At 35.1% G+C, this 57,671-nt stretch carries 53 protein-coding genes and 2 other annotated features (2 of these 55 cut by a window edge); of the genes, 8 read left to right on the top strand and 45 right to left on the bottom strand.

The features are described 5' to 3' along the window. Positions 1-120: the final stretch of a divergent PAP2 family protein gene (locus tag HMPREF0367_RS06445; protein ID WP_015535208.1), read on the top strand. It extends 342 nt beyond the left edge of the window; the window shows 120 of its 462 coding nt (coding positions 343-462); its start codon lies beyond the left edge, outside the window; its stop codon occupies positions 118-120. An 18-nt stretch (positions 121-138) separates the two neighbouring features. Beyond that, complete coding sequence (locus HMPREF0367_RS06440; RefSeq protein WP_015535209.1) at positions 139-390, top strand: NifU family protein; 252 nt, start codon at positions 139-141, stop codon at positions 388-390. A gap of 97 nt (positions 391-487) precedes the next feature. Here the strand turns inward: HMPREF0367_RS06440 and HMPREF0367_RS06435 are convergent, their stop codons facing one another. The 3 genes from HMPREF0367_RS06435 to HMPREF0367_RS06425 all read right to left on the bottom strand — a co-directional run bounded on the left by HMPREF0367_RS06435 (position 488) and on the right by HMPREF0367_RS06425 (position 4,597). After that, complete coding sequence (locus HMPREF0367_RS06435) at positions 488-1,399, bottom strand: glycyl-radical enzyme activating protein (protein ID WP_035402389.1); 912 nt, start codon at positions 1,397-1,399, stop codon at positions 488-490. Continuing rightward, positions 1,386-3,740 (bottom strand): glycyl radical protein, encoded by a 2,355-nt coding sequence (locus tag HMPREF0367_RS06430; RefSeq protein ID WP_035402386.1) that lies wholly within the window; start codon positions 3,738-3,740, stop codon positions 1,386-1,388. The genes HMPREF0367_RS06435 and HMPREF0367_RS06430 overlap by 14 nt, the downstream gene beginning before the upstream one ends. A 116-nt stretch (positions 3,741-3,856) precedes the next feature. After that, on the bottom strand, positions 3,857-4,597 hold the full coding sequence (locus HMPREF0367_RS06425) for an esterase family protein (RefSeq protein WP_022355919.1): 741 nt from the start codon (positions 4,595-4,597) through the stop codon (positions 3,857-3,859). Between the two features lie 116 nt (positions 4,598-4,713). Here HMPREF0367_RS06425 and typA point away from each other — a divergent pair, with 116 nt between their 5' ends. Then, positions 4,714-6,549, top strand: coding sequence for a translational GTPase TypA (gene typA, locus HMPREF0367_RS06420; protein WP_022355920.1), 1,836 nt, complete (start codon positions 4,714-4,716; stop codon positions 6,547-6,549). Between the two features lie 654 nt (positions 6,550-7,203). Here typA and HMPREF0367_RS06415 read toward each other — a convergent pair. From HMPREF0367_RS06415 to gmk, 17 genes are all read right to left on the bottom strand, one after another. Next, a complete protein-coding gene (locus tag HMPREF0367_RS06415) occupies positions 7,204-8,574 on the bottom strand; it encodes a polysaccharide deacetylase family protein (RefSeq protein WP_035402383.1) in 1,371 nt (456 codons plus the stop codon). A 74-nt stretch (positions 8,575-8,648) separates the two neighbouring features. Beyond that, on the bottom strand, positions 8,649-8,909 hold the full coding sequence (locus tag HMPREF0367_RS06410) for a hypothetical protein (RefSeq protein WP_022355922.1): 261 nt from the start codon (positions 8,907-8,909) through the stop codon (positions 8,649-8,651). Positions 8,910-8,913: 4 nt separating this feature from the next. After that, positions 8,914-10,758 carry an ABC transporter ATP-binding protein gene (locus HMPREF0367_RS06405; protein ID WP_035402381.1) on the bottom strand — a complete coding sequence of 615 codons (1,845 nt, stop codon included), beginning with the start codon at positions 10,756-10,758 and terminating at the stop codon, positions 8,914-8,916. After that, positions 10,751-12,934, bottom strand: a complete 2,184-nt coding sequence (locus HMPREF0367_RS06400; protein WP_035402380.1) for an ABC transporter ATP-binding protein — start codon at positions 12,932-12,934, stop codon at positions 10,751-10,753. Before HMPREF0367_RS06400 ends, HMPREF0367_RS06405 begins: the two co-directional genes overlap by 8 nt. Then, on the bottom strand, positions 12,931-13,371 hold the full coding sequence (locus tag HMPREF0367_RS10065; protein ID WP_051335201.1) for a MarR family winged helix-turn-helix transcriptional regulator: 441 nt from the start codon (positions 13,369-13,371) through the stop codon (positions 12,931-12,933). The genes HMPREF0367_RS06400 and HMPREF0367_RS10065 overlap by 4 nt, the downstream gene beginning before the upstream one ends. A 109-nt stretch (positions 13,372-13,480) precedes the next feature. Next, positions 13,481-16,099, bottom strand: a complete 2,619-nt coding sequence (locus HMPREF0367_RS06390; protein WP_035402377.1) for a valine--tRNA ligase — start codon at positions 16,097-16,099, stop codon at positions 13,481-13,483. Between the two features lie 33 nt (positions 16,100-16,132). After that, positions 16,133-16,338, bottom strand: a binding site (T-box leader). 48 nt (positions 16,339-16,386) lie between these two features. Further along, positions 16,387-17,448, bottom strand: a complete 1,062-nt coding sequence (locus HMPREF0367_RS06385) for a branched-chain amino acid aminotransferase (RefSeq protein WP_035402374.1) — start codon at positions 17,446-17,448, stop codon at positions 16,387-16,389. 99 nt (positions 17,449-17,547) lie between these two features. Then, the gene (locus HMPREF0367_RS06380) at positions 17,548-19,332 is read right to left on the bottom strand and encodes an ABC transporter ATP-binding protein (protein ID WP_035402371.1); all 1,785 of its coding nucleotides are present in this window, start codon (positions 19,330-19,332) and stop codon (positions 17,548-17,550) included. After that, positions 19,325-21,058: an ABC transporter ATP-binding protein gene (locus tag HMPREF0367_RS06375; protein ID WP_035402369.1), complete on the bottom strand. Its 1,734-nt coding sequence runs from the start codon at positions 21,056-21,058 to the stop codon at positions 19,325-19,327. Before HMPREF0367_RS06375 ends, HMPREF0367_RS06380 begins: the two co-directional genes overlap by 8 nt. A gap of 60 nt (positions 21,059-21,118) precedes the next feature. Continuing rightward, positions 21,119-22,822: a phosphoenolpyruvate--protein phosphotransferase gene (gene ptsP / locus HMPREF0367_RS06370; protein ID WP_035402366.1), complete on the bottom strand. Its 1,704-nt coding sequence runs from the start codon at positions 22,820-22,822 to the stop codon at positions 21,119-21,121. 127 nt (positions 22,823-22,949) lie between these two features. After that, on the bottom strand, positions 22,950-24,650 hold the full coding sequence (locus HMPREF0367_RS06365) for a hypothetical protein (protein ID WP_248660671.1): 1,701 nt from the start codon (positions 24,648-24,650) through the stop codon (positions 22,950-22,952). Between the two features lie 79 nt (positions 24,651-24,729). Continuing rightward, a complete protein-coding gene (locus HMPREF0367_RS06360; RefSeq protein ID WP_022355932.1) occupies positions 24,730-25,350 on the bottom strand; it encodes an ECF transporter S component in 621 nt (206 codons plus the stop codon). Positions 25,351-25,492: 142 nt separating this feature from the next. Next, positions 25,493-27,229, bottom strand: coding sequence for an ABC transporter ATP-binding protein (locus HMPREF0367_RS06355; RefSeq protein ID WP_035402363.1), 1,737 nt, complete (start codon positions 27,227-27,229; stop codon positions 25,493-25,495). An 83-nt stretch (positions 27,230-27,312) separates the two neighbouring features. Beyond that, positions 27,313-29,385: an elongation factor G gene (gene fusA, locus HMPREF0367_RS06350; protein ID WP_022355934.1), complete on the bottom strand. Its 2,073-nt coding sequence runs from the start codon at positions 29,383-29,385 to the stop codon at positions 27,313-27,315. A gap of 12 nt (positions 29,386-29,397) precedes the next feature. Continuing rightward, the gene (locus tag HMPREF0367_RS06345; protein WP_015535215.1) at positions 29,398-30,069 is read right to left on the bottom strand and encodes an ankyrin repeat domain-containing protein; all 672 of its coding nucleotides are present in this window, start codon (positions 30,067-30,069) and stop codon (positions 29,398-29,400) included. A gap of 209 nt (positions 30,070-30,278) precedes the next feature. Next, positions 30,279-31,007, bottom strand: a complete 729-nt coding sequence (locus tag HMPREF0367_RS06340) for an SDR family NAD(P)-dependent oxidoreductase (RefSeq protein ID WP_187365571.1) — start codon at positions 31,005-31,007, stop codon at positions 30,279-30,281. Between the two features lie 84 nt (positions 31,008-31,091). Continuing rightward, positions 31,092-31,670, bottom strand: a complete 579-nt coding sequence (gene gmk / locus HMPREF0367_RS06335; protein WP_022355936.1) for a guanylate kinase — start codon at positions 31,668-31,670, stop codon at positions 31,092-31,094. A gap of 86 nt (positions 31,671-31,756) precedes the next feature. On the opposite strand from gmk, the gene HMPREF0367_RS06330 reads away from it, so the two are divergent. Next, entirely contained in the window at positions 31,757-33,397 is a 1,641-nt protein-coding gene (locus tag HMPREF0367_RS06330; RefSeq protein ID WP_035402356.1) for an Rqc2 family fibronectin-binding protein, read from the top strand. A gap of 5 nt (positions 33,398-33,402) precedes the next feature. Here the strand turns inward: HMPREF0367_RS06330 and HMPREF0367_RS06325 are convergent, their stop codons facing one another. The 7 genes from HMPREF0367_RS06325 to HMPREF0367_RS06295 are packed head-to-tail and all read right to left on the bottom strand — an operon-like array spanning position 33,403 to position 38,121. Next, a complete protein-coding gene (locus HMPREF0367_RS06325) occupies positions 33,403-33,708 on the bottom strand; it encodes a (Fe-S)-binding protein (RefSeq protein ID WP_015535216.1) in 306 nt (101 codons plus the stop codon). Positions 33,709-33,713: 5 nt separating this feature from the next. Then, entirely contained in the window at positions 33,714-33,893 is a 180-nt protein-coding gene (locus HMPREF0367_RS06320) for a hypothetical protein (RefSeq protein WP_022355938.1), read from the bottom strand. After that, the gene (locus HMPREF0367_RS06315; RefSeq protein ID WP_022355939.1) at positions 33,893-34,468 is read right to left on the bottom strand and encodes an electron transport complex protein RnfA; all 576 of its coding nucleotides are present in this window, start codon (positions 34,466-34,468) and stop codon (positions 33,893-33,895) included. The genes HMPREF0367_RS06320 and HMPREF0367_RS06315 overlap by 1 nt, the downstream gene beginning before the upstream one ends. A gap of 1 nt (position 34,469) precedes the next feature. Continuing rightward, on the bottom strand, positions 34,470-35,123 hold the full coding sequence (rsxE, locus tag HMPREF0367_RS06310) for an electron transport complex subunit RsxE (RefSeq protein ID WP_035402353.1): 654 nt from the start codon (positions 35,121-35,123) through the stop codon (positions 34,470-34,472). A gap of 14 nt (positions 35,124-35,137) precedes the next feature. Continuing rightward, positions 35,138-35,647 carry an RnfABCDGE type electron transport complex subunit G gene (locus HMPREF0367_RS06305; RefSeq protein WP_022355940.1) on the bottom strand — a complete coding sequence of 170 codons (510 nt, stop codon included), beginning with the start codon at positions 35,645-35,647 and terminating at the stop codon, positions 35,138-35,140. Beyond that, positions 35,644-36,813, bottom strand: a complete 1,170-nt coding sequence (locus tag HMPREF0367_RS06300) for an RnfABCDGE type electron transport complex subunit D (RefSeq protein WP_035402351.1) — start codon at positions 36,811-36,813, stop codon at positions 35,644-35,646. The genes HMPREF0367_RS06305 and HMPREF0367_RS06300 overlap by 4 nt, the downstream gene beginning before the upstream one ends. Positions 36,814-36,825: 12 nt before the next feature. Beyond that, entirely contained in the window at positions 36,826-38,121 is a 1,296-nt protein-coding gene (locus tag HMPREF0367_RS06295) for an RnfABCDGE type electron transport complex subunit C (RefSeq protein ID WP_022355942.1), read from the bottom strand. Between the two features lie 109 nt (positions 38,122-38,230). Here HMPREF0367_RS06295 and HMPREF0367_RS06290 point away from each other — a divergent pair, with 109 nt between their 5' ends. Further along, a complete protein-coding gene (locus HMPREF0367_RS06290; protein WP_035402349.1) occupies positions 38,231-39,343 on the top strand; it encodes an FAD:protein FMN transferase in 1,113 nt (370 codons plus the stop codon). Between the two features lie 7 nt (positions 39,344-39,350). On the opposite strand, the gene HMPREF0367_RS06285 is transcribed toward HMPREF0367_RS06290, so the two are convergent. The 5 genes from HMPREF0367_RS06285 to HMPREF0367_RS06265 all read right to left on the bottom strand — a co-directional run bounded on the left by HMPREF0367_RS06285 (position 39,351) and on the right by HMPREF0367_RS06265 (position 44,828). Continuing rightward, complete coding sequence (locus tag HMPREF0367_RS06285) at positions 39,351-40,175, bottom strand: Cof-type HAD-IIB family hydrolase (protein ID WP_035402347.1); 825 nt, start codon at positions 40,173-40,175, stop codon at positions 39,351-39,353. A gap of 46 nt (positions 40,176-40,221) precedes the next feature. Further along, a complete protein-coding gene (locus HMPREF0367_RS06280; protein ID WP_035402346.1) occupies positions 40,222-40,593 on the bottom strand; it encodes a hypothetical protein in 372 nt (123 codons plus the stop codon). 72 nt (positions 40,594-40,665) lie between these two features. Then, positions 40,666-43,392: an isoleucine--tRNA ligase gene (gene ileS / locus HMPREF0367_RS06275; RefSeq protein WP_035402345.1), complete on the bottom strand. Its 2,727-nt coding sequence runs from the start codon at positions 43,390-43,392 to the stop codon at positions 40,666-40,668. Between the two features lie 34 nt (positions 43,393-43,426). Further along, positions 43,427-43,648, bottom strand: a binding site (T-box leader). Continuing rightward, on the bottom strand, positions 43,643-44,383 hold the full coding sequence (locus HMPREF0367_RS06270) for a YlmH family RNA-binding protein (RefSeq protein ID WP_035402343.1): 741 nt from the start codon (positions 44,381-44,383) through the stop codon (positions 43,643-43,645). Its footprint overlaps the feature before it by 6 nt. 7 nt (positions 44,384-44,390) lie before the next feature. Next, the gene (locus tag HMPREF0367_RS06265; RefSeq protein ID WP_035402341.1) at positions 44,391-44,828 is read right to left on the bottom strand and encodes a cell division protein SepF; all 438 of its coding nucleotides are present in this window, start codon (positions 44,826-44,828) and stop codon (positions 44,391-44,393) included. A gap of 186 nt (positions 44,829-45,014) precedes the next feature. Here HMPREF0367_RS06265 and HMPREF0367_RS06260 point away from each other — a divergent pair, with 186 nt between their 5' ends. Next, positions 45,015-45,788: a Cof-type HAD-IIB family hydrolase gene (locus HMPREF0367_RS06260; RefSeq protein ID WP_035402339.1), complete on the top strand. Its 774-nt coding sequence runs from the start codon at positions 45,015-45,017 to the stop codon at positions 45,786-45,788. Here HMPREF0367_RS06260 and rnr read toward each other — a convergent pair. The 12 genes from rnr to gap all read right to left on the bottom strand — a co-directional run bounded on the left by rnr (position 45,785) and on the right by gap (position 54,360). Continuing rightward, positions 45,785-47,836 carry a ribonuclease R gene (rnr, locus tag HMPREF0367_RS06255; protein WP_035402337.1) on the bottom strand — a complete coding sequence of 684 codons (2,052 nt, stop codon included), beginning with the start codon at positions 47,834-47,836 and terminating at the stop codon, positions 45,785-45,787. The genes HMPREF0367_RS06260 and rnr overlap by 4 nt on opposite strands. A 43-nt stretch (positions 47,837-47,879) precedes the next feature. Further along, positions 47,880-48,110, bottom strand: a complete 231-nt coding sequence (gene secG, locus HMPREF0367_RS06250; protein WP_022355951.1) for a preprotein translocase subunit SecG — start codon at positions 48,108-48,110, stop codon at positions 47,880-47,882. A 22-nt stretch (positions 48,111-48,132) separates the two neighbouring features. Beyond that, complete coding sequence (locus tag HMPREF0367_RS06245) at positions 48,133-48,921, bottom strand: HAD-IIA family hydrolase (protein ID WP_022355952.1); 789 nt, start codon at positions 48,919-48,921, stop codon at positions 48,133-48,135. A 23-nt stretch (positions 48,922-48,944) separates the two neighbouring features. After that, complete coding sequence (gene nusG / locus HMPREF0367_RS06240; RefSeq protein ID WP_015535723.1) at positions 48,945-49,490, bottom strand: transcription termination/antitermination protein NusG; 546 nt, start codon at positions 49,488-49,490, stop codon at positions 48,945-48,947. A 14-nt stretch (positions 49,491-49,504) separates the two neighbouring features. Continuing rightward, a complete protein-coding gene (secE, locus tag HMPREF0367_RS06235; protein WP_035402335.1) occupies positions 49,505-49,702 on the bottom strand; it encodes a preprotein translocase subunit SecE in 198 nt (65 codons plus the stop codon). Between the two features lie 8 nt (positions 49,703-49,710). After that, complete coding sequence (gene rpmG, locus HMPREF0367_RS06230; RefSeq protein ID WP_022355955.1) at positions 49,711-49,860, bottom strand: 50S ribosomal protein L33; 150 nt, start codon at positions 49,858-49,860, stop codon at positions 49,711-49,713. A gap of 54 nt (positions 49,861-49,914) precedes the next feature. After that, positions 49,915-50,511, bottom strand: a complete 597-nt coding sequence (locus HMPREF0367_RS06225) for a hypothetical protein (protein WP_035402332.1) — start codon at positions 50,509-50,511, stop codon at positions 49,915-49,917. Positions 50,512-50,542: 31 nt separating this feature from the next. Further along, positions 50,543-51,247, bottom strand: coding sequence for a 23S rRNA (guanosine(2251)-2'-O)-methyltransferase RlmB (gene rlmB / locus HMPREF0367_RS06220; protein WP_035402330.1), 705 nt, complete (start codon positions 51,245-51,247; stop codon positions 50,543-50,545). After that, complete coding sequence (locus tag HMPREF0367_RS06215) at positions 51,244-51,630, bottom strand: Mini-ribonuclease 3 (RefSeq protein WP_022355958.1); 387 nt, start codon at positions 51,628-51,630, stop codon at positions 51,244-51,246. The genes rlmB and HMPREF0367_RS06215 overlap by 4 nt, the downstream gene beginning before the upstream one ends. Then, complete coding sequence (gene cysS, locus HMPREF0367_RS06210; RefSeq protein WP_035402328.1) at positions 51,630-52,979, bottom strand: cysteine--tRNA ligase; 1,350 nt, start codon at positions 52,977-52,979, stop codon at positions 51,630-51,632. Before cysS ends, HMPREF0367_RS06215 begins: the two co-directional genes overlap by 1 nt. A 77-nt stretch (positions 52,980-53,056) precedes the next feature. After that, entirely contained in the window at positions 53,057-53,230 is a 174-nt protein-coding gene (locus HMPREF0367_RS10550; RefSeq protein ID WP_015535722.1) for a hypothetical protein, read from the bottom strand. 116 nt (positions 53,231-53,346) lie between these two features. Further along, complete coding sequence (gene gap / locus HMPREF0367_RS06205) at positions 53,347-54,360, bottom strand: type I glyceraldehyde-3-phosphate dehydrogenase (RefSeq protein ID WP_022355960.1); 1,014 nt, start codon at positions 54,358-54,360, stop codon at positions 53,347-53,349. 184 nt (positions 54,361-54,544) lie between these two features. On the opposite strand from gap, the gene HMPREF0367_RS06200 reads away from it, so the two are divergent. Both HMPREF0367_RS06200 and HMPREF0367_RS06195 read left to right on the top strand, forming a co-directional pair. Then, on the top strand, positions 54,545-55,039 hold the full coding sequence (locus HMPREF0367_RS06200) for an Lrp/AsnC family transcriptional regulator (RefSeq protein ID WP_035402326.1): 495 nt from the start codon (positions 54,545-54,547) through the stop codon (positions 55,037-55,039). Then, positions 55,036-56,196, top strand: a complete 1,161-nt coding sequence (locus HMPREF0367_RS06195; protein WP_035402324.1) for a pyridoxal phosphate-dependent aminotransferase — start codon at positions 55,036-55,038, stop codon at positions 56,194-56,196. The genes HMPREF0367_RS06200 and HMPREF0367_RS06195 overlap by 4 nt, the downstream gene beginning before the upstream one ends. 64 nt (positions 56,197-56,260) lie before the next feature. Here the strand turns inward: HMPREF0367_RS06195 and HMPREF0367_RS06190 are convergent, their stop codons facing one another. Continuing rightward, positions 56,261-57,671: the 3' portion of a phospho-sugar mutase gene (locus tag HMPREF0367_RS06190; protein ID WP_035402321.1), read on the bottom strand. The gene runs 290 nt beyond the window's last position; 1,411 of the gene's 1,701 nt are visible here — the last part of the coding sequence; the start codon falls outside the window, past its right edge; the stop codon is at positions 56,261-56,263.

Below are 57,671 nucleotides of genomic sequence, written 5' to 3'. Positions count from 1 at the left end.
GATGAACCGATTTATCAGGAACAACTTAAAAGTGTTCTGGGTCATAAATTTATCGAAGTAGTCGGTGGATTCGTTGTTGGATTGATCATACCACTACTATTGACACCTTTGATTTTTTAATAGATTGGAGTTGAAACTATGGCTGAAGAAACAATGGAAATGCCAGATGGCATGGCAGTCGAAGCATGCCTCGATAAGATTCGTCCTTATATACAACATGACGGCGGTGACATTGAACTTTTAGGTATTGATGAACATGCTTATGTTTATGTTGCTTTTAGAGGAGCCTGTGCTGGATGTATGATGGCAACAGAGGATTTCTCAAGCGGAATCAAGCTTCTATTAATGGATGAAGTCCCTGGCATTCGCGATGTTATCCTTGTTGGATAAATCTTGATGCATAGAATTAGAATGAATAAGAAGAATTCGTAAATTACGAATTCTTTTTTTATAAAAAAAACTGATAGAGAATTTCTCTATCAGACAATTAAACCTCAATAATATTTTTGATTCCTGCTTCTTTGACGATATTTTTAAATGTTTCTAATTCATCTGGAGCAAAAGGCTTAAGCTTTCCAGGCTCATATTTCATATCTACAAGATCATACTTGCTGGAAGCCAAAGGATTGTAATTCAACAATTCATATTTTACTTCCGGATATAAGTTGAATATAAAACTTGAAATTTGACTTAAGTTTCTCTCAGTCGCATTATAGCCAGGAATAAGAGGTGTACGAATGATTACTTTATCTTTATGCTCACTCGTTAATAAATATTCAATGTTTTGCAGGATCTTTTGATTAGAAACTCCAGTCATCGCTTTATGATCCGTTTCATCAAACACTTTTAAATCGGCAAAGATTAAATCAAGATATGGAACAACCTGCTTAACAAGCTCAAGATTAGCATAAAAACTAGACTCAATTGCAGTATGAATGCCACGTTTCTTACATTCCTTTAAGATATCAACTAGAAAATCTTTTTGAAGAAAAGGCTCTCCTCCGCTAAAGGTTACCCCACCATTTCGTTTAAAGAAAACTCTATCCTCTTCAATTTTGGATATTAATTCTTCTACAGTATATAAAGTTGAATCATAACGTATAGCTGAAGATGGACAAATATGAACCAAATTATCAAAATTACCTGAATATTCTTTATTAAAATATGGTCGCTCTTCATAATGCATTTGATTTGGCATACTTGCCTTTTCACATAGACGACAATGGATGCAGTTTTTCTCAAACCATAAAACTCTAGGCTTTGTTTCTAAACCTTCTGGATTTTGACACCACTTACAACGTAATGGACAACCTTTAAAGAAAATCGTTGTTCGAATGCCGTATCCATCATGAACCGCAAATCGTTTTATATCAAACACATACGCTTTAGATGTGGTCATATGTAGTTCTCTCTATGATCTCGTCCTGCAATTTACCAGCCAGTTCGACAAAATAAGCTGTATAGCCGGCCACACGAATCGTTAAAGAACGATGATTTTCAGGATGCACTTTAGCATCTAAAAGATCTTCTTTTCTTACAACATTAAACTGAATATGACAAACTTTTAAATCGACAAAAGCTCTTAGGAAATCTTCAAATTTATCTAGACCAGATTGTGTGCTAAAGAATTCTGGTAAGAATTTCATATTCAACAATCCACCATTGGTTGTACAGCTGTTACTGATGCGAGAAACAGACTTTAATACCGCGGTAGGACCAGACATGTCTCTACCATAAACAGCTGATAAACCACCATCTGCTAAAGGCGTCATTGCATTTCGTCCATCTGGACTAGCGCCTACATTTTCTCCCATTGGAACATGTGCACTCACTGTATACATACCAGTATGATACTTTCCGCCACGATAATTTGTATAATCTTTCATACGATTTCTAAAATACATGGCCCATTTTGCACCAAGTTCATCAACCCAGGCAACATCGTTTCCGTATTTTTCAACTTTATTCAATAACATCGTTTGCGTTATTTCATGGCCCTTAAAATCCGCCTGTAAAGCACTTAACAATTCATGTTTTGAAATTCTATTTTCATCATAAATAAGTTTCTTTAATGCAGCTAGAGAATCTGCTAAATTCGCAACCTGAATCATTTGAATTCCTGAAAGATTATACTTGGCACCACCACGTGTTACATCCAATCCATTATCGATGCAATCATCAATAACACAGGATAAGAATGCTGTAGGAAGACAATCTTGATGTGCTTTTTCGACTACAACCTCAGCTTTCATCATCTCTTCGATAAAATAATCAATCTGTTTTTTAAAAGCCGCTTCTAAATCTTCAAAAGTTTCATATGTTTCAAGATTTCCCAGATCCAATCCAATCTTCTTATTCGTTAACAAACAAATTCCATTATTTAAAGTAAGCTCTAAAACTTTATTAAAATTGAACATAGCGGCATCGGACCAGCCTAAATTGTTTCCATGAGTCGTTAATTCTACACAACCTACGATTGCATAATTCAACGCATCTTTATAATCAATTCCCAGATCTTCATGCATCGCATGAACGATGGCTTCATCATTAAAAAATTGTGGCATACCGCTTCCCTTGGCAACAACTTTAATGGCCTCCTGCATCAATTCATGAGAAGAGTTTTTATTCAAACGTACAGACAAGTTAGGCTGAGGCAAACCTAAATCATATTGCGCATCTAAACACAATAAAGATAAATCGTTGTAAGTATCATTTCCATCTTGATCAAGGCCTCCAATAGCGACGTTAAAACCAATTGGGAATCCCGCAAAATATTTGGCACTATTTTTGTTGCGCAAGTATACGATCTGATTAAATTTTAACCATAGACATTCCATTAACTCTAAAGCTTCTTGACGAGTCATATAGCCAGAAGCAATATCTGAACGATAATATGGGTACAAATATTGATCCATTCTTCCTGGAGAGAAGCTCGATGCATTGGATTCCATATGTAACACAACAAATAAGAACCATAATGATTGTAAAGCTTCATGGAATGTTTCCGGTGCTCTTTGCGTTAAGGCTAAACAAATATCTGCAACATTTTGTAAAGACTCACGATATTGATCATCTACATCATCAAGCATCGCATAAATATGATCATGATATCTTTTCATGAAATCTTTTACACCATCTAAAACAATTAATGTGCATTCATAAAATTCTTCCTGTTCAGGCTTGCAGTATTTTTGTTTCTGATGAATCTTGTCAATTAATCCATTGACACCTAAACGCAACCACATTTCTGTATCCGGACAAATATGACCCTGGGCATGATCTTTTTGATTGATCTTTACCACTTTAGCAATTTCATCAATCTTTTCTCCATAGTTATGACGAATTACATCTTCCATAGAACGCCCTTTCCAGTATGGATAGATGGTTTCTCTAAATTCTTTGATATCTTCATCATGTACTAAGAACTTATCTTGATCACGTGTAGGTAGGGTTTCAAATTCACGATCAATCCATGAACAACCGCTTTCTGGGAATACAACTCCATAACGTACCCCTTTTGTACGATTTCCTACGATCAGTTCTTCAGGTTCAACACCAATTTCTAATTCTCTTAATGCAGCAGCTAAAGATAAAGCACGCTTTTTAGGTGTACTTAATTCTTCATTTTCCTTATATACACGAGTAATAATTCTTGCCTGCTCAATGGAAGCATAGCGAGGCGCTTCTAACATTCTCTTTTTTAAGATTTCGATTCTTTCATTATTCTTCAATTTAGCCATACAATCATCTCCTACACTCATTATACCTGATTTATTATTAGTTTCAATTGTTTTTTATTATTTTTTATTGTTTGTTAAAAAAACCTGTAGCCTATCAAACTACAGGTCAATATATTTTAAACCATTTGAGGAAGGAAATATTTGATCATGAGTTCCCACCAAGGCCAGTCATGATATACATCATGTCCCCAGAAATCCACCCATGCGTTAATTCCTTTTTCATACATAATAGAAGCTAATTCCCCTAAAGTTGCCTTACAAACATCTTCCCAGCTTCCCTGTCCAACAACAAAGATAATTTGAGAATTATTATACTTTTGAATATATGGATGGTTTGGATCCATCATCGAAAGATACGCACATGGGTTATTTAAATACGTATTTTCATCGTGATATCCACCATAGTATTCTTCCATATTATAAACACCTGAAATTCCTAAAACCTTATCGAAGCGATCTGGAAAGCGGAAAAATAAATTGGCTGCATGTGTTCCGCCCATGCTTGCACCCATTGTCATACATTTTGAGTCAGCTGGAAGACCTGCTTTATATAAAGCACTAGGCACTAATTCATCCATAACATAGTGTACCCATTGCTCCTGCAGTCTCATTCTATGAGCTGTATTCCCAAAGGCAGACCATGTTTCTTTATCTATGGAATCAACAGTACAAAACTGAATACGTCCTTGATCGATCAAATCCTCTACCTGTTCAAACATGTGACGATCTTCCCACTCAAAAAAGCGACCATCCTGACAAGGAAAGACAAAACACATCTTTCCGGCATGTCCATACATTTTAAATTCCATAAATCGATCTAAGTTCTGTGAATATTCTCTAAAATAACGAATTTGCATAAAATATCGACCTTTCCTTATAATATTAATACAGGAATTATAGCACAATTCATTGAGTTTTTTTATGCATTGCCTTATAATTGTTGTGTTTTTTAACAGGAAAGAGAGTGAATAAAATGTCAAACAAAGAAAAAATCTTAAACATTGCGGTCATCGCCCATGTCGATGCTGGAAAAAGTACATTGGTTGACGCATTTTTAAGACAAAGTGATGTTTTTAGAGATAATGAAGAAGTCGTAGACTGTATCATGGATTCCAACGATTTAGAAAGAGAACGTGGAATTACCATTTATTCAAAGAACTGCTCTGTCATTCACGATGGAGTCAAGATCAATATTGTTGACACACCAGGCCATGCCGACTTTTCAAGTGAAGTTGAACGTATCATTCGTACAGTGGATACAGTTATATTATTGGTTGATGCAAGTGAAGGACCAATGCCGCAAACACGTTTTGTTCTTTCAAAAGCTCTGGAAATTGGATTAAAACCGATTCTTCTAATTAATAAGATTGATAAAAAAGATCAAAGAGCGGAAGAAGTTGTGGATGAAGTATATGAGCTTTTCCTTGAACTAAACGCAAATGATGAACAGTTGGATTTCCCAATTCTGTACGGAATTGCCCGTGAAGGTATCGTACAATACGATTTAAATACCCCAAGTGATTCTATTGAACCATTATTTAAGACAATCTTAAAACACTGTGATGTATATCCTGATTTGGATGACGACCCTGTTCAAATGCAAGTATCTGCCCTAGCCTATGATGAATACATTGGACGTCTAGGTATTGGAAGAATCTACAAAGGTGTTTTGAAACCAGGAACACAATATATTCGTTGTAATCAAGACGGTTTGGAAAAAAAGGAAACAATTTCAAAAATTTTTGTATATAAAGGTTTATCTAGAACCGATGTAAAAGAAGCTCATTCTGGAGACATTGTTGTGATTGCAGGAATGCCGGATATCAGCATTGGTGATACGATCTGTGATCCAGAACACATTGAACCTATGGAACAAATCGAAATTGAAGAACCAACTCTATCAATGAATTTCCATGTCAATTCATCTCCTTTTGCCGGACAGAGCGGAAAATTCGTTACGAGTCGAAATTTAAAAGAAAGACTTGAAAAAGAATTGGAAGTAAATGTAGGATTACGTGTAGAACCAACAGACAGCGCCGACTGCTTCAAAGTCAGTGGGCGTGGTGAATTACACATTTCTATTTTAATTGAAAATATGCGTCGTGAAGGATATGAATTAGCCGTCAGCAAACCAGAAGTTATCTTGCACCGTGATGAAAACGGAACAAAAGTTGAACCAATTGAAGAAGTTGTATGTCTTGCCCCAAGCGAATATCAAGGTACTATCATCAATAAACTGAATTTGCGAAAAGGTGTCATGCAGGATATGGAGGAAGAAAATGGTTATGTTAAGATTACATATCTTGCACCAACCCGTGGATTATTGGGCTTTAGAAGTGAATTTATTAACGATACACACGGTGAAGGAACTCTAGTTCGTCGTATTTCAGGCTATGAACCATATAAAGGTGAAATCACGCAACGTATGCAAGGTGCAATGATTTCTACAGAAACAGGTCAAGCTATGACATATGCTTTATGGAATCTACAAGAACGTGGACAGTTATTTATTTCTCCACAAACAGAAGTTTATGAAGGAATGATCATTGGAGAAAGTGCTAAGAATATTGATATGGACGTCAATCCACTTAAGAATAAAAAACTAACAGCAATTCGTTCCAGTGGACGTGATGAAGCTATGTTATTAACACCACCACGTATCTTCTCCCTAGAGGAAGCATTAGAGTGGATCAATGATGATGAACTTGTAGAAGTAACTCCTGATGCAATTCGTATTCGTAAAAAAGGATTAACGGCACAAGATCGTAGAAATCTATATCGTGAAAAAATGGCACAAAATAAAGACTAGTAATAAGGAACTCAACAGTTGTATCACAACTGATGAGTTTTTTTATGCAGTACTCGTTAGAATATAAAATTAAATAATCATTTTATTTCAAAGGAAATTGTATAGAAAATACACCGATGAAGAGTCTCAATGTGATTATGGATGTATTAATAATTCAAAAGATATATTATTAGTTTCGATCAATAATCGATATAAAAACATTTAATCTTCAATTTATTGATATAACTCATATTAGGTAATCGCAAGCATAAAAAGATCCTTCTTCCACATCTAGAGTAAAAAAATAACAAACTATTTTTGCAGCCTCTTCACGATTAAAAAGGGATTTACTAACTGTCTACTTCCGTATATTCTCTTTACGTTGCTCTTGATAAAATCAAAATCATCTAAAAAACACAATTTTTCTGTTAAGCACAGAATTGATCTAAAATTTTTAGAAGAGTTAGATTCATATTTAATTGCATAAAGGTAGAGTCCAATATGATATCCTTTATGTAGATAATATAATATATCAACAATTTAAAGGTTAAACGTATAAAAAAGAGATTGAGTCTTTTGATGTATAGGCAACAATCCCTTAAATAATAAAAATGAATCGATTTATTTATGTTAGTACAACTGCACAGATGCAATACAATATAATAATAGTCTTTTTTAATTTGTCGTTTGATGATGCACTACATACGATTTTTTTGTTAAAGGGTAGAACTTATACCCTCTGTCTTTGTAAAATTTAATAATATCAGGTAAAGCCTCAACAGTAGAATTTTTCGTTGCTGAATCATGAAACAAAAGATTAATTTGATCAAACTTATCAGTACAACTTGACTGAATGATCTGCTCTTTTGAAATGTCATTTCCTGCAGCATCACTTGAACTAACATTCCAATCAAAATACTGATAGCCCCTTTCATTTACCATTTTTACTAACTCGCTCATGATACCTGGCGAATACTTTGCACTAATGCTATTTGAAGATCCTCCTGGAAAGCGAATAATATCCGATTTTTGTCCAGTGATAGATTCAACCATGGAATTAATTTGATCCAAATCATTAAAATACGCATTTGTCGATGAATATATGTTTTTATAATCATGTGAATACGTATGTAAACCAATCGAATGTCCTTGTTCAAAGGCTTCTTTTATGAAATCATTATATGATGGAGCATGTCCAGTTACAAAGAAAGTAGCTTTTACATCATATTCTTTTAGGATGTCCAATACTTTAATTGTATTTTCGCTAGGGCCATCATCAAATGTCAAATAGACAATTTTTTTGTTATATTCTGGATTCTCTTTTACTTCAACCTTAACATCTTGGTCAACTATATTATTTGATCGATCTGTAGCTTTTACATGAATAGAGTAAATTCCAGGCGAAAAGGTATCAACTTGACTTGTGTCGAGTTCAAGTTGTGGATTAGGATCTAAGTCATCCTTTACTCTAATTTTAGATGCAAAATCTTCCATCGAACCTTGTAAAACTTGAATGGCTTTTTTATTTTTGATTTCTGGCGGAGTTTTATCTTCTAAACGTTCCAAGATTACTTTTTTTGTTGTACTATTTCCATAAATATCTTTAGCTAGTATATTTAATTTTTGTTTTCCCTTCTTCTTTAATTCTGGAACATTTTCAAAAGATAAAGTAACTTTAGACGAATCTTTGATATTTTTTACAAACAATTCCGGAGTGATATGTTCTTGCAAATCCGTTTTAACGTTTTTAACTTCTAAGATTGGTGCTTTTGAATCTATTACTTTAACTTTAATTGTTTTCTTTCTATCTTTATATTGATAAGTTAAAGAATATACGCCGGGAGTATTCGTATCAACCTTACCTTTGATTTTTAAATCTTTGATATCTCCATAAACAATATTCAATACATTTTCATACGGATCAAATTGAGTACCAATTTCTATTATGGGATCTTGTTGAACCAAAAGAATAGGATTCCAGTAATAAAAGATACCAAATAAAATGTAAATAAGAGCGACAACAGATAAATAGAGTAACTTTTTCATAAATCTTCCTTAGAAAAAGTATATAATCAAATAAAGAAAGAGACCATCAAATTTCACTTGATGGTCATATTTTTTCAATCAACTTCATGAATTAAATAAACTTTATCATTTTTTTGTTGAACATTCTCAAAACAATTGATAATTTGATACAATTCATCGTTAATTAAACTTTTTTGGCAAAGCTCAATTACAATTGTATCATTTATTTGTATTAATCTCTCATACAAATCTTCAATACTCATGTTTGCATCATCAAAATCCAAACAATGATAGACTTCTAAAATAGGATCAGATACCTTTGAAAGATCATTAAGGTTTATTCGGTATTTCTTCAATTTTTTAATCCTCCTCAAATTGTGAGTTGTATAGTTTTGTATAGAAGCCATTACGTGCCATTAATTCATCATGATTTCCTACTTCAATAATATCACCATGATTCATAACTATGATCGCATCAGCATTTCGTATCGTCGATAAACGATGCGCAATCACAAAACTAGTACGACCTTCCATTAACTCATCCATTCCCTTTTGAATTAAAACTTCTGTTCTTGTGTCGACAGAACTTGTGGCTTCATCCAAAATCAAAATCTTAGGATCCGCCAAGAAAGCACGTGCAATTGTTAATAATTGTCTTTGCCCTTGTGATATATTAGAACTTTCATCATTCAATTCTGTCTGATAACCATGATCAAGCGTACGTATAAAATGATCAACATGAGCAGCTTTAGCAGCTTTGACTACATCTTCATCACTGGCATCCAATTTACCAAAGCGAAGATTATCCATGATTGTTCCCTCAAACAACCAAGCATCCTGCAACACCATTCCTACCATCGAACGTAAATCACTTCGACTAAAAGTTGTAATATCGTGCCCATCAATATAAATTCTACCACTGTTTAATTCATAAAATCGCATCAGTAATTTTACTATGGTTGTTTTACCAGCTCCAGTTGGACCTACAATAGCAACGGTTTGACCCGGCTTAATATACATAGAGAAATTATGAATAATCGTTTTCTCTGTAGTATATCCAAAATTCACATTTTCAAAAGTTACCTGACCTTTGATCAACGATTGTAGGCCATAGCGAACTGGAATCGTTTCTTTGATATCTTTAATTTCTTCTGGTTCATTTAAAAATTCGAAAACTCGTTCTGCAGCTGCAGCTGTACTTTGTAACATATTCATTGATTGAGAAATCTGGTTGATTGGTTGTGTGAAGTTTCGAGTATATGTGATAAAAGATTGAATATCACCAACAGCAATTTCTCCACTGATTGCTAGAGCTCCACCCAAGATACATACACCTACATACCCGAGATTTCCAATGAAAGTTGTAAGAGGCATCATCAATCCCGACAGAAATTGTGATTTCCAGGCACTGTTATAAAGATCCTGATTGTAACGATTAAAATCGTCTATGCTCTTTTCTTCTCCATTAAAAGCCTTCACAACCACATGAGCCGAATACATCTCTTCAATGTGACCATTTACAACACCAAGTGAATCCTGCTGTTGTTTAAAATAGTTTTGACTTCGTTTTACCACAAAAGCTACTGTAACAATTGATAAAGGTATAACAATTAACGCTAATAAAGTCATCTTCCATGAGATCATCAACATCATTACCAAAAATCCAATTACTTTTACGACATTGCTGACAAGAGTAGACAATGACTGATTTAAAGATTGAACCAATGTATCAACATCATTGGTAAATCTTGAAATAATATCGCCATGAGAATTACGATCAAAATAAGATAGTGGTAAATTATCGATCTTTATATTCATTTCTTTGCGGAACTGATACCCCATTTTATTGGAAACACCAGACATTAAGAAACCTTGTATATATTCGAAAGCCATACTTAAAGCATAGACTGCCAACAAAATCATAACTGTCTGGAAAATTTTTTCAAAGTCAATACCACCTGTCTGCATGACCTTGGCCATAAAACCTTCCGCAACCTCAGTAATGATATTACCAACGATCTTAGGTCCAATTACACTGATTGCTACAGAGAAAACAGCAGCTATTAGACCAAAGATAAATGTAAACTTATAAGGAGCAAGATATTTGATCAACTTCTTCATTGTTCCTTTAAAATCTTTTGCTTTTTCAACGCTTCGTCCTCGATTACCCATATGTTGTCTTGGTTTTCTTGTTTCGTTAGACATTGGCCAATTCCTCCTTCGATAATTGAGATGAAGCAATTTCCTGATAGATACGACAAGATTTAATCAACTCTTGATGTGTTCCCTTACCTACCATTCTTCCTTCATCCAAAACGATGATTTGATCAGCATGTAATATAGACGAAATACGTTGAGCAACCAATAAAACAGTACTTCCAGTTTTCTTACATGATTTCATCAATTCTTCTCTTAAAGCTGCATCTGTCTTAAAATCCAATGCACTGAAAGAATCATCAAAAATATAAATTTCCGGCTTTTTGATAATAGCACGTGCGATAGAAAGTCTTTGTTTCTGTCCACCTGATACGTTGGTTCCACCTTGAGAAATTGGTTCATCAACTCCTAAAGGTTTTGTATCGACAAATTCTTTTGATTGAGATATTCGTAAAGCTTCATCAATATCTTCATCACTTGCGTTTGGATTTGCATATAAGAGATTGGAACGAATCGTTCCAGCTAACAAGATACCTTTTTGTGGAACATATCCAATTTTATTGCGAAGATCTTTTTGTTCCACGTTTCGAATATCTTTTCCATCAATAGAAATGGATCCTTCGCTAACATCATAAAAACGAGGGACAAGATTGATCAATGTACTCTTACCTGAACCAGTACTTCCTATAAAAGCTGTTACCTCACCTGGTTTTGCCTCAAAAGAAATATCTGTCAATATATCTTCATCAGCTCCAGGATATCGAAACGAAACATTTTCAAAACGTATGGTTCCATGTTCATTTCCATCAAAAGACTGTACATGTTCATCATCTGTAATCGATAGATTTGTTGTTAAGATTTCGTTGATACGTAAAGCCGATACATTGGCTCTTGGAATCATAATTGATACAACCGTGATCATCAAGAAAGCCATGATGACCTGCATTGCATATTGCATAAATGCCATTATGCTTCCGACCTGTATCATTCCGGCATCTACCTGCTTGGATCCAAACCATAAGATCAACAAAGTGGTACCATTCATCAAAAACATCATGACTGGCATCATAATAGCCATGGCTCTAGATGTAAATAAACCAACTTTTGTGATATCCATATTGGCTTTATCAAATTTTTCTTCTTCTACTTTTTCATTGTTGAAAGCACGAATAACGAGCATTCCATCTAAAAGCTCACGAACCACAGAATTTAATTTATCGGTTAATTTCTGCATGATCTTAAACTTAGGCATAACAACGATAAAAACAACCATGACCACAGATAAGATCAACACTACACAAAGGGCAATGATCCATGTCATATTGGCTTCACTGCTCATAACATGCAACAAAGCACCAATTCCCATGATAGGTGCATATACAACAATTCGTAACATCATCACCAAGGCCATCTGGACTTGTTGAATATCATTTGTTGTACGTGTGATCAGAGTTGAAGTATTAAATTTGTTAAAGTTCTCATTGGAAAAATATGTAACTTTTTTAAAGACAGCTTCTCTAAGATTTTTCGATAATCCGGCTGCAATCTTAGAAGCAAAAAAACCCACAAGAATAGCACAGCCTGCACTTCCTAAAGCATATCCAAGCATAACAAGACCAGAGTGAATGATATAGTTTTGCTGGATTGCTGCCATATCAAGTCCCATCGCCTCATATTCACTCCTAACCATTTGGCAAGTCAAACTTGAAACCGTCGAAGAACCTAAAGCTTCAATCTGCTTTTTTGCCTGTTCTCGATAAGTCTTGATGCCATTTTGCATCAAAAGAACAGGAATCTCTACATTCTTCTCTTTTGCATCGCTGGATATTTCGGCAAATGTCATATCCATCTCAGCAAAAGAATTTTCTAGTTCTGTAAAAGATTCATCAGAAATATCATTTAAGATATATACATTTTCATCTTTTAAGACTGGAATCTCTTCAAGCTGTAGTTCACTTGCTTCATCTGGTGTAACAAGTTTATATGAATTTTCAATCAATTCTTTTTGATCCTCAGTTGCAACCATCAAGAATGGCTTCAGCGTAGATTCACGTACCTGCTCATAAACACCATGTTCAATACCATTGTTTTGAATACCAATATTAACAATATTCTGCATGTAATCCGGCAACGTTAATTCACAATAGGCCTGCATAAACAATAGACCAATCACAACGAGTATTGGTACTACGAATGGTTTTAAATAACGCGTTAATTTTGTCATTTGTAATACTCCTCAAAATAATCTAATACTTTATTTAAAATTCTTTCTAAGCTATCTAGATCTTCCGGTGATAATTCATCTAAAAAATCCGATAAGAATTGTTGGTTATCCCGCCATTTGCTCTTAAGATGTTCTTTGATCTTATCTGAAATTTCGACATAAACTGTTCTACGATCTTTTTCACTACGTGTTCGAATGACCCAGCCATTCTTTTCATAACCTGATATGATCTGGCTGGCAGCAGCTGGAGTAATATTCATATGCGCTGCAAGTTCCGACATCGTTGCCCGATGATCTTTTGAATCAAAGAAGATGAAACCGAGAATATATAAATCTCGCATTCGATACCCTGTGATTGGACCTCTTGATTTACGTGTAAATTCCATCAAAGTATACATACTTTTATTGATGACGTTGATCGTCGATTCTTTTGACATTTTCTCACCACCTTTTTTAATTAAGCGACTTAACTATTTAGTGTCTAAATTATAAATATAACTTAAATATATGTCAATATAAAAACCGAGATGACTCTCGGTTCAATCATTATATTTTCTTTAAGATTTCATTAAGCTGTGCTTTTGTCATTTCAAGCTTTTCTTGATAAGAAGCAAGTTTTTCTTTTTCTTGTTTGACCTTAGCTTCCGGTGCTTTGGATACAAAGTTTGGATTTGACAGCATTCCACTAGCACGTTTGATTTCTTTTTCAAGATGTTCAATTTCTTTTGTCAGTTTTTCTTTTTCGGCTTCAAGATCTACTAAATCATCCATCTTGATCGTCATGACCGCTTTTTCAATCGTTCTTGATAATACATCATCACTGTTCAGATTCTCTACAACATGTGCATGACACATCTTATCTAGAATAGCCTTGGAATCTTTAGACAATTCTACAAAATTTCCCTGTTCATCATGTAATGAAATTTCAAGATCTTCGCTTGGTTTCATACCATATTCTGTCTTGGTTTCACGTACAGCCTGAATCGCAGAGATCGTCAAAGCCATTTCATCCTTTTCTTCATTTGTATACGTAAAGTTTACTTTTTCTGGCCATGTTTCTAAATTCATGCTTTCTTTATCATGTGGTAAATCCAAATAGATTTCTTCTGTCACAAATGGCATAAATGGAGAAAGCATCTTTAAGATTGCCTCTAAAACAGTATATAGTACAGCTTTTGTATTTTGTACAACTGCCTGATCTTCGCTGTATAACGTTGCCTTGCTTAATTCGATATACCATGAACAGAAATCATTCCAAATGAATGAATATAATTCATTTCCAACCATCGCAAATTCGTATTTTTCCATATTCATACTGACATGATCCAATACTTCATCCATTCTAGATAAGATCCATTTATCAACACTGCTTAAACAATCTACGTCTAAAGTTGGTTTTGTATTACCAATCTGCATCTGTACATAACGAGCTGCATTCCAAATCTTATTGATAAAGTTCCAACTTGATTCCATCTTCTTTTCATCAAAACGAAGATCCAAGCCTGGAGTTGAATTTGTTGTTAAAAAGAATCTAAGTGCATCTGCACCATGATCTTCTATAACATCCATTGGATCGATACCATTTCCTAAAGATTTAGACATTTTTCTGCCCTGGCTATCACGAACCAATCCATGAATCAAAACATCTTTAAATGGACGATTTTTCATGCAATAACGTGTTTGGAAAGCCATTCTGGCAACCCAGAAGAAAATAATGTCATATCCGGTAACAAGTACATCATTTGGGAAATATCGTGCAAGATCATCTGTTGATTCTGGCCAACCTAAAGTTGAAAATGGCCATAGAGCACTGGAGAACCAAGTATCCAATACATCCTCATCTTGGATCCAGTTCTCTTTATCTTTTGGATCTTCCATTCCAATGTACATTTCACCAGTTTCTTTATTAGTCCATGCAGGAATTCTATGTCCCCACCATAACTGTCTTGAAATACACCAATCTTCAATATTTTCCAACCATTGTTCAAATGTTTTTTCAAAACGAGATGGTACAAAATGGATCTTCTGGTCTTCAATCTTTTGATTTCTTAAAACCTCTTCAGCCAACGGTTTCATCTTAACAAACCATTGTTTTGACAAATATGGTTCAACGATAACACCCGTTCTTTCTGAATGTCCAACTTGATGCATATGTTCTTCAATATGGTCCACAACACCGGCCTTTTTAAAGTCCTCTACAAGAGCTTCACGACACTCAAAACGATCCATACCTGCATACTTATGGCACATTTCATTCATCGTACCATCCGGATTCATACAGATTGGCATCTTTAATCCGTATTTTTTTGCCAATGCAAAGTCATTTGGATCATGTGCCGGTGTACATTTCATTACCGCTGTACCAAAATCCATATCGATATAATCATCAGCCATGATCGGTAATTCTTCACCATTTGCCGGATTGATCGCATGCATACCTACAATTTCTTTATATCTTTCATCTTCTGGGTGAACAAAGATAGCCTGATCGGCAAACATTGTTTCTGGACGTGTTGTTGCAATTACTAGTTCCTGTCCATTTTCAACTACTTTATATTTGAAGTAATACATATGACCTAAAATTTCTTTATGTTCTACTTCAATGTTAGATAAAGCAGTCTTAGCTTCTGGATCCCAGTTGATGATTCTTTCCCCCTGGTAGATAAGACCATCGTTATAAAGATCCACAAATACTTTACGTACAGCTTTGGATAAACCTTCATCCAAAGTAAAACGTTCTCTAGTATAATCCAAAGATAAACCTAATTTAGCCCATTGACTGCGGATCGTAGAAGCATATTCCTCTTTCCATTCCCATGCACGGTCAAGAAATTTTTCACGACCAATATCATAACGAGAAATACCTTCATTTTTTAAACGTTCATCTACTTTTGCCTGTGTTGCGATCCCTGCATGATCCATTCCAGATACCCATAAAACATCGTATCCTTTTAATCGTTTATAACGACAAAGAATATCCTGTAGCGTCGTATCCCATGCATGCCCTAAATGCAGTTTCCCTGTTACATTTGGTGGAGGAATAACGATACAGTATGGTTTCTTTGTCAGATCACCAGCTGTAAAATAACCTTTTTCTACCCATTTAGAGTAAATATCTTTTTCTACAGCTAAATGATCATACTTCGTATCCATTGTTTTTGCCATAAATATCTCCCTTCTTAAAAAAAAGCACATCCTATATAGGACGTGCTAAACGTGGTACCACCTAAATTCACATACAAAGTATGCCTTATTTCACATAACGTTGTGTGTACGTACAATCTTACTGTATTTCAGATTGTCTGCTCCTAGACTACCTTCATCATGTCTAAGCTCTTCTTTTCACCTGCCAGAAGATCTCTCTGCCTTAAATCATGATTACTCCTTCTATTCATTGCATTTATGTTGTTAGTTTACCATGTCAAAAATATTTTTCAAGTAAAATTAAACAATTATTCAATAGAGCGTGTCCAGCCAAAGCTGTCTTCGATATTTCCCCATTGAATTCCAGTTAATGTATCATATAGTTTTTGCGTCAATTCTCCAGTCATAAAATTATGAACCGTTACGACATCGCCCTTGTAATATAATTCACCAATTGGACTGATAACCGCTGCCGTTCCAGTTCCCCAGGCTTCTTCTAATTTTCCTGAATGACCAGCTTCCATCAACTCATCAATGGATAAATGACGTTCAACGATTTCATAACCCCAGCTTTTTAATAGAGTAATGATTGAATCTCTTGTAACTCCAGGAAGTACAGTACCTTCACATGGAGCTGTTACGATCTTACCTTCGATCTTAAACATTACATTCATTGAGCCTACTTCTTCTACGTATTTTCGATGAACTCCATCCAGCCATAAAACTTGTGAATAGCCCAATTTTTCAGCCTTGACTTGCGCTGCAAGGCTTCCTGCATAGTTTCCTCCACATTTGGCGAATCCGGTTCCTCCAAGAGTTGCACGAACAAATTCATCTTCAACATAAATCTTAACCGGATTAACACCTTCTTCATAATAGGCACCAACCGGTGATAAGATGATCATAAACTTATATGAATTAGATGGATGCACCCCCACAGCTGGCTCAGTGGCAAACATAAATGGGCGAATATATAAAGATTCTCCTTCATTTGTTGGGATCCAATCCTGTTCTTTTTTAACGATTGCTTCTACAAACTCAATAAATAAGTCTTCATCAAGTGTAGGCATGCTCATTCGAATATTGCTATTGGCAAAACGTCTTGCATTCATTTCAGGACGGAATAACAATATACGACCATCTTTTGCACGATATGCTTTTAATCCTTCAAATGTTTCCTGTGCATAATGCAATACCATTGATGCCGGATCAAACTGTAATGGCGCATAAGGAACGATTCGCGCATCATGCCAACCAATTCCTTTATCCCAATCACAGACAAACATATAGTCTGTATAATACTTACCAAAACCAAGAGAACCTGTAGGTTTTTCTTTTAATGATTTTGCTTGTTCAAACTTAATTTCCATATCAAAGCCTCCCTAAGATATACTTATGTAGTGAGTTTATCACTATTTTAAATACGCTTCAAGATATTTTTTTCATTCACTTTCATAAATTTTCATAATTTACATATTGGATGATTTAGATAAAAATTGTGCATTATAAAGACGAGCATATACTCCATTCAATTCCAACAATTCCTGATGCGTTCCCTGTTCGACGATATTTCCATGTTCCATGACAAGGATCTTATCTGCGTTTACGATTGTGGATAAGCGATGTGCAATTACAAATGAAGTACGATCTTTCATTACTTTATCCATAGCCGACTGCAATCTCCTTTCCAGTCGCGTATCTACTGAACTTGTTGCTTCATCTAATATCAACACTTGAGGATCTTTTAAGATAGCTCTGGCAATTGTTAATAACTGTTTTTCTCCTTGTGATACATTGGTTCCTTCTTCATTGACGATCGTATCATAACCATGAGATAAAGTTCGAATCGTATGATGCACATTTGCAGATTTAGCCGCCTCAATAACTTCATATTTTTGAGCATCCGATTTACCATAGGATATATTTTTTTCGATTGTATCTTCAAATAGCCATGTATCCTGCAATACTAAACTAAACAACGATCGCAGGTCTTTATACGATAATTCTCGAATATCAATACCATTGATCTTAATAGATCCACCTTTCACATCATAAAAACGTAATAGCAAATTCGTAAGTGTTGTTTTTCCTGCGCCTGTAGGTCCTACGATTGCAATCGTTTCTCCCTTGTTTACATGGATATTTACATCTTTCATCAACAATTTATCACCATATCCAAACTGCACATGTTCAAAATCAATTGTTTCGACCTCTTTGATTGGTCGTTTTGTTTCTACATCTTTTAAGCTTTCTATATTCAAGAAGCTAAACAACCTTGACATTGCAGAAAAAGAAGATTGAACCTGTGCTGATAATTGTGATACCTGCGAAATCGGATCGTTGATTTGCCAGATATATCGAATAAACGCTTGTAATTGTCCTAGGGATATTGTTGAAGAAAGTACCAAGAAACACCCATATAAGGCAACTACTCCAATTGTCAAATATGTGATTAAAGAGGATAAAGGAGAAATCAAGCTGGATACAAACTGCGCTTTAAAACCAGCTACTCGCATACCTTCGTTGACTTCTTTAAATTTATCCAGAGAAGACCGTTGTTGATTATACATCATGATTTCCTGATACCCATCATATAATTCATTAACGGTACCATTTAAATCAGCTAACTTAGCTTGTTGTTCATCAAATAATGGTTGTGATTTTTTAACGATAAAACGTGATAAGAAATAGATGATCGGTAAAATACATACTATGATCAATGCCATGATCGCATGGATACGAAACATCATGAACAAGACAAACACAAATGTACAAACAGCAGAAATAACTCGTGATAAAGTTTGTTGTAACGCGTTGGATAATGTATCGACATCATTGGTAATACGACTTAACAATTCACCGGTTTTTTCTTTATCAAAATATGAAACCGGAAGATGCTGCATCTTATCTTCGACTGCATTTCGGATATCATACATCGTAAACTGAATCGCATCTGTTAAATAGAAAGCCATCAAATATTGTGAAACTGTTTTTATGATATAAATAATGCCTAATAGAATTGCGATCTGTATGATAATATCCATTTGTATATGGGCACCAGGAATGTTGTTTGCGATATCCATTACATCCTTTGACAGTTGTGTTGTAATCATACCTTCCACACTAGGATTGATCGCAAAAGTGATTTGAGCCACAATGATCATAAAAATTCCAACAAACAATTTAAATCGATATGGTCTTAAGAAAGGCCAAAGATGTTTAATGCAGGATGTAAATGTCATTTTCTTATTCATCTAACATCAACTCCTTTCTTGAAAGCTGGGAAAGGGCAATCTCTTGATAAATCTTACAAGTATTCATCAGTTCTTTATGCGTGCCTTTTCCAACTAACTTGCCATCATTTAACACAAGGATCATATCTGCATCCATGATTGTGGAAATACGCTGGGCAACGACAAAAAAGATTGCATCTTTTACTTTAGGCTTTAATGCCTCACGCAATGTTGCATCTGTTTTAAAATCTAGAGCACTAAAGGAGTCATCATAGATGTATAAAGATGGATCCATGATAATGGCTCGTGCAATCGATAAACGTTGTTTTTGCCCTCCAGACACATTGGTTCCATCTTCGCTGATTTCATCTTCGTATTGATGATCACGAACTTCAATAAACTCTTTTGCCTGCGCAATTTTTGCAGCCTCTTCGATTTCATCCATTGTTGCATCAGGTTTTCCAAACGAGATGTTTTCTTTAATACTACCTTTAAATAAATGTGCCTTTTGAGCAACATAGCCAATCTGATTGCGTAGAGAATTTAATTGATATTCTTTGATATCTTTTCCATTGATCAACACCTGCCCTTTTGTAGCATCATATAATCGTGTCATCAATTTTACTAAAGAAGATTTTCCTGATCCTGTGCTTCCTATGACCGCAATTTTCTCTCCCTTTTTGCAAGTAAAAGAAATGTCACTTAAAACCGCCTCTTCTCCATCTGGATAAGAAAAACTAACATGATCAAAAGTTAAAGATTCAATTAAATCACATACATAGGCATTTTCTTTTTCTATAATTGAAGAGTTAGTATCTAAAACAGCTTGAATTCGTTTAGCTGACACATTTGCACGTGGATACATCATAAAAACCATACAGAATAACAATACACTCATCATGACATGAAAGATATATTCCACAAACGCAATCAAATCACCAATTGAAATGGTCTGTGCACTTAACATAGAACAAGAAACAAAATATACTGTCATCACAGCAATATTCATCAATAAAAAGAAAGTAGGTTCTGTACAAGACATTAACTTAAACAATTTAGAACTCTCTCTTTGATAGTAACGATTCTCCTTGGCAAAACGTTCTTCTTCATTTTTTTCTTTATTAAAAGAGCGAATGACACGAATACCTGTGATATGTTCACGCAAGATCTTATTGATACGATCAATAGAATTCTGTTGATTTTCACTGATAGGTTCACTCACTTTAGCTACAGCAAATACACCAATCAAAATAAAAGGAATCGTTAATAAAACGATATATGACAGTGGTAGCGATATACGAACGATCAACATGATGGATACGATCATCATAACCGGAGTCATCAACGCCATTCTTAAAATAACATTTAAAAACAACATGATCTGATAAGCATCATTGTTTGTACGTGTAATCATGCTTGATACACCGAATTTATCCATTTCCGCACTGGAAAACGTCATTGCGTGTTCAAAAACATCATTGCGTATATCTCTTGTAACATTGGTTGATATTCTTGTCGAACAATATCCTAATATGACGGTTCCACAAACACCAACAATGGAAATAATTGACATTAACGCCCAATTTGACCATAAAAAAGAGGTATCTTTTGTGTTTACACCTTGATCGATCATTCTTGAAATTAATGTAGGAATACCAAGTTCCACCAATGCAAATCCAAATACAGAAATGGCATCGATCAAGAAAAGTAACTTATACTTTTTTAGGTATTTTAATATCAACTTCATAAAAACTCCTTAACATTCAAAAAAAAGGAGGGTCCTATATAGGACCCAGCTTATTAACCTTTATTCACCAACTTTTGAAGTAACGTATTCAAGAACTTCTTCCATTGTTTCTTTATTTAAACATTCTTGAGCAAGTTCCTGCATTTCAGCATAACTTAATGATTTAACAACCTTACGTGCTTTCAAAATCTGTGTAGCGCTCATAGAGAATTCATCAAGACCAAGACCTAATAGAATTGGTACAGCATTTGGTTCTCCGGCCATAGCTCCACACATACCAGCCCATTTACCTTGAGAATGAGCTCCTTTGATCGTGTTGGCAATCAAGCGTAATACACTTGGATTGTATGGCTGATACAAGTAAGATACATGCTCACTCATTCTGTCAGCAGCCATAGAATACTGGATCAAGTCATTTGTTCCAATTGAGAAGAAGTCTGCGTATTTAGCAAACTGATCAGCTAGTACAGCAGCTGCAGGAATTTCAACCATCATACCTACTTCGATATTATCGGCTACAGCTACACCTTCTGCGATTAATTCAGCTTTAACATCTTCATAGATAGCTTTTGCATCACAGAATTCTTTAACAGTTGCGATCATTGGGAACATGATGCAAAGTTTACCATAAACAGATGCACGGCACAATGCACGTAACTGTGTACGGAAAATATCTGTTTCTTTAAGGCATAGACGGATAGCACGATATCCTAAGAATGGATTCATTTCTTTAGGGAACTCATAGTAATCAAGATGTTTGTCTCCACCGATATCCAATGTTCTTACAACAACTTTCTTACCTTTCATTCCTTCAAGAACTTGTTTGTAAGCTTCAAACTGTTCATCTTCTGTTGGGAAGTGATCAGAATCCATGTATAAGAATTCAGTACGGAATAATCCAACACCTTCTCCGCCGTTCTTCAATACACCTTCAACATCTTTAAATCCACCGATATTTCCAGCTAATTCAACTTCATGACCATCTTTTGTAACGGATTTTTCATTAACTAATACTTTTAGTTCTTCTTTTTCTTTTGCGTAAGCTTCAGCTTTTGCCTGATAAGCTTTTACTGTATCTTCATCTGGGTTTACAACCACTTCACCAGATAATGCATCAAGAGCCATTACATCTCCTGTCTTACATGCATCAACAACACCTGGGCATCCTACAACAGCTGGAATTTCAAGACTGTTGGCCATAATAGCTGAGTGACTTGTTTTTCCACCAATTTCAGTTGCAAAACCTTTTACATATTCATTTAACTGTGCTGTATCACTTGGAGTAAGGTCGTGAGCAACGATGATAGAATTTTCATCAATTGCGGTTAAATCAGGAATTGTTAATCCTAATAGATTACATTTTAAACGGAAAGTAACGTCCTTAACATCGGCAGCTCTTTCACGGAAATAGTCATTATCCATACTTTCGAACATTGCAACCATAGAATTTGCTACAGTATCAGTTGCATATTCAGCGTTGCAAGATTCTGCTTCGATCATTGCTTTGATCTGGCTTGCAAGTTCAGGGTCATTTGCCATCATTAAATGGGCATCAAAAACTGCAAGTTCTTCTTCTTTTAAACGTTTTGCTGCTCTTTCTTTAACACCTTCGATGTCTTTAACTGTTTTAGCTAATGCTGCATCAAATTTTTCAATTTCTTCAGCAGGTACACCGGATTTTTTTTCAATGACAACAGTTGGAGTTTCCAGTTTATAAACTTTTGCTACTGAAACACCAGCACTTGCCGCAATACCTTTTAACATGATATATTCCTCCTAAAACTATATGCGTAATTTATACGCTTTCAATCATTAGAATTTTAACACTTTTTGATATCGATATCAACAAAAACGAAAGCTTAAAACAGAGATCAAATTGCAATTAATTACACTACTTAACTGTATTGATAACACTTACATCTTCTAATTCTTCATATGTTATAGAAATTGTATCTCCAGCCTTCAAAAAAGCCAGAACATCTTCATTTTTAGAAGTTAATGTACATTTATACTTCTTGTTTTCTGTATCCGTAATAAAACATTTGCTTGTTCCATCCACATCCAATATCTGTACACTGGCTATGGTGATATCCTTTTCTTTTAGATCTTGTGCAGAACTTGAACCTCCAGAAGTAGAAACAAATTTCTTCTTCAATGTTTCAAAGCCTTCATCTGATTCAATCGTGGCAACTTTTTGATAGTCCGTTGCATCCACCATGGCATACATCTTAATCAATCCATTATCATCCTTTAAAGCCATCATATATACAGGATCCCCATTTACATTTACTAGTAGCGGGAATGTTGAAGTATAGCCATAATTACGTACTTCCCCTTCTGCAGAGTTCATTGCACTGGATTCATTAGCTCCAGCACTGGAAATTTTCATCGCATCATGCGTTCTTAAATTAATTAATACAAATCCTAAATTGGAAGCATCTTCATTGGCGGATGTAATACCTGAATAGATATAGATATCGCCATCTTGTTCTAGATAGTTATAACCATCGCTGGTAACTGTAACATTTTTTTGTCCAAAAATTGAATTGATAAATCCGGACTGTAAAGATCCATTATTATCGACTTCTTCAATAACCAGACTTTCGGGATAAATACGATCCACCCATTTAGGTGCATCTAAAACATCATCATATTTTATTGAATTTGCTGTGATTGGATCAAACAATACAACACCGCTAACCTTTTGTCGTGTTTGATATCCTGTATAAGAATACGTTGTACAAACATACCATGGATGTCCTTCATCATCAATTTCGAATGAAGGGGAACCAAACATCAAGTTAGGATATTGCATCTGTAATTGCCTATGCAAGTTTTCATTAAAATGACCTGACGGAACGTATTTCATTCCGTCTAAACCTAAATCTTTCAATTTCACCAATTCGGCTTCACCTGTCACTGAATTGACCAAGATATATGCAGGTATTCCTTCATTTCGATTCCCAAAATACTTGATAAAATCCGCATATTCTAAAGGTGTAACACGATATACGCTATCTTTGTAAGATATCTGTGTATATTCAGTACTCACTTCAAATTGTGAAACAAGTTCAGGCATTTCTCCCATGACCCTGTCGCCTAAGACAATTGTCGATTCTCGATCAATAATAGGCGTCTTTGTGAAATCCACTTCATTGACTGTTGAAAAATCGACATTTTCAATCTCGATTCGATTTGCATATGACTGCGCATTAAACACAGGACTAAATACAATTGGTGAAACAAAGATCCAAATAACTGTTGCTGTAGCTAAAAGATTTGAAAGATAAAATAGAGCCTTAGAAATAATTGACGTATGTGCATATCCTTTAAATAAGATTTCGTTCAAAGAATATAATCCATTCTTGTTTGAAAACATTATGGATATCATCTTTAATAAAACAATGATCGCAATCGACCAGAAAATTAAACCAGGGCCATTGATTGCAATAGACGGGGTCATGATATACCACGCAATCGCAACAAGCAAAACCCAGAATACAATGCACTTGATCATATTTTTCTTATCATAATGAAATACTTGTGTATTTGTACTGTAATTGTTCTTTTTAAAAAAATGAAACTTCTTCATATATCCACCTCTTGTATCTATTCTACATAAAAAGTGATTAAGATGATATAAAAAAAGTGAAAGATCATTTGACCATTCACTATTTATTTAAAACCGGAGCCAGAGCTTTAACCAAAGCAATATTGATAAGCACAGCTACTACGATTTCCGGAATCATATTTGTAAGTAAAACTGTACCCATATAAGCCATCAATGCTGAATTAGCAACCCCAATTGCTTCAGCATATGGCACAGCATAAAATAATATAATCAACCCTAAAACCATGATCGTATGCAAGCATGTGGCAACACCGGCACTGATTGCTGCACTTTTTGTTTTGGAAAAACTTTTCTTTAACAGAAATCGATATAGATAACCTGCAATGACTCCCAATAGAATTCTTGGAACAATCGCAACAATCAAGCTTTGAAAACCACCTTGAAATCCACCGATTTCAATAAATGGACTAAACGCAAAACTTGTGATCGTAGGCGCCATTGTTGCGTTAATTACACTGGTAATACCAAATACAAGTCCCAAAAAAGCACCAAATTTTGTTGACATGACACAAGCACACACAATAACAGGAACATGCATTAAAGTCGCACTTAAGGGACCGATGCGTAGATACCCAAAAGGCGTTACTAACAAGATGATCTCAATTGCTACAAACAAGGCCATCATCGTTAGATTACGAATCTGATTGGTTGTTTTAGACATATTCAATTTTCCTCCTACTCTCGTTTCTTAAACGAATACGATGTATAAAACAAAGAATGAATGCTCACTAACTTCGATTACAGACTCTCGTTCTGTATCTACTCAAGCATCGAAACGATTATAGCACAAAAAGGTCTACATATCAATGCAGACCTTCAAATTGTAATTGGTAATATCGTGCATATGTACCATTTAATTCCATCAATTCCTCATGTGTACCTCTTTCATGAAGACCATTTGAATCCAATACTACAATTTCATTCGAATTTCGAATCGTAGAAAGACGATGAGCAATTGTGATACAAGTACGATTTTTAGATAATTCTTCCAAGCTTTTTTGAATGATACGTTCACTTTCGTTATCCAAAGCACTCGTAGCCTCATCCAAGATTAAGATCTTTGGATCTTTTAAGAAAACACGTGCAATTGAAATTCTTTGTTTCTGTCCACCCGATAGACGTGTTCCTCTTTCCCCTACAAAAGTATCATACCCTTCTGGCAAGGACATGATAAAATCGTGGATATTTGCTTTTTTGGCAGCTTCGACAATTTCTTCATGTGTAGCGTTTAACTTACCATAGGCAATATTTTCTTCAATAGTTCCAGTAAACAGATAAACATCCTGTTGAACCAGTCCAATACATTGACGCAAAGATTTAACTTTATATTCTCGAATATCCACACCATCTAAAGTAATCTTTCCACCTTTGACATCATAAAATCGAGAGACCAAAGAACATAGCGTGGTCTTTCCAGAACCACTTGGTCCAACTAGAGCTACCTTTTTGCCGGCAGGTATCGTAAGATTTACATCGTTTAAGACATTTTCATCTTGATTGTAAGAAAAGCTTACATGGTCAAAACAGATATCCCCTTTAACATCATGTAAATCTCTAGCTCCTTCTTTATCTTGAATATCCGGCACTTCTTTCATTACCTCTTCAAAACGTTTAAAGCCAGACAATCCTTTTTGGAACATCTCGGTGAATTCGATCAACACTTCAATCGGTGCAATAAAGATATTGATGTAAAGAGCAAATGTAGCTAAAGTAATAGGACTCAGATCACTTGTCGCAATGAAATATCCGCCGCCAATAATCACTGTTATATATAGCAATCCCTGAAAAAAATTATTTGTAGAATGATAGGTGCCCATTACATAATAATTGCTTTTTTTCGAAGCTAAAAAAGCATCATTGGACTGAGCAAACTTCTCTTTTTCAAGATCTTCATTGGTAAAAGATTGAACAACACGAATACCTGATAATGAATCTTGTAAGCGGGCATTCACATCACCGATCTTTCTTCGATTATCCATAAACACTTTCTGCATGCTTTTATTTTGTCGGTAACTGAAGACTAACATAATGAATGTTACGATTGACAATAAAAGTGCCAATGGCCAATAGATAATATAAAGAATGATAAAGGAACCAAAGATCTTTACAAGAGAGATAAATAGATTTTCAGGGCCATGATGCGCAAACTCACTAATATCAAACAAATCGGATACGACCCTTGACATCATTACACCCGTATTATGACGATCATAATAAGAAAAAGATAATCTTTGATATTGATCAAACAAATCTTTTCGCATATCTTTTTCCATGTTGGCTCCCATGATATGCCCCTGCGCTGAAACATAATAACGACAAACAGAGCGTAAAAGATATAACGCCAATAAGGCAATTGCCAAAATACCAAGAGTTGAAAGAATTGTAGAATGACTCTGCATAAACAGATTGTCTGTACAAAAATTCAAGATCAAAGGAAATGCAAGATCAACGATCGAAATGATCGAAGCACATAACAAGTCTAGAAAAAAAACAGTTTTATAAGGTTTATAATATTGTAAAAAATGCTTAAACAACTTCATATCAAATCCTCCAAACGAAGACTATTATAATCTAAAAAATGTTTTTTCCAAAGTAAAAGGCATCATTAGATGCCTTTTTTTGCTTAATCTTTGTTGTGTTCCTGAATAATTCTAGAAGCAAATGGTTCTGGAACTGGATCATAACGATCCATGCTCATTGTATATGTTCCAAGACCTTGCGTCATGCTTCTTAATTCAACAGAATATTTTGCCATTTGTGACATAGGAACCTGTGCTTCGATGATCTGATCTCCTTCATCCGGTGTCATACCCATGATAGCTCCACGGCGTTTATTTAGATCACCAATGACTGTTCCTGTGTATTCATCAGGTACTTTAATAGTAACATTCATGATAGGTTCTAACAAAATTGGCTTCACTTTCGTCATAGCATCTTTAAATGCTAAACGAGCTGCTAATTTAAATGCCATTTCGCTCGAGTCTACATCGTGGTATTTTCCATCCAGCAATGTCGTTTTAACATTAACCATTTTATAGCCAGCCAAAGTACCTTCATTACAACATTCACGAAGTCCATTTTCAACAGCTGGGAAATATTGTTTTGGAACTGCACCACCAAATACTTTCTCTGCGAACACCATTTCTTCTTCATCTGGATTTGGTGTAAATTCAACAAACACATGACCAAACTGCCCATGACCACCAGATTGTTTTTTATGACGTCCTTCTCCAACAGCTGTTTTTGTAATGGTTTCGCGATACATTACTTTAGGATCGGATAAAGTAACTTCTGTTTTATATTTGTTCTTTAATTTGTTAACGATGATATCAAGATGCTGATCACCAATACCATAAATGACAGTCTCTTTTGTTTCTGCATTGTTTATTACTTTGAAAGTAGGATCTTCTTCCTGCAGCCTTGCCAGACCATTTGAAAGTTTATCTTCATCGTTCTTTGATTTAGGTAAAACAGCCTGCCCATACATTGGCTCATCAAATACGATTGGATCTGCCATAACAAGCTTTCCTTTTTCACACAGCGTATCATTGGTCTTCGTATATTGAAGCTTTTGAATAGCCCCAATGTCGCCTGTAAATAATTTACCAGCAGCCGTTTGGTGTTTACCTTTGATAATAAAAATCGTACCTACTTTTTCTGGTTTTCCATTATTTGCATTTGAAACCACAGAATCACTTGATAGAACACCACTTAAAACTTTAACATATGAGATTCGACCTACAAATGGGTCAATGATCGTCTTAAAGACTTGCGCTGTTAAGACTTCTTTTTCACTTGTCATCAATTCCACTTTTACATCATTTGGTGAAGTCGCCGTATACATACCTTTTTCAGAATATGTTGGGAAATATGTAACGATCAGATCCATTAAACGTTGAATACCAATAGACTGTGTTGCACTTCCTGAATATACCGGACAAATTTCACCATTGCGAACACCAATACGAACACCACGAGTTAATTCTGCATCGGTGAATTCTTCTCCAGAGAAGAATTTTTCCATAAGATCATCATCACCCATAGCCACTGCTTCAGCAATCTGATCTTTATATAGATTAACTTCTTCCTGCATATCTTCTGGTACTGGATGTGGTTTGTCGCCATCAGCCTTAGGTCCTTTATAGTACCATGCTTTATTACGAATGATGTTAACAGAACCAACGCATTCTCCATTTTCTACGATTGGTACTTCAAATGGAATGATGCTCTTACCAAAGGCTTCATGAAGTTTATCATAAGCTTCCTGGAAACTTGTGTTTTCTTCATCAAGTTTATTAATAAAGAAGATTGTAGGTTTTTTAGCGGCAATCGCTTGTTTATAAGCAAGTCGAGTTCCTGATTCCAATACATCTTTTGCATTTGCTACGATCAAACAGCTGTCACCAACGGCAAATCCAGCTTGTTTTTCTCCAACAAAATCAAGATAACCTGGTGTATCGATAAAATTGATTTTACAGTCTTCCCATTCAATTGGAACGATGGACGTGTAGACACTGATACCACGGCGAATTTCTTCAGCGTCAAAGTCAATCATTGAACTTCCTTCTGAAGTCTTACCAAATCGATCTGTCGCTTTCGTATAATATAACATGGATTCCAATACAGAAGTTTTTCCCGCACCGCTGTGTCCAATGACGCAAACGTTACGTACTTCACTGCTTAAATAGTCTCTCATGGAAAAACCTCCTTAACGTAAGATCGGCTCTAATTGAGCTCGGCAATGTTCACGCACGTAATCAAGTGCAACGTTTCCTTGTTTATCTTCCATGTCTTTATCGGCACCATAAGATAAAAGTTTTTCAACAAGGCTTGGATAACCTCCATAGGCAGCACGCATCAAAGCAGTACATCCGTTATTATCAAATAAATTTACATTTGCATTTCTTTCCAACAACATGGAAACAGTATCACGTTTAAAAGCGATACAAGCTTCCATCAAAGCTGTACGTCCAACTTCATCCTGTGCATTGATATCTGCTCCAGCATCCAGCAATACTTCAACACAACGATCCTGCCCTAATAAAGCAGCACGCATCAAAGCAGTACGTCCTCGATCATCTTTTGCATTCACATCAGCTCCTGCATCAAGTAAAGCTTTACAAATTGTTTTATTTCCTTTTTTGGCAGCTGCCATTAAAGCCGTTTTACCCTTATTATCCACCAAATTAACATCGGCTCCATTATCAATCAACAGCTGTACCACATCTTTTCTGTCCCTTTTTGATGCTCGCATCAAAGCTGTACGTCCATCTCCATTTTGATAGTTTACATCGGCTCCTGCCTTAATTTGACTTGCTGCCATCGCAAAATCGCCATTTGCACAAGCATCCCAGAAAACCTTGTTGAAATTTTGATCCATTTTAATCTCCTCCGTTCTTTATAGCGATCAAAAATATAAAAACTGGAACACGCAAACGTACCCCAGTTATAAATGTGGAAAAGAGTGGAATCTTGTTGAAACAGTTGGAACATTTTTCATCATTACCACTCCCTTCGTAAGTGCTTTCATTATATTAAATTTCTTACAAAAGGCAAATCAAGTACCAACTAAGACAGATTCAAAACCAATTAAGACATCATTGCTCCATCAACAGATAAAATAGTTCCTGTAATATAGCTTGCATTATCACTAGCAAGGAAAACAAAAGCGGATGCAATATCTTCTGGTTCCCCAATTCGTTTTAATGGAATTGCATTGATCATAGGTTCGATCATTTCTTTAGGAAGCTGTTTTACCATATCTGTATTAATAATTCCTGGAGCTACCGCATTAACGCGAATACCATATTTACCAAGTTCTCTAGCTAATGATTTAGTTAAGCCATTGATCGCAAATTTACTTACTGGATATGCTACGCCAGCTGACTGTCCATATAAAGACACCATAGAACTTGTATTTAAAATGACACCATGATTTTGCTCTTTCATGATAGTTGCAGCTGCATGTGTCGTAATATATACTGCACGCAAATTTAAATTCATGATCTTATCAAAACGGTCTACATCATAATCTAAAAATGATGCCGAATCCGAAAGACCAGCATTATTAATCAGCACATCAATCGTTCCATATTTTTCTTTAATTTGGGTAAAATCTTCATTTACAAGCTTTTCATCATTTAAATTGATCCATCTTCCTTCTACATTATCATAATTCAAGTTTTTTAAAGCATTTGTAACGGTTTCTTCTTTTGAGCCATAAAACACCACTTGATAACCTTCTTTTAAAAAGGCTTTCACACTTGCAAATCCGATACCTCTCGTACCGCCAGTTATGATACATACTTTTTTTGTCATACGTATTACCTCCTACTTTTATTATGGACACAGATCCATAAAAAAGCGAATGATATGCCTAGAAAAAAAGGCTGATAGTTCAGCCTATTTATTTTCTTCTAATTCAATATGTCTTAAGATGATCGTAGTGATCAATTCTGCAGCAAGCTTAGGATCATCATTGCATACGATATACTTATATTGAGGAATCATCTTCATTTCCTGGGCCGCTTTGGCAAGACGCTGTTGAACGATTTCCTCAGCTTCCGTTTTTCTTCCACGAATTCGTTTTTCCAGCTCTTCCATTGATGGAGGTATGATAAAAATGCTTAAGGCATCTGGACATTTTTCCTGAACTTGTGTTGCTCCCTGAACTTCGATTTCAAGAATAACATTCTTGCCTTCATTTCTTAATTTTTCAACTTCTTTTAATGGTGTTCCATAGTAGTTTCCAACAAATTCTGCATACTCCAATAATTCACCATTTTTAATTGCGTTTTCGAAATCTTGTCGTGAAGTAAAGAAATAATCTTTCCCGTCGATTTCACCATTTCGTGGTTCACGTGTTGTCATAGATGTTGAATAGGCGAGATTTAATCGCTCATCATTTTCAAAATAACGACGAACTGTACCCTTTCCTACTCCACTTGGACCACTGAGAATAATCAATAACCCTTTTTTCATAAACTCTCCTTTTTATACATTGTACAAGTCATCACTTCGACTGTCAAAGACTTTATGATACAATTGGACTATAAAGGAGAGATTTTATGGCAATCGATGGATTACTTTTACATACTTTAACAAATAAACTCAATCAATTAACACCTTGTAAGATTGGAAAAATGCAAAACGTATCGGATGAAGAAATACTCTTTCATATCCATCCACGCAAAGCAAAGGCTCAACGCCTAGTTATCAACGTTCATTCCAACACCAGTCGTGTTTACATCTCTAAGAGTTTAAGGAATACACAACCAAGCCCTTCTAACTTTGTTATGGTGCTTCGAAAACAATGTTCACAAGCTATTATTACAAATATTGAACAAATTGGATTTGATCGCATCGTTCGTTTTGATATTGAAGCAAGAAATGAATTTCAAGATATATCTCATCTAAAGTTATATGCTGAATTAATGGGCAAATACGCCAATCTAGTTTTGGTTGATGAAAAAGATATCATTATTGATGCTTTAAAGCGCATTCCCGTGTTTGAAAATTCAAAACGCTTAGTTCATCCTGGAGCAAAATACACCCTACCACCACAACCTCTTAAACAAGATCCTAGACACATTCAATCATTGGATCTTGATCAAAGTCTTGTGGATCAGGTTTATGGCTTTTCTCCTTTGTTATCAAAAGAGTTTATCTACCGTTTACACAAAAACGAAAAGTTCGAAGACATTTTAGAAGAAATATTTCAATCCAATCAACTCTATGTTTATGATAAAGATTTTCATTGTATTGAATTAAAACATCTTGAAAAAATACCTAAAGTCTATGATTTTATGGATGGACTTGATCATTTATTTATCGAAAAAGAACAGAAACAACGAATCAAGGAGCAATGTGGTGATGTTTTTAAAACAGTTGATAAAGAACTCGCAAAATTAAAGAAAAAATTGCCGAAATTGGAAGAAAGCCTTCATGAATCTCAAGATTATATGAAATACAAAGAGTATGGAGATCTGCTCTTTGCGTATCAATCGCAGATCAAAAAAGAAAAAATCATTCGTCTTGAAAGCTTTGAAACAGGTAAAATGATAGAAATTCCACTTGATATGCGTTTTGATATCAAGGATAACGCCAATAAATTTTATCAAAAATATCATAAACTAAAACGTGGAGAAATCATTCTACAAGAACAAATCGTACAGTGTAGAAAAGAAATTGAATACTTTGAACAGTTGCAGCAGCAATTGAAATTCTGCTCTGTAGAAGATGCTCTGGAGATTCGAGAAGAACTCATCAAACAACGGGTATTGATGCCAAAGAAGATCAATCATAGACAGAAGAAGAAAAAAGAACCAAATATTTTAAAGCTCGTATTACCAAATGCAGAAATCTATGTTGGCAAAAATAACATTCAAAACAATTACATTACGCATCATCTTTCCCGTAAACAAGATATGTGGTTTCATGTCAAAGATTACCACGGAAGTCATGTATTGATAAAAACTGATGAATTAAATGAAGAATTGATACGTATGTGTGCAAATTTAGCTGCTTATTATTCAAAAGGAAAAGAATCAAGCAGTGTTCCTGTTGATTACTGCCCTATTTCTCAAATCAAAAAAGTACCCGGCTCTAAAATTGGCTTTGTGACAATGAAATCATACAAAACAATTTATATCGATCCAGATCCTAGGCAGATTGAAGAATGGATCCATACATATGCAAAAAAGGGATAGCCAAGCTATCCCTTGATTTTTATCGTATTTCCATCTGGACCAGGTGTACTTGCAAGATAATCGACAATTTCTTTTTTCTTGTCATCTTTACAAGGTTTGCAGGCAATATGATCCATTTCACCAGATACCAAAGCTTCTGCCATACCTGAACAGCCTGGATATCCACAACCACCACAGTTATAACCAGGCAGCATTCCCGTTACAGTGTCAACACGCTCATCTGTTTCTACTTTTAAATACTTATCAGCAACTCCAAGGCCTAAGCCCAAGACTGCCCCTAAAACTAACATCATTAAAATTGCATATAACATAAAGCTTAATCCTTTCTAGAATTATGCGCTGGATTATTCGTACAAGCATAATCCTTACAGCCTTCACAGTCGGCTTTTAAATTTTCACACCCCTCTGGAAGTGGGGTTTTTTTGTTCATTAAATAAAGCACGATATAAATTGTCACTAAAAGGGCAAAAAATAAGATTGCTAAAACGATTTTCATTAAACGATTCCTGCCAATCCACTAAACGCCATAGACATAATAGCTGCAACGATCAATGCGATTGGATTTCCAATAAATGGTTTAGGTACATCACAAAGATCTAAACGTTCACGAATCGTAGAGAAAATATACAATACCAAAGCAAAACCCAATGGCGTGCCAAATGAATATATAAGCATTTGAGCAAAATCATAATGATTAGAAATATTAACCAAACATACATTCAATACAACACAGTTTGTAGTGATCAAAGGTAGATAAACACCAAGTGATTTATACAAAGATGGACTTGTTTTCTTGATAAACATTTCCGTTAACTGTACCAAAGATGCGATAACAAGAATGAACGTAATCAAATCCATGAATTCTAATCCTAGTGGTACCAATACAAGATAATACAAACCATATGTTACAATTGCAGCCACGACAATAACGAACATGACCGCAACGCCCATACCGATTGCTGAACTGCGTTTCTTAGAAACACCCATGAATGGGCACATTCCTAAAAACTGATTTAAGATAACATTATTGATCAAAACACTCGTAACCAATAAAGTAACTAACTCACCCATACTACTTTACCTCCTTAGCTGCCGCTTTTTGATCAGCATGTTTTTTATAAACACTTACAAGGGCCGCTAATATCGCAAATGTAACGAAAGCTCCTACAGGTGAACTAAACATACTGATTACATAATCATCTGGAAGGATACGAATATTAAACAGTACCTGCGTTTCATCAAATGGATTCACTAAATTAATCATACCAGTTGATAAAACTTCACGAATCAAAGACATAGATGTAACAGCTAGAGTATATCCTAGACCCATTCCTAAACCATCTAATGCTGAATCCAAAACACCGTGTTTGCTGGCAAATGCTTCAGCACGTCCTAAGATGATACAGTTTACAACGATCAAAGGAATGAACACACCTAAGCTTGTATTAAGTGCAGGTGCATAAGCCTCGATCAACATTTGAATGATCTTAACAAGAGTTGCGATAATAACGATATAGACAGGGATACGAATCTCTTCAGGTGTAATATTTCTTACTAATGAAATGATCACATTGGACATGATCAATACACAGATTACGGCAACACCCATACCCAAACCGTTGTTTACGCTTGTAGTAATAGCTAAGGTCGAACAAATACCAAGATAAAGAGAAAATACTGGATTATCTTTTAATAAGCCATTTTTAAAATTCTGAAACCTATTCATAATCAAGTCCCTCCTTACTTAAGCTCATCAACATATGTTGATGCCTCGTTGATTGCATCGACAACTGGTTGCGAAGAAACGGTCGCTCCAGAAATCGTATCTAATTCTTCTTCTGAGCTCTTTTGCAAAAGACTGTTTTTAAAATCATCTTCCAAGACTTTAGAACCTAATCCTTTTGTATCCCCGTTGCTCATAGCTAAAAAGTTATCAATGATTTTATCGTTGCTGTTGATAGAAACCAGGAATGTAGTACCATCTTTATAGCCACTTACTTTCATATTAAAGATAAATAAGTCATTATATTTATAAACTTTTTGAACTGTTGTAGACTCTGATTTAAATTCTACTTCTTCAAAATCAGATTCTGATGCATCTGGATACATCTGCAATAAAGCTGCTTTTTCAGTTTTCTCATTGTTTGCAGCGATGACAGGAGCTGTCATTTCATTGGCAAAAGCCAAAGCTCCGCCTGCTATAGCTGATACAACAGCTAGAAAAACACCTAGTTTTAAGATCTTGTTCATAGAGAAACCTCCTCTTGAACGTGTTCAACCGGCACGTTATCTACAACCATTGAAGTTGCTTCGCTTTCAATTTTTGTTACTGGTTCAATTGAACTTGCTGCATAGAATGAAACACCTAATCCAACGATCGCTATACAGATAAAACCAGTCCATACTTTCTTTTTGATTTCTAGCTGTTTTCCATCTAAAGCATTTTCAATCATTGGTGTAAATAAGTTCATCAATAAAATTGAATATAGACAACCTTCTGGAAGATTGGCTTTTAAACGAATCAATACAGTTAGTACAGCTGCTCCTAAAGCAAAGATCACTCTTCCTCCAGCACTCGTTGGACTTGTTACTGGATCGGTTAACATGAATACTCCACCAAAGATCACACCACCTGTTAACAGATGTAACACTGGATACCAGATAAATCCAGGTATACCATGATAAGATTCGATTCCAGTTAATAGAGCAACAATTGCCGTTAAGACAAAGATACCTCCAAGATATGTAACAGGAACTCGCCAGTCAATCACTTGACGGAATGCAAGATAAATACCAACCAAGATAATCGCAATAGAGAATGTTTCACCAATAGCACCAGGATACGTTCCAAGAGCTAAGCCCATGAACCCTCCAAACTGCTCCAAGAAAGTATCTAAAACAGAACTTGTAGCTGGTAACCAGTTATATGTAGAAGCTATTACAGTCGTTGGTGTAGCGCTTGTAACTAAATCTGTCGTTGCTCCCATAAATGAAGCAAAGATGATAGCTCTACCTACTGCTGCCGGATTAAAAATGTTATTACCAAACCCGCCAAACAACAATTTACCAAGTACGATACAACAAGCTGTTGCGATGATCAATGCATATGGTGTCATTGAAATTGGAACCATCATCGTCAAGATAATAGATGTTACCCAGCCAAAAGATGTCTTGATATAATCCAATGGTTTTTTCTTTGTACATAACGCAAAAATAGCTTCACAAACTAAAGTTGTAATCAATGAACTTGCTAGAAGAATGATTGCCTGCATCGCATAATTCATTCCGTATGAAGTTCCGTAATATATACAAGATATAACGAAGATGACCATTAAGCCACCGGTCAATTCCCACATGATACGCTGTGTTGAAAAACGATCTTTTATATTGGGACTTACATGAAAAGTAAACTTCATAATCTAAGCCTCCTACTTCTTTTTCTTCATGGCTACGATTCGCTTAGCTTTACGAACATTTTCTGTTACATCAATTTTTGATGGACAGATATAGGTACATAGACCACATTCGATACAGCTGCTGGCTCCACGTTTTGCCATCTCGTCTACATCGTTTGCCTTTAATGCCTGTGAAATACGAACTGGCTGCAAACCACTTGGACAATGGTCACTGCATCGACCACATCGTAAACACGCAATCGCATCAACCGGCTTATCTGGAAGCACAGTAATCGCATTCATTGCTCGATCAACGACAAACATATCATTTACGATCGTTTTACCCATCATTGGCCCACCGGCAATCAAACGAACATTCTCACTTGTATAACCGCCACAAGCTTCAATGATTTCACTTACGGGCATACCAACACAAACTTTAACATTTGTTGGTTTCTTAACGCCTTCCCCACTTACGGTCAAGCATTTTTCATAAATCGCATCTCCATCTTCAAAAGCATGGGCAATCGCAATTGCTGTACTGGCATTTCCTACAATTGCACCTGCTTCTGCTGGTAATGCGTTGTATTCTTTATGTAAAACTTCACGCACCAAAACACGCTCCCATCCCATTGGATATACATCTGGAACTGGTTTTACTTCGATTCCTTGTGCATCATGCAATTCGGATTGAACTTTTTCTATTAAATCCGGATGACTCTTTTTGATACAAATATAGACTTTGTCAGTATTTGCCATTTTCTTCATGATCTTACAACCCGTGATCAAAGAAGAACAATCTTCCATAACAGCTCGATAATCAGCTGTGATGTAAGGTTCGCATTCGACCGCATTGATCAAAACACAGTCAATGCCTTCTGGTTTTGAATACTTTACATAAGCAGGAAACCCTGCTCCACCAAGTCCAACGATCCCAGCATTTTTCACAAACTCGACACATTCTTCTCTAGAAGCACTTTTATAATCGAGAGGTTTAAAAGCTTGGATCTTTTCTTGTTTTCCATCACATTCAATTACCATGTGATTTTGTGGACGTAATGAATTATGCATTCGTTTGACGATCCCTTTATACGTTCCAGATACACTGGAATAAATTGGAACACAGAACCCAGCTTTTGTACATGCTAGTTTTGTCCCAACTTTGACGGCATCACCTTCCTGAACAAAGATCTCAAAGTCTGTGTTTGCTCCAGCTACCAAAGGAATATAAACTTCCTTTTTAGGCTGAAGTTCCATTAAAGGTACACTTTCTGTAAGTTCTTTTTTCCCCGGGATATGATGTCTCATAGGTCCTAAAAATAGTGACATATGCTACCTTCCTCCTAAGTAAACTCATCTATAATTCTAGTCTTATTTTTCGTTCTTTACAACCCTTTTCGTATTCACAAACACACAATTTTCACATATAATATTACTCATGAAAAAGGTATCAAAAATCAAACAATGGCTCTTGTTGTCCTGCTGTTTTTTGTTTCTTATAGTATGTATTACTTCATACATATCAAATCGAGAAAATAGTTCTTCCAAAACTCAAAACATCACATTAACAGATGTAGGTTTTGACACTTCCATTGATTTTCAGGCGACATGTTCTCCTTCTGAATTTGATCAATATGTAACGATCGTTCGTGATACTTTCACAAAATATAATCAGTTATTTGATCAATACAACAGCTATGAAGGAATCAACAACGTCTATACTCTAAACAATGAAGCAGCCGACTCCTATGTTCAAGTTGATGACGATTTAATCGAATGTATACAACAAGCACAAAAGGTCTATAGTTTAAGTTCACAATTTGATATTACACAAGGAGCTGTACTTTCTTTATGGCATGATGCTCGAGAAGAAAGTATTGTATTAAACGATGAAGGAAAAGATGGTATTTTACCAGATGCTTCTGCGATCCAAGAAGCGATGCAGCATACCGGCTTTGATAAATTGGAAATAAAAAACAATACGATCCATTATCTAGATCCAGAATTAAAATTAGATTTAGGTGGAATTGCCAAAGGGTATACAGCTCAAAAATGCAAAGAGATTTTGAATGAAAATGGACTAGTAAACGGATTTATCAATGCTGGAGGAAATGTTGTCCTGCTCTCAGAGAAAAGCGATGGATGGCGAATTGGTATTCGAAACCCTGATCAACAATCCAGCCTGGTACGATATACCACAACTAAAGATAAAGCTATCGTAACAAGTGGAGATTATCAAAGATATTATGAAATAAGCGATCAAAGATACACCCATATCATTGATCCACAAACCGGTTATCCATCAAACTATGTACGAAGCGTCACGATCATATGTAATGATTCTACCCTTGCAGATGGTTTAAGCACAGCCTTATTTAATATGAGTTATGAAGATGGAGCTAATTTTATTTCTTCTTTACAAGATACCTATGATATCGGTGTCATTTGGATCCTAGATAAAGAAAAAGCCATCACATCCGATATCGAATGTAATGACTTTATTATTAAAACAACAGATAATATCCGTAAGGATGTCACTCTTTCAAACTAGCCTTGTGCTAGTTTTTTATATATTTTGAAATGAAGTGCTTTTCCATATAATCTGCCCAGCCATCTTCATCACATGTCTTATCTGTTATGATATCTGCAGCTGCTTTGGTATCTTCGCTTCCATTTAACAAGCAGACACCAAGACCACTGATTTTTAACATATCATTATCATTGCTCGTATCTCCAAAGGCAGCAACTTCTTCTAAATCAATATCATGCATTGAACAGAATGATCTTAACGCATATCCTTTTGAAACACGTTTGTCACAAAATTCAATTAAATTAGGTTGAGTCTTAAAACCAATATAATGTTCAGATGGATGATTTTTTATCCATTCTTCTACTTGAGGCATTTTAGATTCCTCTATACGAAACATGATCTTTGCGTTGTCTTTCAGATACATAGAAGCCATATCATGAGTCACAATCGTTTTCAATCCTGAAAAAGTAGATGCCTGGCGCGAAAAGTCATCTTCAAAAACAAAGATTTGCGCATTGTTTGTATAGATGGATGGATGCGCATCAAATGGTTTCATCAATTCGATCGTTTCTTTGATCCACTCTTTTTTCATCCTAAAGTATTCATATTGTTTTTGTGTCAAAGAATCTTTTAATGAAGAGCCATTCAATCCAATTAAAACATCAAAATCATCATACCCCCACCCTTTGATCGTTTCTTTGATTTGAAATATTGGTCTACCGGATGCTATACCAAAATATATACCATTTTGTTGAAGTAGATTAATGACTTTTTTGGCTCTTGATGTTAATTTTTTATGTTTTACAACAATCGTTCCATCTATATCACATATCACAAGTTTACATGTCTTCATATGCATCACCTGTCATTATATTAACAAAAAAAATATGCAAGATAAACTAGTTATCTTTGCATAATTCAACATATTCAGGATACTTTTTAGAGAGCGCAACAATAAATTGTCTACGATCTTTTTCAATATGATTTTCATAGACAAATAACAACAGCCCGCTACATAAACCTACTGTAACCAAAAAGGCAAAAATACCTGCTGTCTTATCTTCGATCATAAATAAAGTAGTTAATGTCAAAATGATTACGATTACAAAAACTAAAATCGCAACAGGTATAAACTTCTTTTTTCTGATTCGGTATGAATTCATGATTGTTTCACACAAAAAAAGAATTTGTTCATCACTATATAAGCCATTCTCGATATTATGAATTTCGTTTTTAGGTAAACCTGGATTCCAAAGATATTTAAAGCGCATATGATCTCCTTACAAAGATTATACACGAAACACAAAAAAAACTGCAACCACTATAGGCTGCAGTAAAGAGATTTATTTTGTTAAAACATCATGACAACGATCACAAAGACCATCTTCATGTTCAGCTTCTGTATAGTTCCAGCAACGTGGGCAAACATGTCCATTTGCTTTTTCTACTTGAACTTGACAGCTTTCATATTGAGTTAGTTCATTGTCTGTGAATGTTACTTTAGAAACGATCAACCACTGAGCTGGTTTATCTAGAATCTTATCGATCACAGCTTTTGTATCTGCATCTACATGGATCAATACATGCGCTTCCAAAGATTTACCAATTAACTGATTTGCACGAGCTTCTTCAAGTGCTTTAAATACATCCTTACGAACAGCGAATAAAACATTCATTTCTTCGCGAAGTTTTTCTGTATCAAAATCTAAATCTAACTTTTTAAAGCTTTCTAAATGAATAGATGTTTCATTAAACTTCATGAAACTATTGATTTCTTCAGTCGTATGACAAAGAATTGGAGCCCATAATTTTGCCAAGACTTCTACAGCTGTATAAAGTACAGTCTGTACTTCACGACGTGCACGATCATCCGTTTTTTCAATGTAAAGAATATCTTTTGTATAATCTAGATAATATGCAGATAACTCATTGGTCATCATAGTGGATAATGTAGTCACAATATCACCAAAACGATATTCATTGTAAGCTGGAATACATTCATCAACCATATCGTTTAAACGAACCAGCATATATTTGTTTAAATCAGAAAGTTCATTGAATGGTAAACAATCTTCTTTCGTGAATGTATTGTCATCTAAATTTGCCATCAAGAAACGGAATGTATTACGAACTTTACGATAGTTCTCTGATACTTGTTTCAAGATGTTTTGACCCATGGAGCAGTCTGCCTGATAATCGACACTACATGCCCATAGACGTAAGATGTCAGCTCCATATTTCTTCGTAATTTCACTTGGAGCAACCGCATTCCACTGTGATTTTGACATCTTAACTCCCTTTTCATCCATGACAAATCCATGTGATAAAACTTGTTTATAAGGAGCTTTACCATAAACTGCAGTTCCTACGATCAAACTAGAATTGAACCAACCGCGATATTGGTCAGAACCTTCAAAATATAAATCTGCAGGATATCCTAAACCACGCTTTAACATAGCAGGTGTATGGCTGGAACCTGAATCAAACCATACATCCATCGTATCTACTTCTTTTCTAAAGATACCGTTTGGAGAATGTTCACTTGTATACCCCTCAGGAAGAAGATCTTTGGCTTCTCTTTCAAACCATACATTTGATCCATATTCTCTAAACAAGTCAGAAACATGATCAAAAATTGCTTCATCCATCAATGGAGTATCATCTTCACCATAAATAATAGGAATTGGAACACCCCATGCACGCTGTCTTGAGATACACCAGTCTGTACGATCTGCAATCATGTTATGCATACGCTGTTCACCCCAAGATGGCACCCATTTAATGGAATGAATTTCATTTAATAATTCATCGCGAATCTTATCAATAGAAGCAAACCACTGAGTCGTTGCTCTAAAGATGATTGGTTTTTTAGTACGCCAGTCATGTGGATATGCGTGAGTAATAAATGTTAGGTTCAATAAAGCGCCTAATTCATCTAATTTCATCGTTACGGTTTTATTCGCATCAAGTACATATTGTCCTTCAAGCCATTCCCCACATGAAGCCATCATTTTTCCTTGTTCATCGACATTACAGTATACTGGTAAGCCATATTTTGCACCAATATAGAAGTCATCAGCACCAAATGCAGGAGCTGTATGAACGCAACCAGTACCAGCATCCGCTGTAACATAGTCTGCCAACATTAATAAGCTTTCACGTTCAGGATACAAAGGATGAGTACAAGTAATATATTCAAATTCCTTACCCTTGAATGTTTTGATTACTTCATATTCTTTACATTCAAATTTTGGACATAATGTTTCAACTAATTCTTCCAACATGACCAATTTACCCTTATCGGTATTTACCAATGCATAAGTAAATTGAGGATGAACCGCAATTCCTAGGTTAGCCGGAATTGTCCATGGAGTTGTCGTCCAGATGACAAAATATGTATCTGTATCAAGCACTCCTTTTCCATCTTTAACCTGGAATTTTACATAAATTGTCGGTGATTTGATATCTTTATATTCAACTTCAGCTTCCGCTAATGCTGATTCGCTGCTTGGTGACCAATAAACTGGTTTTAATCCTTTATAGATCAATCCTTTCATTGCCATTTTCCCAAAAATCTTGATTTGTTCAGCTTCAAAATCTTTTGTCAGTGTAATATAAGGATGATCATAATCGCCAATAGAACCCAAAGATAAGAATCCTTGTTTTTGTTTTTCAACCTGCTCCATAGCATAGTCATAACAAATTTTTCTAAATTCAGCTAAAGGCATCTTTTTGCGATCATAACCTAATTTTGTAACAGCTGTTTCAATAGGAAGACCATGAGTATCCCAACCAGGAATATATGGAATCTTATATCCTTCCATATAATGAGAACGGTTGATAACGTCTTTTAAGATTTTGTTTAAAGCATGTCCTAAATGAATATCCCCATTGGCATATGGAGGACCATCATGAAGGATAAAAGGTTTAGCGTCTTCTCTTTGTTCCAACATTTTTTCAAATAAATGATTTTCTTGCCATGATTTTTGGATTCCAGGTTCTTTCTTTGGCAAATTACCACGCATTTCAAAACGTGTTTTAGGCATGTGTAGTGTTTCTTTGTAATCCATTTTTACTCTCCTTTTCCATAAAAAAAACGTCCTCTCTAAGGACGTTAATAACGCGGTACCACCTTAGTTCACAAATCAAACGATTTGTGCCCTTAAACAAGTTTATAACGGTGCTTAACCGGATTTTTTTACTATTAGTTCAAAAAATCAGCTAAGAAGTGATACCAGAAAATCTATCTATATATCTTTTTCACCAATACAAGATACTCTCTAAAAAGAATCGAAATTCTGACGCGTCTTCTATAATTGCTTAGATAAACTTATCAAATCGAAGTAATAGACGTCCCTTTTTCGTTACAGTTTTTATTTCTTTAAACTGAAAACGTCCACATCTTCGGATTGAAACAAAATCATTATTGCATAATTGTCGATTTTCTTCAAGTACGACATCATTAAGTTTTACAAAACCACGACGCAGCATCATTGTCGCTTCACTTCTTGATACATGTGCTAAGCTGGATATAATCGCATCCAGACGCAATGAAGATGCATTCACCAGTATTTCCTCGGTCAATTTAGAAGTAATCGTAATATTATCTAGTATTTCAAAAGAAACAGGACAATTTGCGATTCGATTCGTATTTTGCATGATATATTCAGCCATCTTCTCTTTGACAAAAATAATGATGCGATCCTCTTCAACGATCAAATCTCCCAGCATTTCTCTTTCGATACCTAAATTCATTAAAGCTCCAAGAACATCTTTATGAGAAACCTTGCGAAATCTTAGATCGACCTTAGAAACAAGGATCGTTATTCCATATTCAAAATCTGTTTCATAAGAAGAAAAACAAGCGACTTTTCTTTGTGCATTTTCATATCCACCATATAGTGAATACATTATTTTTTTACCAGCTAATTTTTGTACGATTTCTTGTTGAACAGGCGTTAAAAAAGAGGTCTGAACCATTTGATATCGTTTCTGGCATGATCGTATTTGATCCTGTATTTGCGATATAAATAATTCATGACCTTTTTCGTTAAAATTCATTTATTGACTATTCTTCATCAAAATCGTCAGGATTTCCTAAATTGATCTGTCCTTGAACACCAATCTGAGCTGGAGAACATAAGATCACATTCTGACCAATTTTTTGAATTTTTCCGTCTAAAGCAAAAACAACACCTGTTAAAAAGTCAATTGTACGCTGTGCATAATCTCTGTCAAGTTTATGCAAATTAACAACAACAGCACGACCTTCTTTTAATCGCTGTCCTACTTCTTCTGCCTCAGTAAAACTTCTTGGTTCAAATAATACCATTTTAGTATTTGCACTCAAAGTTGATGCATTAGTACGACTTTTTGGCCTTTCATAGCGACTTTGAGTTTCCACAGGTTCTTCTACAACTGGCTGCACTTTTTCAGTTGCTTCATAACCTTCATCTTCGTCTTCAATTGGAGCAACAAAGTCTTTAACTTTATCCATAAATCCCATGGGAAAAACCTCCTTACTGCCATTAATTATATCACAATCCATTCATATGAAAAGGCAAAACACAAAAAAAACCTTTTTTTCTAATTGGAATTTGTACGTATAAATACTTTTTGTATTTAACAATAAAGAATTGGACAATTAAATTGAATTCCTTATAATCTAATTTGTATAGAAAGGAATTCGAATATGGTCAAAATTATATTTTTTGATATTGATGGAACATTGATTGATATTGATGCCGATGATATGAGCGACAAAACAAAATATGCTCTACAAAAACTCAAAGAAAACAAAATTTTAATTTTTGCGGCTACTGGAAGGCCTTATTATATCGTACCTAAATTTGATGGTATCGAATTTGATGGCTTTTTGACTTTTAATGGACAATTGTGTCTTTACAACGATGAGATCATTTATGAAAATCACTTAGATCCTCAAGATGTCAAAAAAGTCATACAAAACGCATCCGAAATAGATAAAGCTTGCATGGCAGCTTCCGATACATTAATGGGTGCCAACTTCTATGATAAAAAACTTGATGATTATATGTTGATTGCCGATCCTAATGGAGCCAAAGTCTTACAAAACTTTGATGAACTGATCAAAGAGAATATCTACCAAATGATGGTTGCAGCTACAAAAGATCAAGAGCCAATGATCTTAAAAGATCTAAATCACACAACTTGTACACGATGGCATCCTGATGCAATGGACATCATACCAGCCACTGGTGGTAAAGGTATTGGAACCAAAAAAATCTTGGAGTATTTTGGTTTTTCCGCAGATGAATCTATGGCATTTGGCGATGGCGGTAACGATAAAGATATGTTGGAAACTGTTGGATGTGGTATTGCCATGGGAAATGCTGTAGAAAGCGTAAAACAAGTTGCCAACTATGTCACAAAACCAGTGAGCGAAGATGGTGTATACTGGGCTTTAAAACATTTTAATCTTATCTAACAAAGGGCAAAGGTGATTTGCCCTTTATTTATATCTGTTTCCATGCATACTACGTTAACACTTTGACCAATCTGATATCGATTCCCTGTCATTTGCGCTTGTAATGACATTGTATCTTCATCAAATTCATAGAAATCATCATATAGTGATCGGATAGGAACCAAGCCTTCGATCGTATTCTCCAATTCAACGAAGAATCCAAAGCTCTGCACACCAACAATTGTTCCTTTAAATCGCTTTCCAATTCTAGAAGACATATAAAGAGCTTTTTCGTAATCATCGACTTTACGTTCTATCGCAATCGCATCTCTTTCTTTTGAAGATACATGCAAACTTTGTTCCTGAATGATTTCCATATCATATCGTGGATCTTTTTTACACTCCTCAAAACAGTATTTTCTTAACATACGGTGAACGATAAGATCCGAATATCGGCGAATTGGTGATGTGAAATGGCAATATTCCGATAAAGCCAATCCATAATGACCAATACATTTTTCATCATAACGGGCTTTTTGCATTGTTCTTAAAGCTACAATTGAAAGAATTTCTTTATTTGCTGGATCTTTCACTTGTTCTAATAACAACTGAATATCCTTGGCTTGAATATGCTCTGGATCAAAATTAATTTCTTCGTGTAAGATATCCGCAATAGAGCATAAAGAATAAACCTTTTTTGGATCTGGGTCTTCATGCACACGATACATGCAAGGCAAGCTATGTGAATGTAAATAATTAGCCACACATACATTAGCTAAAATCATGCATTCTTCAATCATCTGCTCCGCAAATCCTCTGCTTTTCAATTGTACATCAACAGGTTTGCCGTTTTTATTTAATATAATTTTGGCTTCTTTTGAATTAAAATCAATACATCCTCTTTCCATGGATCTTTCTTGTAAACTTCTTGCGCATTTTTCTAATCGTAATAAAAGATCTTTTACATTGTCGTATTCAGCTAAAACACTTGGATCATTTTCAAGCAATGCATTCACTTTCGCATACGTGCAGCGTTGATCCGAATGTATCAGACTTGGAACAATGGTATACGATGTGCATTTTCCTTCTGTATCAATATGCATTTTACAAGTTAGCGTACATCGATCTACATTTGGATTTAATGAACAGATTCCATTCGACAATTCAAATGGAAGCATTGGTACAACTCGATCAGCTAAATAAATGCTTGTTGAGCGTAAATAAGCTTCTTTATCTATCGCACTATTTTTCTTTACATAATGACTTACATCAGCAATATGAACATATAAGATATAGCCCTGTTCATCCTCTTCAATAGAAATCGCATCATCAAAATCTCTTGCATCATCCCCATCGATCGTTACAGTTTTTAACATTCGATAATCAACACGATTCATTCTATCCTTTTCTGTAACAACTTGATCCAGTTTTTTAACTTCCTTTTTAATATGCTCATTGAAATTTATTCGTACATTATTTTCATATAACATCGCATCGATATCGACACCTTTTTCATGTTCTTTTCCTAATACGGCTGAAATTTTCGTTTCTAAAGGATCTTTGTACTTTATAATATCCAGCACAGCTTTTGTACGATGCTCAATCTTAAAATCTTTTTTATTACGGATGATGATTGGTCGATGAAAATCAACATCACTATAAAAGATCAATTCATTTCTTCGACGATAAAATGTACCGGTAATTTTTTTGATGCCATGTGAAAAGACATGAATGATCTTGTTCTGTTTTTCCTTTTCCAGTACAAGCACTTCATCTTTTTCGAAAACATTTCGGCTGTTTCTTTTATCAACGCGAATCTTGCGATCTGCACAATTGACTAAAAACTCAAAACGAGAAATATCTTTTACGCTCCCTATAAACATACAGGATGGATCGATATATTGATATATATGATGATCATTAAAAATCAACTTTTCTTCCTCCATCTCGTTTAAAGAACGTATCATATTTGTAAAGTCTTTACTTGTTCTTGGTTTACAAGCTTTTTCGATTTCTTTTAGGGTTGCTTGTTGATGAATTTTTAAATAGTCTAGAATTTGATTTTTCATAAAAAACCTCCTTTCCAAAAAAAAAAGAGCTTAATGCCCTTTTTTAAACGATCTGCAAAGCAATGACCAACGCAAAGAATACGATACCGCAAACCAAAGTCATACGGCTAATAAACTTTTCTGGTCCACGTTCTTTTGTTACCGCAAACAAGTTCAAATCACCACTTCCGGTAAATGCAGCAGATAAACCATCTGATTTACCACTCTGCAAAAGAACTAAAATAATAATTACAGCACTTAGGCACATTAATATAACATTCAAAATATCTTCCATTTTGTTCACTCTTTCTACGTTTCTAGATTGTATCATTATTATGATCAAAAATCAATGCTGGTAATTCCATCAAATGATCAATTACATATGTCGGGTGAATATTGAGTCGTTTGATATCCTCTTTTGTATGAACGCCAGTCTGTACAAATACAGTTTCAATATTCGCATTTTGTCCGAGTTTTATATCTGTTTCTAAGTTATCTCCAACAAGAAGAATATCATTACGATCCAATTCAAAATGATCCAGACATAAATCTAAAATAGGGGTTGCCGGTTTTCCAATATCAGGACTTATTTGATTTGAAGCGTATTCAAACATCTTGACAATACTTCCATTTCCTATTTCAAATCCTTTTGGGCTTGCCAGGATACGATCTTTATTTGTACCTATTAACTTGGCACCTTTCAACAGATACGCCAAATATTGAGAATATTCCTGATAAGTCGCTTCTTTATTCAATCCAACAAAGACAGCCTGCGGATGCTTTGGATCATATTCTATGGAAGACAGTTCCATTGCTTCCTTTAATCCATCTTTGCCTAAATACACTGCTCTTTTGATAGAATACTGTTTTTTTGCGTATGCACAGGCAGCCATGGCACTATTAAAAAACTGTTCACTCGAAATTCCTGAGTATCCCATGTCTAACATATGCTTCACGTTTTGTGCGCGTGTACGCATTGCGTTATTCGTTAAGAAGATAAAAGGAATCTTATTTTCAAGACAATAATCAATAAATTCTTTAGCACTTTGTATGATTTGAGAACCACGATACATTGTGCCATCCAGATCTAAAACAACCGTTTTCATTTCAACCTCCAAAAAAAGAAAGTCTAGTCGACTTTCTTTAGATCCATATAAGGAATATCTGTAGGTGTTTCACGTCCGAATAAAATCAATAAAACAGTTGCCTCTTTCTTGTCATCATCCATTTTTTCAACTGTTCCTTCACTATTTTTAAATGCACCATTCAAGATTTCTACAGTATCTCCAACCTCAAAATCAACCTGAACAGACATATCCTGACGCCCTAAGCGACGTAAAACAGAATCAATTTCTTCCTGTGATACAGGGAATGGTTTAGCCCCTTTACCACTAGAGCCAATAAATCCTGTAACACCTGGCGTGTTACGAACTACATACCATGCTTCATCTGTCATGATCATTTGTACAAGTACATAACCAGAGAATAGATTTTTAGTTTTTTCAACAGGTTTACCGTTCTTATATTCAATTTCTTTTTCTTCCGCTACAACGATCTGAAACAATGAATCTTCTAAACCCATCGTTTTTACACGACGTTCAAGGTTTTCTTTAACACGATTTTCCTGTCCAGCATAGGTATTAACTACATACCATTCTTTCTTCAATTCAGCCATGTTTTCCTCCTAAATTAAGCTTTAACAATAAAATTGATCAAACCAGAAGCCACCAATTCACAAATAAAGAAATAAACTCCAAATAATACAGTGAAAAGAATGACCATTCCACTTGTAGACATCAATTCTTTAAAAGTTGGCCATTTAACTGTTTTCAGTTCTCTGATTACACCAGCTGGTGAATAAACTCGATCTTTTTTTTCTTTTGCCATGATATCCCTCACTTCGTTTCCTTATGCAAAGTGTGTTTTTTACACTTTGGGCAGTATTTTTTTATTTCAAGACGCTGCAAATGCGTCTTTTTATTTTTTTCAGTTACATAGTTCCTAGATAAACATTCAGTACATGTAAGGATTACTTTGTCAGCCATAATCTTACCTCCCTTTTGTAACTAATAAAATGTAACATCAAATCAAGCATTCTGTCAATCCGATAAAATATACTTTTTCATTTTATTTATGCGATAACGAATACTTCTTACATTCATTTGAAGTTTTTCCGCAATAAATGCTGTACTAAAACCCTCCTGTTTTAATTCTAATATTTTTAGATCAAGCTCTGTAAACACGTTTTTCGCATCTGTTAATTTTTCCTCTACCTCAAGATGTAACATGACTTCTTCATGTACTGATTCGTTGCTTTGCGAAATCGCATTATTTAAATCTAAGTATTTTGAATCTTCTTTGACATAGTGATAGATTGGAAGCATTTTATACGAAATGGTTCTTTCACGTGAATAGCTTCGAACAACATTAACAACCATATTGTATAAGGAACGACGATAAAACGAAGTAAATGAACCATTGTATCCATAACGAAAATGTTCAAGGCATTTCACAAGAAGATAGTCTGCACGACTTAGAACATCTTTATAGATGGCCGTTCTATTATCTTGAAAATCACATTTTTCCTGTAATATTTTAATGACCATAGGTCGATAAAATTCAATGATTTCTTTTAGTGCATATTCATCTTTTTGATAGTAGTTATAAATTAATTCATTAACATTTTCTTTCTTCATGTTTCGCCTTTACTCTCTACAAATACGTAAATCATCGATCAGAGAATATCTGGTACAGTAAAACAGCACACGCTACACTAGCATTTAACGATGTGATCGTACCTACCATCGGCAATGAAACCATATAGTCACACTGTTTTTTTACCAAAGGTGATATTCCCTTCCCCTCTGATCCAATGACGAGGACCAAAGGCACATCATAGATACCTTCACGGTAATCGCGGGCATTGTCCATGTCACTACCAACGACCCAGTATCCTTCTTTTTTTAGATTCCGTAACGTTTGCGAAAGATTAGTAACGATGCTGACAGGAACAGTATATGCTGCACCTGTGCTGGCTTTAATAGCAGTTGGAGTTAAAGGAGAACTATTATGCTTAGTAATAAAGACACCTTGAACACCTGTACAGTCACAAGTTCTTAAAATGGCTCCTAAATTATGTGGATCTTGAATGCCGTCCAAAGCTACAAACAACCCTGGAGTTTTGGCCTTCTTTAGTAATTCTTCATAAGAATATGTCTTTATATCTTGTGTCTCACATATGATTCCCTGATGATGCGGATTCCCTGCTTTTTTATCCATCTGAGCGCGATTTAAAAACGTATAAGGAAGTTTTAGAGCTTGAACTCTCTGCAAGATCCTTTTGTCTTTAAGATCTTTTAAAAGATAAATCTGTTCAATTAAATCTGCATCTTTTTCAATCATGGTAAAAACATTTTTTCCATATACGATCATAGTTTGTCTCCATATTCTATTACTTTATCTAAAAGTTGTTCAAGTCGATCTTGATGTTCATATAAATATAAATATCCAATCAAAGCCTCCAATGCGGTTGCTTCTAGATAAGTTTTCCCATCCGCATTCTTTGCCTTAGAGTGAATTGTAGCATTTCTTCCTCTTTGAAGGATTTCACATTCCACTTCGTTAAAAAAATTTTCTTCACGAAGCGTTGATAAGATACAAGCCTGTCCTTTTGCACTACAAATACGTGCACTCTTCTTTTGTAGAATATCAGCTTTTCGATACCCTTTTTTTAAAATGTGTTCTCGCACCTTAAGTGTCATAATCGCATCACCAATCCAGGCAAGACTTGTCGCATTCTCAGTAACGATTTCCATTATAGAATTCCTTTGTCCTGCAGGATAGTTCTATATTCATCAGCTTTTGCGAAATCTTTTTCCTTTTTAGCATCCTGCCATTTCTGATACGTTGCTTTATCTGCATCACTTAATGTAATATGATCTAATTTAATACCAAGAACATACATCATTTTTTCTAGAGCATTTACCAAAGAAGCTACTTTATTTTCATCAATTTCTCTTACACGCAAAGATTGATTGAGAATTTTGACTGTTTCAAATACCTGCGCTATGGCATTTGGTGTATTTAGATCATCGTTGATCTCATCAATGAACTTTGTCCATAGATCTTCATCATAAGAATCAACATTCTTAAAATTGACAAGCTGTAATTTTACAATAGCTTGTTTATAAGCAGATTGAATTTTTGTTAATTCCTTTTTAGCTGTATCAATTGTTTCATCAGATAAGTTCAATGGAGCTCTGTAATGAGCAGAAATCAAGACCCAGCGAATCGTATTACCTCCATGATGCGCAATTAGATCTTTTGCCCATAGCTTGCTCTTTTGTTCTTCCGTCATAGTAGACTTAGAAACTTTAGCGCCATCAATATTGATCATACCATTGTGTACCCACATGTTGGCAAGATGTGTATGATTACATACTTCACATTGGGCAACTTCATTTTCATGATGCGGGAATTTTAGATCCAATCCTCCACCATGAATATCGATCAACGGTTTCTTAAATACATTTTGTATCATGACTACACATTCAGTATGCCAACCAGGTCGTCCTTTTGACCAAGGTGAATCCCATTTGATTCCTTTTTCAGTAACTTTCCATAAAGTAAAATCTAATGGATTTTCCTTTTTTGTATTTTCATCAATACGTGCTCCAACCATCAAATCTTCCATTTTTTGATGTGATAATTCACCATACTTCGGATCACTGCTTACACGGAAATAAACATCTCCATCTACAACATATGCAGATCCATTTTTAACCATTTTATCAATAAATTCAATGATCTGATCCATCGTTTCAGTCACTCTAGGTGCTACATCTGGAAGATCAGCATTCAAGTTATTTCTAACTTCATTATACGCCTCAATATATTTATCAGTAATCTCTTTTTCTGAGACATTGTTTTCAATAGCCGCATTGATGATCTTGTCATCTACATCCGTGTAATTAGAAACAAATGTAACATCCAATCCTTGAGCACTTAAAGCTTTCTTTAATGTATCAAAGACCGCAATAGGTCGAGCATTTCCGATATGAGGATAATTGTAAACCGTAGGTCCACATACATACATGGATACCTTTCCCGGTTCAATTGGTTTTAATTCTTCAAGTTGCAGCGAATAACTATTATATAATTTCATAATGGGCTCCCTTCATATAGTGTAAAAAAGCATAAGTAAATACCTATGCTTCGATCATAATTACAGTTTGAAACAAGTTATTTTATTTGTGTTTGTTCATCCATTTCTAGAGATAGATCACGAAATTGTGCTAAAAGTTCTGGGTCGATTCCATCTTCTTTCATACGCTCTAAATATGCAGCGTCTAAATCATTAACATCTTTGGTCAAATTATCTCTATCTTCATCAATCAAACGTGTTTTAATTGCCATAGAACACACCTCGTTTCAATATATTTAGAATACCCTATAATCACCTTTTTTTCAAGGCAGGCACATACAAGAAAAAAAAGGATCCATAAGGATCCTTTTGATCATACATCAAGTTCTTACTTTAATTCAGAGAAGTATTTGATTGTACGAACCATCTGGCTAGTGTATGAATTTTCGTTGTCATACCAAGAAACAACCTGTACATGAGTGTTTCCATCAGCCATTTCATGAGCCATTGTCTGAGTAGCATCAAACAATGAACCATAACGCATACCGATGATGTCGCTAGATACTAACTGTTCTTCAGTATAACCGAAAGATTCAGTAGCAGCAGCTTTCATAGCAGCATTGATTTCATCTACAGTTACTTTTCCTTCAACAACTGCAACTAAGATAGTTGTAGATCCTGTAGGAGTTGGAACACGCTGAGCTGAACCGATAAGTTTTCCGTTCAATTCAGGGATAACTAGACCGATAGCCTTAGCAGCACCAGTAGAGTTAGGAACGATGTTAACTGCAGCAGCACGGCTACGACGTAGGTCACCTTTACGCTGAGGTCCATCAAGAGTCATCTGGTCACCAGTGTAAGCATGAACTGTAGTCATGATACCAGACTGGATTGGAGCTAATTTGTTCAATGCATTAGCCATTGGAGCCAAGCAGTTTGTTGTACAACTAGCTGCAGAGATAACAGTATCTTCTGGAGTTAAAGTTTCATGGTTTACATTGTAAACAATAGTTGGAAGGTCGTTTCCTGCTGGAGCAGAGATAACAACTTTACGAGCACCTGCTTTGATGTGTGCTTCAGCTTTAGCTTTAGAAGTATAGAATCCTGTACATTCCAAAACTACATCTACACCAAGGTCACCCCATGGCAATTTAGAAGCATCAGCTTCTGCATAAATTGTGATTTCTTTTCCATCAACTGTGATTGAATTTTCGCCAGCTGTTACTGTGTCAGCTTTAGCATAAGTACCCTGAGTTGAATCGTATTTCAACAAATGAGCTAACATTTTAGGGCTAGTCAAATCGTTGATAGCTACTACTTCATACCCTTCAGCACCAAACATCTGACGGAAAGCCAAACGTCCGATACGTCCAAATCCGTTGATTGCAACTTTTACTGTCATATCAGTAAATCCTCCTTTAATAATCATCAATATTATAGAATTTAGATACCCGTTTGTCAATGAATTAACTAGTCTAAAAGTGTAAATTATGTGTTAAAATATCTAAACCGTAATTCGTTAAATACTCTATATTTATTCCATTAAAAAAAAGTGTTAAAATATAGCTTATATAAGGAGGATCATTATGAATCAGTCAAAATTATTAGACTTGTTGGAAAGTGATGCACGACTATCAAGCCAGGATCTTGCCGATATTCTTAACGAGGATAAAGATGAGGTTGCCAAAGAAATCAAAAAATTAGAAGATGAAAAAATAATTTGTGGTTACCATACCGTTATAAATTATAACAAGGCATTACGAGACGAAAAAGTACTTGCCTATATAGAAGTAGACTGTATTCCACAAAGAAATAAAGGATATGATAAGACTGCATCTTTGATTGCAAATTATCCTGAAGTAGATACGATGTATTTATTAAGTGGTGATTGCGACTTTTTATGTTTGGTTCAAGGAAAAACAATGTTTGAAGTTGCACGTTTCGTATCTGATAAGATCGCCTGCGTTGAAGATGTCCGCAGCACAAAAACATTATTCGTCTTAAAGCAGTATAAACAAAGCGGTATCGTGATCGTTGATCAGGAAAAAGAAGAACAGCATAGATTGGTCGTGACACCATGAAAGAATTATCAAGAAAAGTAAAGGACATTAAGCCAAGTGGAATTCGTAAATTCTTTGATCTTGCCAATACGATGGAAGGCGTTATTTCACTTGGTGTAGGTGAACCGGATTTTAACACTCCTTGGCATATTTGTGAAAATGCAATTTATTCCATGAGTCAGGGAAAAACGCATTACACCGCAAATCGAGGATTATTAGAACTTAGACAGGAAATCTGTAAATTTCATAAAACTCGTTACAATCAAAACTACGATCCAGAAACGGAAACTTTGGTTACAGTTGGTGGATCGGAAGCTATCGATATAGCTTTTAGAGCTTTACTTAATCCAGGCGATGAAGTAATCATGCTTGATCCAAACTACGTTGCCTATGCCCCAGCAGTTGAGTTAGCGGATGGCAAATGCGTTATGATCCAGTTAAAAGAAGAAAACGATTTTAAACTTTTACCTGAAGATCTAAAGAACGCTATTACCGATAAAACGAAAGCTTTGATGATCAACTTCCCTAGTAACCCAACCGGTGGTGTCATGACATATGAAGACTATGAAAAACTTGTTCCAATCATAAAAGAATCAGGGATCTATGTTATAAGTGATGAAATCTACGCTGAACTCAGCTTTGATCAAGAATTTGCCAGTTTAGCACAATTTGAAGAAATTCGTGATCAGGTCATTGTCATTAATGGATTCTCTAAAGCTTTTGCTATGACGGGATGGCGTTTAGGATATGTTCTATCCAACAAAGAAATAAGTGCTCAAATGACAAAAATCCATCAATACATCATTATGTCAGCTCCAACTGCTGCACAATATGCTGGTTTAGAAGCACTAAGAAACGGTATAGATGATGTACTTGTAATGAAAAATGATTATTTAAACCGAAGAAATTTGCTGGTTAATCGTTTAAATCGCATGGGACTAAAAACAAACATGCCTCATGGAACATTCTATGTTTTCCCAAACATTCAAATTACCGGGCTCTCCAGTGATGAATTCTGTGAAAAGCTTCTTGAAGAAGAAAAGGTTGCCTGTGTACCAGGAACAGCCTTTGGTGAAAGCGGAGAAGGATTTATACGAATCTCTTATGCTTACAGCTTAGATCACATCAAAGAAGCTTGCGATCGCATTGAACATTTCATTTCGTCTAGAATTAAATAGCAGCTGACTAATCAGCTGCTTTTTTTCTTACTTAAAAAGAGCAGGAATTGTAATATTCCTGCTCTTATGATTGTGTTAATTCTTTCATTGCCTGTTGGAAATGAACTGTTTTATTATGAGCATCTTCTTTAGAAGCTCCTTTGATACAATAGTAGAATTTACATTTTGGTTCTGTTCCGCTAGGTCTTACTGCAATCCAGCTTCCATCTTCTAGATAGTATTTCAATACATCTGACTTTGTGAAGCCAGTCAATTCAGTAACTTTGTCACCTTCTTTGATCACACATTCTTTATAATCTTCGCTCTTAACAACTTTCGTTCCACCAATTTCAGCTGGAGAATCCTTTCTTAGATTTGCGAGAATTTCTTTGATTCGGTTCGCTCCTGCTTCACCAGACAATGTTAATGCAACTTGACTTTCTTCATATGTTCCATGACGATCGTACAAACTGTCTAATACATCAACAAGATCTTTTCCTTCCTGTTTATAGTAAGCACAAGCTTCTGCCAACATCAAACAAGCTTGAGGAGCATCTTTGTCACGAACAAAAGGTTTGATCAATGATCCATAACTTTCTTCATAACCAAATACATAATTCTTTTCGTGTGTTACTTCATATTTGGCAACTTTTTCTCCAATGAATTTAAATCCAGTTAATGTCTTTTCAGTCGTAACACCATAATCAGCTGCGACTTTCTCACCTAAATCGCTTGTTACAACAGTATTGAACATAACAGGGTTTTCAGGCATTTTATTCTGTTTTGTCAATTGAGAACAAATATATTCAATTTCTACTGAACCAGACTGATTACCCGTTAATACAACATATTCACCATTGTGTTTTACACCTACACCCATTCTATCAGCATCTGGATCACATACTAATATCAAATCTGCATCATTTTTCTTTGCATATTCCAAAGCCAATTCATAAGCTCCTGGTTGTTCTGGATTTGGAGTTGGTGTATTTGAAAAATCTGGATCTGGTGTGCATTGTTCTTCAACAGGAATACAAGTATAACCAGCACGTTTATAAACTTCTTGAACTGGAATATTGGCTGTACCATGTTCTGGCGAGAATACGATCTTAATATCTTTATTTACATCCGGATTTAACTGAATGCTTAAAACATTTTTATAGTATTCTTCATCAACATCTTTACCTATAACAGTAATTAATTTTTTCTGTTCTTCTGTACAATTTGCATCAATAGCCAATTCATCTTCGATTGCATTAACTTGATCGATAACCTGTGCAGCTAAAGAAGGAATCAACTGACATCCTTTATCATCATACAATTTATATCCGTTATATTCTTTTGGATTATGACTTGCGGTAATCATGATACCACCAAAGCATCCTAAATGACGAACCGCAAAACTTAATTCTGGTGTAGGTCGTAGTGATTCGAATACATAAGATCGAATATTATTTTTAGCTAAAAGATCAGCACAGTCAAAGGCAAGTTCTCTA

This window comes from Faecalitalea cylindroides ATCC 27803, from assembly GCF_000469305.1.
Taxonomy (GTDB): domain Bacteria; phylum Bacillota_I; class Bacilli_A; order Erysipelotrichales; family Erysipelotrichaceae; genus Faecalitalea; species Faecalitalea cylindroides.
The sequence above is the reverse complement of the archived record's forward strand: the minus strand, read 5'-3'. Positions and strand labels throughout refer to the sequence as shown.

Excerpts from the sequence above, each read along its gene's own strand:
- HMPREF0367_RS06315 (WP_022355939.1), bottom strand. The coding sequence starts at position 34,468 with ATGGGTGAGTTAGTTACTTTATTGGTTACGAGTGTTTTGATCAATAAT.
- HMPREF0367_RS06260 (WP_035402339.1), top strand. The coding sequence starts at position 45,015 with ATGGTCAAAATTATATTTTTTGATATTGATGGAACATTGATTGATATT.
- HMPREF0367_RS06195 (WP_035402324.1), top strand. The coding sequence starts at position 55,036 with ATGAAAGAATTATCAAGAAAAGTAAAGGACATTAAGCCAAGTGGAATT.
- rsxE (WP_035402353.1), bottom strand. The coding sequence starts at position 35,123 with ATGAATAGGTTTCAGAATTTTAAAAATGGCTTATTAAAAGATAATCCA.
- HMPREF0367_RS10550 (WP_015535722.1), bottom strand. The coding sequence starts at position 53,230 with ATGGCAATTAAAACACGTTTGATTGATGAAGATAGAGATAATTTGACC.
- cysS (WP_035402328.1), bottom strand. The coding sequence starts at position 52,979 with ATGAAATTATATAATAGTTATTCGCTGCAACTTGAAGAATTAAAACCA.
- nusG (WP_015535723.1), bottom strand. The coding sequence starts at position 49,490 with ATGGCTGAATTGAAGAAAGAATGGTATGTAGTTAATACCTATGCTGGA.
- HMPREF0367_RS06405 (WP_035402381.1), bottom strand. The coding sequence starts at position 10,758 with ATGTCTAACGAAACAAGAAAACCAAGACAACATATGGGTAATCGAGGA.
- rnr (WP_035402337.1), bottom strand. The coding sequence starts at position 47,836 with ATGAAAAATCAAATTCTAGACTATTTAAAAATTCATCAACAAGCAACC.
- fusA (WP_022355934.1), bottom strand. The coding sequence starts at position 29,385 with ATGAGAGACTATTTAAGCAGTGAAGTACGTAACGTTTGCGTCATTGGA.
- HMPREF0367_RS06320 (WP_022355938.1), bottom strand. The coding sequence starts at position 33,893 with ATGAAAATCGTTTTAGCAATCTTATTTTTTGCCCTTTTAGTGACAATT.
- HMPREF0367_RS06325 (WP_015535216.1), bottom strand. The coding sequence starts at position 33,708 with ATGTTATATGCAATTTTAATGATGTTAGTTTTAGGGGCAGTCTTGGGC.
- typA (WP_022355920.1), top strand. The coding sequence starts at position 4,714 with ATGTCAAACAAAGAAAAAATCTTAAACATTGCGGTCATCGCCCATGTC.
- HMPREF0367_RS06245 (WP_022355952.1), bottom strand. The coding sequence starts at position 48,921 with ATGAAAACGGTTGTTTTAGATCTGGATGGCACAATGTATCGTGGTTCT.
- secE (WP_035402335.1), bottom strand. The coding sequence starts at position 49,702 with ATGGCAAAAGAAAAAAAAGATCGAGTTTATTCACCAGCTGGTGTAATC.
- HMPREF0367_RS06365 (WP_248660671.1), bottom strand. The coding sequence starts at position 24,650 with ATGAAGAAGTTTCATTTTTTTAAAAAGAACAATTACAGTACAAATACA.
- secG (WP_022355951.1), bottom strand. The coding sequence starts at position 48,110 with ATGGAAGATATTTTGAATGTTATATTAATGTGCCTAAGTGCTGTAATT.
- gmk (WP_022355936.1), bottom strand. The coding sequence starts at position 31,670 with ATGAAAAAAGGGTTATTGATTATTCTCAGTGGTCCAAGTGGAGTAGGA.
- HMPREF0367_RS06215 (WP_022355958.1), bottom strand. The coding sequence starts at position 51,630 with ATGGAAATCGTTACTGAGAATGCGACAAGTCTTGCCTGGATTGGTGAT.
- HMPREF0367_RS06345 (WP_015535215.1), bottom strand. The coding sequence starts at position 30,069 with ATGGATCAAAATTTCAACAAGGTTTTCTGGGATGCTTGTGCAAATGGC.
- HMPREF0367_RS06290 (WP_035402349.1), top strand. The coding sequence starts at position 38,231 with ATGAAAAAGGTATCAAAAATCAAACAATGGCTCTTGTTGTCCTGCTGT.
- HMPREF0367_RS06340 (WP_187365571.1), bottom strand. The coding sequence starts at position 31,007 with ATGACAAAAAAAGTATGTATCATAACTGGCGGTACGAGAGGTATCGGA.
- HMPREF0367_RS06225 (WP_035402332.1), bottom strand. The coding sequence starts at position 50,511 with ATGAAGAAAGAAAATGTTAATGAATTAATTTATAACTACTATCAAAAA.
- HMPREF0367_RS06430 (WP_035402386.1), bottom strand. The coding sequence starts at position 3,740 with ATGGCTAAATTGAAGAATAATGAAAGAATCGAAATCTTAAAAAAGAGA.
- HMPREF0367_RS06360 (WP_022355932.1), bottom strand. The coding sequence starts at position 25,350 with ATGTCTAAAACAACCAATCAGATTCGTAATCTAACGATGATGGCCTTG.
- HMPREF0367_RS06330 (WP_035402356.1), top strand. The coding sequence starts at position 31,757 with ATGGCAATCGATGGATTACTTTTACATACTTTAACAAATAAACTCAAT.
- ptsP (WP_035402366.1), bottom strand. The coding sequence starts at position 22,822 with ATGTTAAAAGGTATTGCGGCAAGTGCTGGTGTTTCAGTAGCAAAAGTT.
- HMPREF0367_RS06440 (WP_015535209.1), top strand. The coding sequence starts at position 139 with ATGGCTGAAGAAACAATGGAAATGCCAGATGGCATGGCAGTCGAAGCA.
- HMPREF0367_RS06380 (WP_035402371.1), bottom strand. The coding sequence starts at position 19,332 with ATGAATAAGAAAATGACATTTACATCCTGCATTAAACATCTTTGGCCT.
- HMPREF0367_RS06285 (WP_035402347.1), bottom strand. The coding sequence starts at position 40,175 with ATGAAGACATGTAAACTTGTGATATGTGATATAGATGGAACGATTGTT.
- HMPREF0367_RS06385 (WP_035402374.1), bottom strand. The coding sequence starts at position 17,448 with ATGGAAATTAAGTTTGAACAAGCAAAATCATTAAAAGAAAAACCTACA.
- HMPREF0367_RS06295 (WP_022355942.1), bottom strand. The coding sequence starts at position 38,121 with ATGTCACTATTTTTAGGACCTATGAGACATCATATCCCGGGGAAAAAA.
- rpmG (WP_022355955.1), bottom strand. The coding sequence starts at position 49,860 with ATGGCTGACAAAGTAATCCTTACATGTACTGAATGTTTATCTAGGAAC.
- HMPREF0367_RS06305 (WP_022355940.1), bottom strand. The coding sequence starts at position 35,647 with ATGAACAAGATCTTAAAACTAGGTGTTTTTCTAGCTGTTGTATCAGCT.
- HMPREF0367_RS06280 (WP_035402346.1), bottom strand. The coding sequence starts at position 40,593 with ATGCGCTTTAAATATCTTTGGAATCCAGGTTTACCTAAAAACGAAATT.
- HMPREF0367_RS06415 (WP_035402383.1), bottom strand. The coding sequence starts at position 8,574 with ATGAAAAAGTTACTCTATTTATCTGTTGTCGCTCTTATTTACATTTTA.
- HMPREF0367_RS06355 (WP_035402363.1), bottom strand. The coding sequence starts at position 27,229 with ATGAAGTTGTTTAAGCATTTTTTACAATATTATAAACCTTATAAAACT.
- HMPREF0367_RS06375 (WP_035402369.1), bottom strand. The coding sequence starts at position 21,058 with ATGAAGTTGATATTAAAATACCTAAAAAAGTATAAGTTACTTTTCTTG.
- HMPREF0367_RS06390 (WP_035402377.1), bottom strand. The coding sequence starts at position 16,099 with ATGGCAAAAACAATGGATACGAAGTATGATCATTTAGCTGTAGAAAAA.
- HMPREF0367_RS10065 (WP_051335201.1), bottom strand. The coding sequence starts at position 13,371 with ATGTCAAAAGAATCGACGATCAACGTCATCAATAAAAGTATGTATACT.
- rlmB (WP_035402330.1), bottom strand. The coding sequence starts at position 51,247 with ATGATCGTATATGGAAAAAATGTTTTTACCATGATTGAAAAAGATGCA.
- HMPREF0367_RS06435 (WP_035402389.1), bottom strand. The coding sequence starts at position 1,399 with ATGACCACATCTAAAGCGTATGTGTTTGATATAAAACGATTTGCGGTT.
- gap (WP_022355960.1), bottom strand. The coding sequence starts at position 54,360 with ATGACAGTAAAAGTTGCAATCAACGGATTTGGACGTATCGGACGTTTG.
- HMPREF0367_RS06300 (WP_035402351.1), bottom strand. The coding sequence starts at position 36,813 with ATGAAGTTTACTTTTCATGTAAGTCCCAATATAAAAGATCGTTTTTCA.
- ileS (WP_035402345.1), bottom strand. The coding sequence starts at position 43,392 with ATGGATTACAAAGAAACACTACACATGCCTAAAACACGTTTTGAAATG.
- HMPREF0367_RS06425 (WP_022355919.1), bottom strand. The coding sequence starts at position 4,597 with ATGCAAATTCGTTATTTTAGAGAATATTCACAGAACTTAGATCGATTT.
- HMPREF0367_RS06400 (WP_035402380.1), bottom strand. The coding sequence starts at position 12,934 with ATGACAAAATTAACGCGTTATTTAAAACCATTCGTAGTACCAATACTC.
- HMPREF0367_RS06200 (WP_035402326.1), top strand. The coding sequence starts at position 54,545 with ATGAATCAGTCAAAATTATTAGACTTGTTGGAAAGTGATGCACGACTA.
- HMPREF0367_RS06270 (WP_035402343.1), bottom strand. The coding sequence starts at position 44,383 with ATGAATTTTAACGAAAAAGGTCATGAATTATTTATATCGCAAATACAG.
- HMPREF0367_RS06265 (WP_035402341.1), bottom strand. The coding sequence starts at position 44,828 with ATGGGATTTATGGATAAAGTTAAAGACTTTGTTGCTCCAATTGAAGAC.